The following is a 41,087-nucleotide window of genomic DNA, read 5'->3' on the forward strand; positions in this document are numbered from 1 at the left end:
ATCCATTCGCAGAATCGATCCCATACGTTGGCGCTTTCGCGACGTTGTAAGGTTGCTGTCATGGTTTTATAAGTGCGTTTGGTTGTTTATGAATCAGGCGGTAAAGTCTTTGCCTGTGAAACTACTTTACACTGCTTTACAATTTTTAATCAAGTTTTATTACTACAGAAAACCTGATGTAAGTCATTAGGTTTGCTTATTGAAGCGTTGTATCTTAGTGTTTGCGGTTGTTCCAATTACCCTGAACACAGAATTTCGATATATTTACTCTGGTGTTAGCGCTGAAAAGATAAAATAGAAAGGAACATTGTTGTTATCGACTCTGAATAAAGAGTTGATATCGATTACTACCAAAATTAGGAGGGGAGGTGTGACATGACAATTACTCTAAATCACACCATAGTGCCCGTACATGAGAAAGAGGTATCGGCACGGTTCTTTGCAAAAATTTTTGGTTTAGAGGTCGAGCTTCCCCTTGGTCACTTCGCTGCTGTGCATATAAATGATGCATTAACGCTCGACTTCGCCGATGCTGAAGCGTTCGAGCCACATCATTATGCGTTCCATGTCAGTGATGAAGAATTTGATGCAATTTTTGCACGTGTCAAAGAGGCAGGTATTGAATACAGTAGCGACCCCATGCATCAGAATAAAGGAAAAATTAACCACTGGAATGAAGGTCGTGGCTTCTATTTTTATGACTTCGATGGCCACAACTTAGAATTGTTAACCCGTGCATAGATTTTTCATATCAGGTCAATGCATTACTTCTTGACTAAAAAATATGCTGTGGCATAGTCTGGTAATTGGCTGATATTCTGCCCAAATTCTTTTTTATTCTTAAAAATACCTGCCAGAAAATCGAGCTGATAAAGATTGGGTAAAAATGCTCCGCCTGTATCGGCGATGACTCCCATTTGCAGATGTTTGCGACCACCTTGAGTATGCTCAATCACAATCACTTTACCTAAACCGATATTCAAAACATCTCCAGCAAAAGTAACTCCGGGTTTAATAGAAATTTTTGCATCTATTTTGTATCCATAGCCTTTAATAGCATCAACTTCTCTAAAATACCAATAACGCTTTTGTGCTGTTGCCTTTAATCCGCGGATATAAGCGATTCCGTTGTTTCTATCTACATTAAAGAATGCCTTATAACCATCTGTAAAATTAATCAGTATTGTTCCTTCCATAATTGCTTCTTCTAAGCCATTTCTGGTTAGATAGGCAAGAGTATTAACTTTTCCAAATTCTCTACCACCCGGTTCATAAATACCAGATAAAACATCTTGTTTTGTGTATCGAGTGTAGAACTTATCGTTATTAGAGTTGTCTTTTAAGCTATAAATTGGTATATTAAAAGTAGAGGTTTTCTTGCGGGAACCAGGGTGAGTAAATACAGCATATTTGGTGATTCGTAATTGTTTTTGCTGTTTACTTTTGGGATTGTATGCAGACCATTTAATGACTCGAAAATTGGTATTGATGAATTTAGAGTCTTGTAAACGAGTAGCCCGATTATTAGCAGTATCCTCCTTTAAAACAGCAATCATGAAATCCAAAGTTTTGAGGACATCTGTTACAGTAACTCCTTGAGTAGCAAGCACTCCTGTACGCATAATATCTGGGTCTTCTGAAGCATAATCTTGAAAATATTTTCTAGTATTAACGAGAACAGTTAATAAATCTCCTTGATTCAACTTAACCTTACTATTTGGTAGTTTTCCTGGAGTAACAACTTGGCTGCCATTAATGTTAAATTTATATTTTTTGAATTCATCAATAACTGGATAGGGTGCAGATGCTGCTAACAAATTCTGTCGAGATGAAAAAGCATTTTGAAACTTTGAGGTAAGTTGATCGGCAGCTTGATTTGAGATAAGAGAAATCTGTGGAAGTAGGGCAGAATTTTCTTGTTGAGTAAATGACTGATTTTGTTGAGCTAGTTGTTTAGTTTTTGACTTTGTATATAGATGACTACTTGCTAAACTGATAAGTAATAAGGCAGCACAACCTACTGTGAAGTGAATTTTTTTGCTAAATAACATATTCATAACTTGGAAAATACATTTCTAATGCTAAATAATCAACTTTATCGAACAGAATTCAGGAGTCAGGAGTCAGAATTGAGTTGGGTATTCTGTATGACTGGCGGATAGAATAATCAGCGTTTTTGCACCCCACCAAATTTTCAATTTGGTGGTGCAACAATTCAGTCGCGGGTCTGAATCCTCGACTGATAGCGCAGCGTTAGCGAGTCCGCGATAGCGGAGCGGTAGCGAGTATTTTCGAGTCGCGTCTTGATTCTGACCGGAGCAACGGAAACGTCTCCGGCTCCGCTCCTGAATTCTGACTTCTGAATTCTTCTTCAAGTTTCTATCACCTCACGCACTAACTGCGCCAACTTTTCGGCACTATCAGGAACTGCGATCGCATAAGCTTTGTCCCCCATTTTTACTAACTCTTGAGGTGACTGCAACAAATTCAACACATTATTTTGCAATACTTCAGTCGTCAACTCAGATTGCTTCAACGTTAACGCTGCACCCGCTTTTGTAAATACGTCTGCATTGTAAGATTGATGGTCTTCTGCAGCAAAGGGGTAAGGAATCAAAACCGCTGGCGTTCGACACACTGCCAATTCTGTTAGGCTACCTGCGCCAGAACGACTAATCGCCAAAGAAGCACGTTGCAACAACGCTGCCATATTGTTGTAAAAAGGTAAGGCTATGTACTGTGGGTGTTTGAGACTATCTGCTTCGGGATCGCGATCGCCAGTTAAATGTACTACATAAATACCAGCATCAAACCAAGCTTTTGCAGATTCGCGCACTAACTTATTGATTGCAATTGCACCCTGGCTACCACCAAAAACAACAATTAAAGGCACACCATCAGGAATAGCTAAATCCAATGGTGCATCAATTGCCCCATCAAGAAATTGCGCTCTTACGGGAGTACCAACATAGACATTTTTGGCACGAGGTAAATACTTAGCAGCTACTTCAAATCCCAAGGCTACCGCACTACACCAAGGGCCAAAAAAGCGAGTTACTTTACCTGGTAAGGCGTTAGATTCGTGGAAAACCACAGGTAAACCGAGAGAACGCGCCGCAATGACAGCTGGCCCGGCAATGTAACCCCCTGTGGTAAACACCCCTTGAAAATTTCCCTGTTTGAGAATTCGTCTGACTTCTATAATCGAAAGGGCGAGTTTACCCAAAATGCGAATCGAGGAAAGTCCAAACCCTTGCTGAAACCCTTCAACTGCAATAGTATTCAAGGGATACTGTTTGGGGACAAGTTGAGTTTCTAGGCGATCAGGTACTCCCAGCCATTCTATTTGATAATCTGGAAGTTTTTGGGCCAGGGCGATGGCTGGAAACAAATGTCCACCAGTCCCACTGGCAGCTATTAATAATCGTATCGGTACGTTTGCCATCAAACCTCTACCGTTTAGCGTTTAGCTTAACTAAGATAAAACAATTTGCTTACTTTCTCTAATCAAATCAGTAAACTCTTACCAATGACTAACATTATTACCGCCTTAGTGAGACGCCAACTCAGATTTCCAGCAAATATCTGGCTAGTTTCGTTCCTGCTGACCATTGGTTTAACAAGTGGTTGGCAACGTACTCCAGCGACGACACCACAGCAATTATCTCAAGCCACGACAGCCCAAAATGCACCGGCCGATCTGAAAAACCTGTTGACGCAAGTTGATACCGCCGCCAGCCGGGGCGATGTCAAAGGGGTGTTGCAATTCTACAGTGCTAATTTCACTCATGGCGATGGATTAAACCTCCAAACCCTGGAAAAATCTTTGACTTCACTTTGGCAACGATATCCGAAATTGCAATACAGTACGAAACTGCTATCTTCAAAACCTGGAGCCAACGGGATTATTGCTGAAACAGAAACAAAGATAACTGGCTTACCCTCCGGTAACGGTGATAAGTTAGCTCTCAATGCCACGATTAAATCGCGTCAGCGCATTGAAGGTGGAAAAATAGTCCGCCAAGACATTTTGTCAGAACGCACTCTACTGACCTCTGGTAGCAAGCCACCCCAAATTGATATTAAATTACCACAGCAAGTGCAAGTCGGTCAGAAGTATAATTTTGATGCGATCGTCCAAGAGCCACTTGGTGATGATTTTCTACTAGGAACGGCGTTAGAAGAATCTATCCAACCAGATAAATTTCTTAACCATACACCCGTAGATTTGGAATTACTGACATCTGGCGGACTGTTTAAAGTTGGACAAGCACCATCTACCCCTGGTAGCCAATGGGTTTCTGCTGTCATCCTGCGAGGTAATGGGATGACGATGGTAACTCAGCGCCTGCAAGTGGTGAAGAAGTAGTTAGGAGTTAGTGCGCTACGCTACCGCTAGCGTACTAAAAATCTGGATGGTGCGTTACCTTGAAATTTGCTTGAGATAATCTGGACTTATATTAAAGCCTTTCACGAGTAGCGATATGTTTCTAAATGAACTGCTACCTGCTGTCAATCAACTATCACACCAAGACAAGTTAAGCCTCATCCATTTTTTGCTGCTAGCAGTAGCGAAGGAAGAGGGCTGTAATTTAGAGTCTACAGATTCTACAAATATTATAAATCCAGAAGATTTACTGCTCAAAGAACTGGCATCAACGGTCCCGGTTGTATGGTCTCCCTACGAGGCGTATGAAGCTGCCCAAACATTATCAAACCTTCTTGAGGAAGCGAGAAAAGAGGGCGATGCCTGAGGGTAAGAGATTTCCTTTCATCAAGCGAAGCAATAGCAAATATTAATAGCTGAGAAAATATGTCTGTACTTTGTCAGATTGCATTGGTTGATGATGAAAAAAATTTGTCAGTAACTTGCTAAATTGCTAAATTGTGTATTTAAATTAACACTGGACTCTTGACTTTTGACTAACTAATGACTTCCCTACAAAATCAAATCATTTTGATTACTGGTGCAAGTAGTGGTATTGGTACTGCCTGTGCAAAAATCTTTGCTGGTGCGGGTGCAAAACTGATTTTAGCGGCACGACGGTTAGAACGTTTGCAGCAGCTAGCAGATACTCTTAGTAAAGATTTTAGTACTGACATTCATTTACTAGAACTAGATGTGCGCGATCGCAATGCTGTTGAATCTGCCATCGCGACTCTACCTTCTGCCTGGTCTGACATTGACATTCTCATTAATAATGCTGGTTTGAGTCGTGGTTTAGACAAGTTGCACGAAGGCAGCTTTCAAGACTGGGAAGACATGATTGATACTAACGTTAAGGGTTTACTTTACGTCTCTCGCTATGTCGTTCCGGGAATGGTAAGTCGCGATCGCGGTCATGTGGTAAATTTAGGTTCCATCGCCGGACATCAAACCTATCCCGGTGGCAATGTCTACTGTGCTACCAAAGCTGCTGTGAGAGCAATTTCTGAAGGTTTAAAACAAGACCTATTAGGAACACAGGTACGTGTAACTTCCGTAGATCCTGGTATGGTAGAAACGGAATTTAGCGAGGTACGCTTTCACGGAAATACTGAACGCGCCAACAAAGTCTATCAGGGAGTTACACCCCTAACAGCAGATGATGTGGCTGATGTGATATTTTTCTGTGTGACGCGATCGCCCCATGTAAATATTAATGAAGTTGTGCTAATGCCTGTTGATCAAGCTAGCGCTACCCTAGTTAATCGACGAACATAATAACTAACCCATCTCATACCATTCTAAAAGAACTTACCCCTTTCAATTACTCTACTCAAGAGACATTTGGTAGAAAAAATGTAGAGACGTAGTAGTGCTACGTCTCTACAAGGGTTCTGGATAACGCATATTTAATTTAACCAAATATCTAAAGTTTTACAGTTTATGTTTCAGTTTACGTCTAGAGAGTTTGTTAAGGCTTTACCTACTCAGCTAGAGTGAAATTGATATATAAAAGAGCAATTTTCAAATGACCATTTACTTTTATAAGGTTTGGCAGCCTTATGGCTGTTTTTCTAACTTTTCTCTCCACGGAATCCACATCGAGGGTGCTTACTGGCCAACGGTTGAGCATTATTATCAAGCGCAAAAGTTTGTCGGCAGCATAGATGCGGCAATTATACCTCTCATCCATGCTGCCACCACCCCAGAAGAAGCTGCCACTTTGGGAAGATGTAGTACTCGCCAACTGCGACGAGACTGGGATTTGGTCAAAACTCAAATTATGCGAGAAGCTGTACTCAAAAAGTTTCTCACTCATACCGATATTAGAGAAGTTCTCCTGAAGACAGGTGATGAGATTTTGGTTGAAAACTCCCCAACCGATTCTTTTTGGGGCTGTGGTGCTAATAAAAGCGGTCAAAACCATCTCGGTAAAACTCTCATGAGTGTGCGTGAAGAAATTCGTAATTTACTATCTTTAACAGTAATTTACGAATGATTTAATCAAAATAGTTACATTCAACATCAAGTCAGCAATTAAACGGGGAATAATGAGAAGGAGTCAGAAGACAGAATTCAGAATTCAGAATTCCCCATGCCTGAAGTCAGGGGTAACGGTCACGGAAAGAATTTTTTCTTCACGCGCTTTTAAAATCGGGGGCTTTAAACCTCGATTCTCCATCCAGTCGCACAGAATCCATTCTGGATTCTGGCTCCTGAATTCTGAATTCTTGTTCGGTAAAATTCCCCAGTCAAAAATATTTTAAAAAAATACTAATAATTTAGTTATTGCTTTGAAGAAGTTTTAATTAATTGAATTAATGGGCAAAAATGTTAAAAAAATATTTTTAATTTAAAGAAATTATTCCAGATATAAATTAAGTAAAATTACTGGAATAGTTTAATGATTGAGAATATAAAATTAGTAAATGTCAATGATTAAAAATTTCTTAACTTTAGACTTGAGATGAGACTTGAGAAGTATTTAATGATACAGCGGTTTTATATCTCCCTAAATCCACTTTATAAGGGCTACAGGGAACAAGCAAAATATCTGTTACTTTTCAAACATCCTCTAATCCATTTCCAAAAATATTTGTAACACATGTATGCCCTTAGCAACGCATTAGTAGCAAGAATTTCTTGAAATAGGATGAAAATCAAAGCATTGTAAGTTGAAAATTCTTATCAAGGACAAATATATAAAAAATTATACTTACATCATGGTGTATAGAAGCAATGACACGTAGGGATAAACCAAACGAGTTGCAGGAAACCTTTGATCAAGAAAGTTTACTGCACCGGATGACAAAACAGATCAGGCGATCGCTCGACCTTCAAGAGATATTAACAACAACTGTTAGCGAAGTGCGTTTATTTTTGGGTGCAGATCGGGTGAAAATGTATCGCTTTGATGCTGATGGTAGTGGTGAAGTCATTGCAGAATCTATTCATGAGCAACGTCTGCCATCCTTATTGGGTCAACGCTTTCCAGCTGATGATATTCCAGAAACCGCCAGAGAGATGTTTTTGTTAGCGGGGCAACGTTCGATTGTCGATGTAGCAAATGAGAAGATCGGGCTATCGCCTCTACAGTCAAAAGAAACTGGCAAACGTCTAGAAACTAATATCTACTATCGGCAGGTAAACCAGTGTCATATTCAATACCTAAAAGCAATGGGCGTGCAGTCTTCGTTGGTAGTACCAATTTTAGATTGCGACCCACAAGAACCATTGGCAAAGCCTAAATTGTGGGGATTGTTGGTAGCTCACCACAGTGAACCGCAAAAGATTTTGAAGCGGCAACTAAAAGTATTGCAGCAAGTTGCTGACCAGGTAGCGATCGCGATCGCTCAAAGTAATCTACTCACTGAAGCCCACGCCAAGCAAAAGCGAGAAGCTACTTAATCGAGTCACCACACTATTGCATAAACTGCCGACAATCCAATTACAAGCAGCACTAGAAGAAGTTATTACTGCCTTCTGTGGAGTCGGTGGCAGGCTTTACATTGCAGAGACTCAAGAACTATACACCTGGGGCGACCAACCGACACTCTCCTACGAGTTAGATAACAGTATTATCGAACAGCATCCCATCTGGCAAAACTGGATGGCTGAGTTTCAACAAGGTAATATTTGGGCAACTACTGACCTCTATAAAGAACCATGTTTGCGAGTTTTGGCTTTAGCATTCCGTTCTACTCAAATTCGCGGACTCATGGTGATTCCGCTACATTACCGCGAAAAATTTATCGGTGTATTAAGTATTTTCCGCTCGGAATTTGAAACGGAAATCTTATGGGCGGGACGATGCGAACAAAATCGGCGACAACTGTTACCCCAGCTTTCTTTTGAAGTTTGGCGAGAGCAGAAAAGAGGGCAAGCACCTGAGTGGAAGTTGGAAGACATCTTTTTGGCACAAGCCTTATATGATCATTTCTCAATGGCAATTCAGCAGCAGCAAATGTATAAACAGGTACAATCCCTGAATGCCAATCTAGAACTGCGGGTGCAAGAGCAAACCGCTGAACTCGAAAAATCATTAATGTTTACCAAAGTCATCAAGCAAGTCACAGAGCATATTCGCCGCACATTGGACTTGCAAGCAACCCTGCAATCCATCGTTCAAGAAGTCCGTCCCTTGCTAAATTCAGACCGAGTGCTGATTTTCTACCTGAAGACTCAATCGGTGATTGTAGAAGAGATTAATGGCAATTGGCAGTCTGTTTTGGGAGTGAATGCACCACCAGAATGCTTTCCTGATGAGTATACCCGTCTATACTGTCAGGGTAGGGTACGGGCAATTAACAACCTTTCAACGGCTTCTTTAAGTGATTGTCATCGAGAGTTTTTGCAAAGTCTGCAAGTGCAAGCAAACTTAATAGTTCCGATTAATATGGGTATGGAACTATGGGGCTTACTAATTGTCCATGAGTGTGAGGCTCCCAGAAATTGGCAGGATATAGAAATTGATTTATTGCAGCAGGTGGCAGATCAGGCTGCGATCGCTATTCAACAAGCACAACTCTACGAACAAACCTCTGAAGCCGAAACTGAAGCCAGAAATCAAGCTGCTCAGTTAGAGCATACCCTACATGAACTCCAAGAAACACAGATAAGATTGATTCAGACCGAAAAAATGTCTGGCTTAGGACAGTTGGTGGCGGGTGTCGCCCACGAAATTAACAACCCCGTTAACTTTATTTACGGTAATCTGTGCCACGCCAGTGACTACACCGAACAACTGCTAGAAATTTTACGTCTCTACCAGCTACACTATCCCCATCCCCATACTGAAATTAAAGCCGCGATCGAAGCGATCGATTTTGAATTTTTGGTAGAAGACCTCCCAAAAATCATGACCTCAATGCAAGTAGGAACCGATCGCATCCGCTCAATAGTGCTATCGTTACGCAATTTTTCTCGCTTGGATGAGTCTGAAAACAAGCGTGTTGACCTGCATGAAGGTATTGACAACACCTTATTAATTTTGCAATATCGGCTGAAAGGAAATGCTGAATTACCACGCATTGAGATAATTAAAGATTATGGCGACATCCCACGGGTGGAATGCTATGCCGGCCAAATGAATCAGGTATTTATGAATATTTTCAGCAATGCCATAGATGCTCTGGAAGTAGGGAGTGGGGAGTGGCAAAATCAGGGTGACAAGGAGAATAACTCATGCCCAATTCCAACTATCCAGATTTCCACTAAAGTCTCAGCAGACAAATCTCGTCTGTTAATTCGTATTACAGACAACGGGCCCGGAATGACTGAAGACGTAAAAAAGCGAATTTTTGACCCGTTTTACACTACCAAGCCTGTGGGCAAGGGTACAGGATTGGGACTAGCAATCAGCTATCAGATTATTGTCGAAAAACATGAGGGAATAATGGAGTGTATTTCAGAACCTGGCAAAGGTACAGAGTTCTGGATTGAGATTCCCATCAAGCCTCCAGCCAAAATAGTTAATTAGCAATAGAGAGTGGGGGATCAGGACGCAGGTGAAGAATCACTATTGATTATTGACCAATGCTCAATTGTTAGTTTCAAAACTTAAAAATTGACTCAGTAATTTTTAAATTCATCCAAAAGGTCGATGATAATTTTCTTAACAATAGACTAAACAAAATATCTCTCAGTTATCCAGAGTGTGTAATATATTGAGTTTGATTAAAAATCATTTAAAAGTAAAGTTTAGTTGCAAAACAAATTCCTCCTATCCACAAATGATAATCTGATAGTTGAAGCTAAAAAACAAGCTTACTTGGCAGATATAACAGCTGCATTTGGAATGTTAGTAAGAGGTATAAGACGCTGTTTAACTTACATCTGTCTCGTCAAAATACAGCAACACCCAACGCGAAAACTGCTATTTCCTCAAAGATGGAAGATTAGGGGGCACTGTCGCTGATTTTCATTACTTGTTTACAAAAGTAATGAAAGTTATGTACATCCCTGGCTAGGATAAACAAGGAGAGGAGATAGTTCAGCGAGTAGAGGTTTGGGTGTTGTTGTGTTTAAAGAAAAGTCTAAAATAGGGTCTCCTCTGGGTGTAAGATTATACGAAGTTGAATAGCGAGAAACAGTTGAAATAGCGCCTTATGTCAATAATTGCGCTCAGAGCGTGGTATCTACAGGATTATGAACCGATTCCAGAACTGGAAAAACGTCCGCCAGACATTCGTTTAAGCAAAAAAAGCCTGCTGAAATCAGCATTGCGAGCAGACTTTTTGGAAGACAGTGACGAAGTTAAGACATCAACTTGGTTTGGGCGCTATTTGGAAGGGGAAAATATTGAATTTTATATTGAAGGTAGTGGTGGCTATTGCGTCTCTAACATTGATTTAATTAGTCATGAAATTTATTTCACCAAGCAGGCGGTGTTGGCTCAGTTAGAACCAACGATTTTTTTATCCTATCAAACTGAGTATGTTGCAGCGACGAATATTCTCAAAGAAGAACTGCGAAAAAGTTTGGACAATTTAAACTTGCGATCGCGTCTTCCCCTAACATTAGTAGAATCCTCTCGTCCTAGCGGTGCTACTTTCCGAATTAACCGCACAATCATGCGGAAAATCCGTAAAAGTTTGTTATTTATAGCTGATACCACACCTATTGCTAGTATTGATGGTAAAGAAACGCCCCAGTTAATTGCCAGTCCGAATGTCTGTATTGAGATTGGCTATGCTATCCAAAGTAAGCGGTCTGAACAGATTCTACTAGCGCAAATGCAACGCCCAGATTTTGAAGGTGAATTTCCCTTCGACTTACCGACACAGCAAATTTTGCAATTCCAAGACACTACAGAACTGAATAAAATCCTGACAGAGACGATTAAAAACCAGCTAGCACGATTCAAATTATTTTTTTGAGCAAGATAATACAAGATAATACTTACTTACCAAAAATCAAACTATAGCACTCCTAAAACATTCGTGAGTTTTTTGGAATTATTTCTTTTTATCCTTATCTAGTTTTTCTTGGATAGCTTGGCGACAAAATTCTGGTGGATCTTCTTGTGCCTTCACCTCTTCCTTCATCTTTTCAGTAGCACGAAAACTAATAGTAGGTGTCATGGGTTCCTCACCTTTTGGTTGTGCTGGTTCAAAATTCTGTGGGTTCCCTTTAGGATTAGGCATTGTTGAGAGATGTAAATAAGACTTGATACTAATGTTTGCGAGTGAATAGAGTTTTAAATCGGTGAGCATATTGTCTGGAAAACTTGTAGCTCACCGATACCACTTTTACAAGAGGTAACTCTATTTTATGTTTACGCGTTCCGAGTTAGAAATCAAAACCATCAAAGAACTCAGTGAACTATGCTTACGCTACGGCATCAAACCAACTGGGAATAAAGGGTACAAGACCTCATGGATTACATCCTTGATGGTATTCCCTCAAATGGCGTTATCCCAGTTTGAGGCAGGTAAAGGATTAAAACCTCCTACTTTTGCTTTCATGCAAGCACTGAGTAACGCTATAGATGAGATGAATGCTCCTACAGATGAGCAAGCTGCACTGATCAAAATTACGATGGAAGGGAGAATCATGAATTACCCAGATAGGTACACTCAAGAAAAACTGCTAGCTTTGCATAAAGCAAAAATGTATCTAGAGTTAGCACTTGGATTATTGAGTAAATAAGTTAATTCTTTAATCAGTACTGCAAGACCCTTTAAAGGGTCTTTTTTGTGAATGGATTAATAAGTATAATTTAATACTTATTAACTGTATTTAAATACTGGAATTAGTGTATTTGAGCATTAGATGAGCATTTTAGAGAAAGTAAAGGCTGAAAGTATTGTTATTGCTTTAATTAAAATAAACGAACAGGTTTATTTTGCAGCTTGGAACTAATTGAGCTTAACCGATCGACCACAGAAATCATGTATTTGTAATCTGGTACTTGTCCATTGGGTACGTATCCCACTTCTTGAGCTAAACCAGAAGGTGAATCACTCATCACTTTGCGGATAAACTCTTGACGGTTACGTTCTACATTCGGCCCAATCAAGACCACGCCTAATGGTACATAGTGAGGGTCTTTAAATAATATGCGAAATTCAGTTGGGGCCAACTGTGAACTGTAGAGACTTAATTCCGCCTCCGAAACGGCACAGGCGATCGCTTTTCCTTGAGCCACTAATTCTAGCGCGGCTTTGGGTGTGGGTGCAAATAGTATGTCAGCTAGTGTTGTACCATAAAGATTGTAAAGAGGAAAATAATATCCTGTTGCTGAACCTAGCTGTCCTAAAGCCACTGTTTTACCTTGTAGCTGTTTCAGATCGGTTATCGGATTATCTTTGCGAACAACAAAGATGGAACGCAAATTACTAATACCTATTAAAGGAAATAGAGGAACATATTGGTAGCGTGCGATCGCAATAGCCGCTAAACCAGGTGGAGCAAATACCAATGACCAAGCACGAGCATTAAGACGCTCAACCGCTCTATTTTCATTAAAAACAGGCTCTAGCTGAATATATGAGTTCGTTTTTTCGCCTAAGTAACTATTAAATTTAGCATATTGATTAATAATCTGTTCGCCTCCACCATAGTTGATCGCACCAATAGTTAACGTGCCCTCAAACTCCTTTCGTGGTTGGCAGGCAGCAAATGTCAAACCTAGCAGATTAAACAGAAAGAAACGACGGGGAAATCGCAAAAACATTACTAATTATGGTTAAGAAAGTAACTTGGCTTTCAGGACTAATTTAGATAAGTTTGACTGCTGCCTAAGTAGGTTATATTACAGCAAAAAATTAATATTTATTTAAATATTGTTGAGATGCTTTCTAACAGGTATAAATAAATATTAGACAAACTCAGATACCGCCTTCCTTAGTTAGGTTATGTTGAACAACATTACGTTAAAAAACTTAAAACTAGGTGCTAAATTTAACTTACTTTTAATATTAGTTTTCATAGTCGGTATTTTAGGAAGTGGCGTTGCCTTATCCAGTGTACTTCAAGGGAGAGCGCAAAATGAAGTAGCTTCTCAAGCACAGATTCTCATCCAAATGGTGAACGCAGTTAGAGACTATACACAAAATCGTATAGATCCCCTATTAGAACCTAGACTAGATACTAACCCAACGTTCATGCCTGAAGTAGTACCAACTTTTTCCTCCAAAGAGGTTTTTGAGAATTTTCGTAAAAAGCCTGAATATAAAAACTTTTTTCATAAGGATGCAACACTTAATCCAACCAATTTAGCGGATAAAGCTGATAATTTTGAAGCTCCACTTGTAGAGCGTTTTCGCAACGACTCCAAAATTCAAGAAATTACAGGGTTTCGTAACTTGTCAGAAGGCGAAGTATTTTACATCGCGCAACCACTAAAGATTACACAAGCGAAATGCTTGCGATGTCATTCTACACCAGATCAAGCTCCTAAAAGTCAGTTGGCAACTTATGGCTCGGAAAATGGTTTTGGCTGGCAACTCAATCAGATTGTTTCTGCCCAAATAATCTCTGTTCCTTCTCAAGATATTTTTGCCAATGCTAAACGGACTTGGACATTGATAATGGGACTTTTAATTACGATCTTTGCAATCGTAGTTTTCTTAATTAACTTCTTAATTAAAAAATATGTGATTCAGCGGATTAGAAAAATAGAAAAAATAGCTCAAAAAGTTAGTGTTGGTGATATGAGCGCTGATTTTGAAGAAAGCTCTAATGATGAAATTGGCGGGTTAGCAGAAGCATTTAATCGGATGAAAGCCAGCTTAAAAATAGCTTTGGAGATGCTGAATAATCAAAGCTGACACTATTTTATATTTGGGATTAAGTTAATTAGACCTAATCCTGTAAGTCGGAAATTCAAGAAAGTAAGCGTTGCTGAAATTGTAAAGCTTTTTGAGGTTCAGGAATTTGTGATGCTAAAATTTTCACAAATTCTGCACGAGAAATTTGTCCAGAAGATTTAAGAGTTTTTTGAACTATAAACTTAGCTATTGGGCCAATTAAATTAGCCAACTCACGTTCGCATTCTATCAAAAACTTGTCGCTGATAATTTGAGATTCTTGGTTCAGTAAATTATTTGAGTTAATATCAGAGCGATCGGATTTAACAATAAGTTCTTGTAGTAAAGTAGGTTTCTCTAGTAAAAACATTGTTTTCTTCTTAAAATCAATTTGTTGATTGTCTCGAAGATGAAATGCTAATTGACTAATTAATTCTTCAAAATTGGACGCTGATGCCGCAACTTGTCGTAGTAATCTTGAGGCAACGGGGCCGACAAATTCTAAAAGAATCGTTTCTAAGCGGTTGTAATTTTCCCCAGACAGGATAGAAGTAGACGGATACCCAATTGAGTTTTGTTGAGAAAGGAAAGCTTGAGGCGGTTGTGTAAAAGATGGTGGTTGAATTGATTGCGTTTCTACTCTAGTATTGAAATACTTAAGTACCCCTAAAACTTCAGCCGCAGACTGATAGCGCTGTTTAAAGTGATGTAGTACCATCTTAGATAGCACAGATGCCAACTCAGAACTGACGTTAGCTTGATGCTGCCAAGAAATTTCTCCTGTATCTGGGTCTTCCTCAAAGTTTATAGGATGTAACCCTGTCAGTGATTGTATACCAATAATGCCCAAGGAATAAATATCGCTGTTGGGGCGGGGCTTACCTTGCGCCTGTTCTGTAGACATATATCCGGGAGTACCAATAATAATAGTAGCTCCCGTGTGCCCTGAAATTGTAAGCAGTTGAGTTTGGACTTGTTTAACTGCACCAAAGTCAATCAGTACTAACTTACCGTCTTGTTGCCGCCTGATTATATTATCTGGCTTGATATCTCGATGGATAACATTGTGGCTGTGAATAAATTGTAGAATACCCAAAATCTGTTGGAGCAGTTGAATTACTCGATCTTCTGTCCAACGTTGATTGGGGAATAGTTCCGCCTTCAGAGTCTGCCCTTCTATAAACTCTTGCACCAAGAAGAACTCTTGATTGTCTTCAAAATAGGCTAAAAGCCGAGGAATCTGGTCATGGTTGCCCAGTTGTTCTAGTGTTTCTGCCTCACTGGTAAATAGCCGTCTGGCAGTTTCGAGAAATTCAGGGGTACGAGTTACGGGCTTAAGGTGTTTGACAACGCATTTCGGGAAACCTGGCCGATGAGTATCTTGGGCTATGTAGGTTTGACCGAATCCACCACCACCTAATATCTGGAGGACTTGGTAACGTCCATCTAATAATTGTCCTAACATTGTGTCACAAGCCTTAAGTCCTGAAATTAATCTTGACACAACTACCAGCTTTGGCAAGGTTTGTTGAGACAGAAAGTAGGTAGGTAGTGCTGAAATTTTAAGGCTTTTTGAGAATTCTACTACCAGTTTATAACTCTTTAGACTTCAGATCGGCTTGCAGCCATATTATTGTTGAAGCTTTAATTCCTCAGAAATCGGCAGTATCTCAACTTTTGAATTAGTTGTTGATTGAGAGACTACGCTAACTTCTCCTAGTGGAGTTTTATTTACAAAGTAGGTGATTCCTCGAAAGCTCAATTTATCAGCTATTGGTAGAGGAACTTTAGCCGATTTGGAATTTGGATCGACACGATAGTTAACACCACGGTACATCAGATTATAAGCTGGTCCAATTTGAGTAACTGGTCGAAATGGCTGTTCTGTTTTTTTGCTGCCAACTTTGTTTGGGTCGCATTCGCAGCTCAGACCACGATAGTAAAGTTTCATAATTTTTGCCTCCTGAATAACTGTTTTTCAACAATGCCAATGATTTATCAGAAGTTGATTAGAGAGTTATGCAAGAGCTAATGTAAACTTACACTTTTTAAGGAACTGCTTAAAGGATTAGGCGTCTAGAGTGAAGAGTCATTGGCCAAACAGAGCATGGAGAAGAGATGAGGGAGACAAGGAAGAGGGGGGAGATAAGGGAGAGATTTATTCAATAATTCCCCCTTATCCCCCTGCTCCTCTGCTACCCTGCTACCCTGCTCCTCTGCTGGCAACCTCCCGTATGCTTACCCTTTTCATTCGGGGGTTACGTGGTTAACAATAGGTTGAATGTTTTTTTAAATGATTCAACTTTATGGCTAGAACTGCAAATGAATATGCCGTATATCTCCTACTGGAAAGCGGCCACCGAGAAGAAGTACGTTTTCCTACTATTCAAGAGTTTCAGAAATGGTATAGCGGCGAACTTGTGCCAAAATCTGCTTCTAATGACTTCATTAGCGTTCCGATCAAAAATATTCAAGGGGAATATATGGTAGTACGCCCTTCTCGGATCGTCGCAATCCGGGTAGAACCTATTTTTAGTTCCAGTGTTGAAAGATTCAACTAAATGATGAGAAAAACCCTTGCTTTGCTTTCCTTGAGTTTAGGAATTGCCCTTGTAAATCCTCTCTGGTCGGCTGTTGCTCAGGTTCCTAACTTACTGCCGTTGCCAATACCGACTGCTCCCGATCTTCCACCTCTGCCAGTACCAATTACTCCTGAGGTAACGCCACCGCTAAAACCAATCGCTATCGGAACTGATTGTACGCTCCGGCCGACTTGCTTGGGTTGGGATGAGCAAATTTGGGGTCAAAGAGGTCAAATAGGCGATCGCAAAGCGTTGTTAGCTTCTATTGACAACAGTCTGCTTTACCTCACAAAGGGTGATGCGATCGCAGCATATCAAAATTATCCAGTTCGGGAAATTACCCTTGATCGCGTCCGTCGGAGTTTGCTACGTTTCCGCCAACTGGTTGTCAGTTCTAACTCAGCAGCGCAACTACAAGCTGCTGTCAGTCGTGAGTTTGTCTTCTACCAATCTGTGGGCAACGATGGCAAGGGTACTGTTAAGTTCACTGCTTACTACGAACCTGTTTACACCGCTAGCCGTATCAGAACTGCAATTTATAAGTATCCTCTTTATCGGCTACCACCTGATTTCAGCCAATGGCCTAAACCCCACCCAAAACGAATTGATTTGGAAGGGAAGGATGGTTTAAAAGGGAATAAGAGCAAGCTACGGGGTTTAGAATTGCTTTGGTTTCGCGATCGCCTAGAGGCATACATGGTACATATCCAAGGTTCTGCCCAAATTAAATTAACCAATGGCAAAACAACATCAATTGGCTATGCCGGTGGAACTGATTACCCTTGGACTAGTATCGGTAAAGAACTGGCAAAAGATGGCAAACTTCCACTAAATGGATTGACAATGCCACGGATGACTGCTTTCTTCCGGCAAAAACCCCAGGAGTTGAGCAATTATCTACCGCGCTGGAAACGATTTATTTTCTTCCAAGAAACTGGTGGTACCGGAGCTACTGGTAGTATTCATGTACCAGTAACAGCAGAACGTTCCATTGCTACAGATAAGTCTCTCATGCCACCGGGAGCGTTAGCACTGATTTACAATTCATTTCCCTATCCTGCCAGTGGTGGCAAACTAGAGAGGCGTACTGTCAGCCGCTTTGTACTTGACCAAGATACAGGAAGCGCCATTAAAGGCCCGGGCCGGGTGGATTATTTCATGGGATCTGGTAAACTAGCAGGCGATCGCGCCGGTGTCACAGGCGGTAATGGCTCACTATATTATTTACTGCTCAAAGAATAGATATTGGGCATTGGGCATTGGGCATTGGGCATTGGGCATGGAGAAGAGATGAGGGAGACAAGAAGGAGGGGGGAGATAAGGGAGAGATTTATTCAATAATTCCCCCTTGTCCCCCTTATCCCCCTCATCTCCCCCTACTCCCCTGCCCCCCTAGCTCCCTCATCCCCATTGCCCACTCCCCACTCCTCAACTAATACGGCGGATAAGCAAAATCATCCTCATCAGCATAAACGTAAGAGTTGGAAACTCCTGCCATTGCCAATTTAGGGATTTCTGATTTTACAGGTTCCTTGCCAAAATCTTTGTATTCTTCAAAAGTCTTACAAATCATTGCAGACTCAAGAGCATCGGAAGCAATTAAATATTGTGTTAAAGTCCCTACAGTAGGATGTTTATAGTCCACAGTTGAAGCTACCAAAACTGTATTTGGTTCAATGCCTCTTTCTTCACACTCAATGATGGGACAAAAAATCCCGTGAGCATGGAACAATGGCCCTTTTGGTGTCAAAGGTTGCTTGCGATAAACAGCATAAGCTTTTTCTAGTTCAGCAACGAATCCACTAACTACTTTACCTTGTTGATATTCGCAGTAGGTTTTGCTGAAACTCGCTCCGGCAGCACCATTAAGTGTTAGTTGTAGTGGTAATTCATGTAAAAACTTTTTATTCTCTCCCACTATAAAAATTAGATAGCGAGTAAAGGTTTTAAATTTAAGTTTGTCGGCTAAAAAAGCATCATAATTCTCTTTGAGCGTACCCAGTTTTAGACCACTTTCCCGATCTTTGACAGACAATGGTCCCCGACGCACTATAACCACGCGTGGAGTAGTGGTAATAAAGACCGTTTCGACTCCAGAGGTAAATTCATGCTCTATTTGTTGCCAATTATCATCTGGCACAAAGCCGACAGCGTTGGCATTATCCAGCTTAATTGCCAAACCGTGGGATTGCATACCATCTGTGCCATATCGAGGATTAATCATCTGACACCAGGGAAGGACTTGAGAAGGCGGTGCATTAAATTTATCGTCTTCAAAGTCGAAATTAGCAGATGCTTTCATCGTTTTAGGCTATCAAAGTGTTTTATTGAACAAGTTTATCGCCAAGGCGCTGAGGAAAGGAGAGCCAGTTATGTACCCAAGCGTATTGATATTATATATTCTTCACCTATTTCCGCAAGGAGGCTCGAACTGTTTGTGTTGTACTTTGCTTGCCAGACAGTTCAGGGCTACTAAAAGCCTACACTGTACGCAAAGCGTACAGTGTAGGTAGTTTACGACTAGTCAACACTAAGCAGCTTTGGTGAGTTACTTCTCCTACTCGTCTTAAAAGCTCACCATATTCCTCATATCCTTCTCGATCAAGTCCAGCGCGGCTACCACTGCAAAGAATTGATTCTGCATTATCCAGGATCGCTAAACAGCGATAATTTTGTAAATAATAAAGTAGTCGCGATACCCGATCGCTAAAGCTTGCTGGTAAGTTACTTTCTGTTTCCTGTTTGTCAGATAGAAATTGGATTAAGTTACCTAAAATAATTTTAACAGGCGGTTCTTCTCGTAGCGATCGCCAGATCACATACTCAAAGTTGTCCTGAATTTTTTGAGCAAACTTTACAGACAGTGCTGTTTTTCCAATGCCTCCTATTCCCAATAGTGCAACCAATTGGCAGTGCTCATTGAGAATCCATTGCTCTAGTGTAATAAGTTCTTCTATACGCCCATAAAAAACTGAGTTAAAGATAGCCTCTCCGCAATCTAGACGATTATTTGAGCTTGAATAGTCACTTTTATCTTTTTTTCAGTTAAAAACTGAAAAAAGCTTTACTGATTTACTAATATCTGATTCGTAAAGAAAATCTTAAGGATACCCAATTATTGCTGGGTATGACTTTCAAAGAATCAACGCTCTTATGGCTCAAATTCCTGAAACCCTGACGAGACAAAGACTTTACTCTAGTTTCCAAATTAGCTCTAACTTGTCTATAAATGATACAGCATTTCCGGCTATTATGAGGTACAGTAACAGCAATTAGCAAACCAGTTTCTTAAATGTTGAGGATTTATTAAGTCAAGTGCAACTGAAATTATTTGATCTACCATTTCTGTTGTGGTCGGTGAAAACATCCGTAAGAAGGACTTAAGTTGTGACCACCATAACTCAATTGGGTTAAAATCTGGTGAGTATGGTGATAAACATATAACTGAAGCACCGACAGCTTCAATCATTGGCACAATTGAATCGAGTTTATGCGCGGATAAATTATCCATCACTACCACTGCTCCTGACCATAACTCTGGCACTAAAAACTTCTCAATAAATACTTCAAAAGCTTTGCTATCCATTGAATTATTCATTGTCATTAATGCCACTACTTTTTTAATACTAATTGCTCCAATTACTGTAACTTTTGATCCACGATAGAAGGGGTTAAGAGAGTAAGCTCTTGTTCCCATTTCTGAACGGGCATGAGTCCTTGTTAAACCAAGTAGAACGCCAGTTTCGTCCAAAAAGACTAAATTTTCTGGTTCTATATGTTTGACCTTTTCCCAAAAATCTAATCTTAAATTCAGGACTCTCTCCGTCCCTGCTTGGGTACTCCGTTTTGTTTTTTTTTCCGATTTAATCCTAATTTCTGTAAGGCACGACACATTGGACTTCGACCTACGAAATTGCCAGTTTTGTCTGCAAATAATTCACATAACTCTATCAATGTTGCATCTGGATGTGCTTCAACTAATTCCCTTAACTCTATGTCAGCATTTTTCAGATGACTAAATTGTGGTTTTCCTCGCGGCTTAGACTGTAAATTCCCTTCAACTTTTTGTTGTTTTACAAGCTTTTGGACTAAACTCTTTGAAACGGAAAATATGTTAGCTACTTTCCTGATTGAGATGTTTTTCTGAAGATGTGCTGCAACTATTTTTTCTCGAATATCGACAGAGTATGACTTCATTTAAAAGTATTTATATTTTAATTTAGTGTACCTTATAACAGACGGAAGTGCTGTAAAGGAAGAATCAAGATTTGGTACTCTATAGTTTAACTTTTAATTCTTTTTAGCTTAGGCACAAGTCTCATACCCTCCCGTTCGCTGCACGTAGCAAGCATAGAAGAAGGTGACGCACAAAGTTGCCAGTGTCTACAACGAGAACAAGCGAATGGTACAGCAGAATAAGCAAATTTAAATGCACTTGGCAAAAAAGATAAATTATAGAATTATCCTTGTCTTTTCAATGTTTATTCATCATTGAAGATGCAAGTTTAGAGCTACATTATTACTCTATTAACAAAAAATATCTCTGGCATCTAATTAATTATATATTTTCCCAGTTTTACAGCTTTTCAATTAAACTATAAAACTGCTTTCCTCACTTCGATAACTCAATGAATGTTGGCAGAATACCTATTTATATAATTTTGATTATATTCATAATTGAAGCTTAATTGCAATGAATTTAAAATTAACAATCTTGAAGAAAGCCTTAACCTAAATTTGTACTAACTTTAACTCAATCTTTGCTTAGGCTGTATGCCTTAGTAAGAAAATTGTGTAGTAACTATAGTAAAGTACTGTATTTCCATCGGGTTTTAGACGTATTACTACCATTAACTCAGAGCTAAAAGTCAAATTGGAGGTTTTTAGGAGTTGCTGTTTACTGCATTAAGGATCAAAAATTCATAAAACTGCAACTGACCTAATTACATATACTCTGAGCTAAATTACCTGGAGCGTAGACACATGAGACGCACAAATGGCTGCTTGAATAGCGGAAAACTAGGTGTCTACGCCCACAGCATAACATTTGCATATTTTCTGTGGAGTTTTTTTAACTATTCTTGAGGAGTACAAATGCTTGAGGCTATCGCTGTTGCTTGGTTATTACTGTTTTTTGGCGATTTTCTATCTACATTTTTTTACCACATACCCGAGCACGTTTTTGGTAGCCTTCATTTAAAAACGCACCACTCCTGGAAAAAGGACTTCCGCCACTATGCTATTTTGACTTTTAATCCCCAGGTTCTTTTAGATGGTATCTTTGGAGCTTTACCTTATGTACTTATAGCAGTAGTCTTGTGGTTTTTCTCTCCCATTGGCGTTATCTCTGGATTAGTGCTTGGTCAGTTTCATGTATGGTGGAGACATATAAGTGTACTGGGTTGGCAAACTCCAAAGCCTGTAAATATCTTATGTCAAATTCTATTTATTACCACTCCTGAGAGACACTGGTTACATCATCACAAAACTAATTTAGGTTTCGGCGATATTTTCACCTTCTTTGAACAACCTGCACAAATTTGGTTGCGCTGGCTGCGATTACTCAGACTTCGTTTTCGTGACTCTCGGATCTAATTAAAACTAGCGCTTACGTAAATACTTTTTAAAATTACCAAAATCAGCTGCGATCGCAGCTGATTTTGGTACACTCAAGGCGATTATTCTACTCTTAGAAATGCGTTCACCTATATACTCAAAAGCTAATTCCCAATTTATGAGTAGTAGCAACAAGAGACATTAATTTACCATAGATTTGAATCTATACTTTTATCTAATTAATAAATTTTTGTTTATAGTTCTAGAACTTATCAAACAAGAAGCGAGTTATAAGAACGGAAGAATGCCTCTGGTAAAGAGTTTAAAGGTATTTGCTACCGCTCGACTTCGCTGTTATATCGCTAAGGTTTTTGGGAAAACTAGTCTTAATTAGTAAATTATTATATCCCTAGATTTTTATGACAATTCCTCTCTTTTTAAGAGATGCTAGGCCTAGCTTGCTTATGCAAAGGGGTGAAGGTGGCAGGAGGTTGCAATACAGTATAGGTTTCTCTTTGAGACACTACTCCAACGAACCAACACTGATTGTGATAAATTTGCAACCTGCTCTAGATGAGGTGTTTCATGCCCGCAGTTAGCCTCAGAAAGATGCTCAACAAAAAAGAGTTGCCATCTCTTATTCATAACTTAGTCTACCAGTTCAACATCGCGATTGATGTTGAACTGGTAGACGGCACGAAACTGATTAGCATTGGGGAGCAAACTGTAGAAAATCGTTATCCAATCGAGGTCTCAGGAGAAATCATCGGTTGGGTTGTAGGGGAAGAACAGGCAACTATACTTGCAAATTTGCTCTCATTTCTGGCAAAGCAGGAAGCTGAGAAGAAAGTACTCGCCAAAGAATTGCTGGAGCGATATCAGGAAATTGATTTGTTTGACGATATCTCGACTCAACTGACAACAAGTTTAGATACGCGACAGATTGCCCAACTTGTGCTTCAAGAATTGAGTCAATTAATTGAATCATCTGCGGGGATGATTCTGCTTTTGAGTCCAGATGCAACTGCATTTGAAATCATTGCCGAATTTGGAGTGTTTTTTGACCATAATCAGCCGGAACCCGGTAAGGGAATTATCGGCAACATTGTGCAATCCAACCGAGCAGAACTCGTCAATGATGTGCAAGCTGATCCGCGATTAGAGGGACAAAAAAACGTTAATGCCATGATTTGTGTGCCGTTACGAGCCAAAGAGCGGGTACTGGGAGCGATCGCTATTGGAACGGCCAAAACTGACTCATACAAGGCTGAACACCTGAAACTGGTGAGTATCTTTGCCTCTCAAACAGCGATCGCCATTGATAAAGCTGTGCTTTACGAACAAAGCACTCAAGCAGCCCTCCAAGCGAAAGCCCAAACACAGAAGCTTCAGCAAGCTCTCCATGAGTTGCAATTAGCCCAAACTCAATTAATCCAAAGCGAAAAAATGTCCAGTCTCGGACAACTTATTGCCGGAGTTGCCCATGAAATCAACAACCCGGTTAACTTTATTTGCGGCAATTTAAAGTATGTTGCCGAATACGCCCAAGACTTGTTACATCTGTTGGAAAAGTATCAGAAATTTCTACCTGTTGCTCCTCCAGAACTGGAATCAGAGTTGGACAATATAGACCTGGAATTTATCATGCAGGATTTCCCCAAACTGCTAGATTCGATGAAACTGGGCACAGGTCGCATCGTCGAAATTGTCCAATCCCTGAAAAACTTCTCCCGCCATGATGAAGCTGAAATGAAAGCCGTGAACATCCACGATGGCATCGACGGAACGCTAATGATTCTTCATCATCGCCTGAAAGCAGATGTTCATCGTCCGGCAATTGAAATCGTTAAAGACTATGCAAAACTTCCCCTGATTGAATGCTATCCCGGACAGTTGAATCAGGTGTTTATGAACATCCTGGCAAATGCTATTGATGCTTTGGAAGAAAGCATAGAAAATTGGGTAGTCAAAAATAATCCCCAATCCCCAACCCCCATTACCCCTTATCCCCAAAGGGGGCCCCACCATCCCCAAATCACTATTCGTACCAAAGTCCTAGACCAACAGTGGGTTGTAATTCGCATCGCTGACAACGGCCCAGGCATGAAGGAGGAGATAATTCGCCGCATTTACGATCCCTTCTTCACCACGAAAGATGTTGGGAAGGGAACCGGCTTAGGCATGGCAATCAGCTACCAAATTGTTGTAGACAAACATCGGGGAATGCTTAAGTGTCGTTCTCAACCCGGTGAAGGAACAGAATTCTGGATTCAGATTCCATTAAATTGTGGATTGGTGGATGCGACTGAAGAACAGAATAGTACCTCTGCCTCGCCAAGCACAACAGAATTATCCCATACTCCCGATACCGATGGCTTTATTCCATCAACAACTCCAATGCTCAAACCAACGGATTTGCTGATTCGCCATACTCAACTGATCCAGCGACTTTCACAGCACAATCCAGATGTGGAAGGTGCATCACCCGATCAAATTTACCAGATGTTCCAACGCCACCCAATTTCGTTAAGGCTTTACGCCACTTTGTTGTCTTGGTTCTGTTGTTCTAACCCTACCCAAATACGCCACTAAAGAAACCTTAACCATGTTTAAGCAACTTGATGAATACAACAGTCAGCTATTTGAACAATGTCCTGTTGGGCTAGTACTATGCCGAACAGATGGGACGCTAATTAACATCAACCCCGCCTATGCTGGCATTTTGGGGCGTACTGTTTCAGAAACCCTGAATCTCAGCTACTGGCAAATTACTCCAAAAAACTATGCCGCCGAGCAAGCCCTGCTAGAGAACCTAAAACAGACTGGTCGCTACGGGCCCGATGAGAAGGAGTTCATCCACAAAGACGGGCATCTAGTTCCGGTCAGGGTCTCTGGACTGATGATTGAGAAAGATGGAGAGCAACTGATCTGGTCAAGTGTGGAAGACATTAGCGACCTCAGGCGTGCCCAGCAGGAACGTCAACACTCCGAAAAAATTTTGAAAAAGAGCGAAGCACGATACCGCTCTCTGGTCAAAACTAACACGCAAATTATCTGGGTCAGCACACCAGAAGGAATTTGCTTTGAATTGACAGACTGGATCGCCTACACAGGTCAAAGTTTAGCTGAAGCGGAAAATGGGGGCTGGATTGATGCTGTACATCCCGATGATCGTGGCTATACCGGAGAAGCCTGGGGTGTTGCCGTAGCAAACCTGAGCATGTATCAAATTGAATACCGAATTCGTGGCAAGGATGGTAATTATCGCTACTTTTGGGTCTGGGGTGCCCCCGTCATCGAAGATGATGGTAGCGTTCGGGAATGGATTGGCACCTGCACCGATATTCACGATCGCAAGCTGGCAGAAGCCGAAAATCAGCGTCTTGAAGAACGATATCGCTCGTTAGTAACTGCTACTTCACAGATCGTCTGGGGAGCTACCCCGGAAGGACTGGGAATAAGTAGTGAAATGCTCACCTGGATAGCCTATACGGGGCAGAGCGAAGCTGAAGTTGAGGGTTGGGGCTGGATTGATCCAATTCATCCCGATGACCGCGCCAGATCGACAGAAGTTTGGAATGCTGCTGTGGCGAACCGAGGTATCTACCAAACCGAATATCGGCTGCGTGGCAAGGATGGTACATACCGCTACTTCTCTGTCTGTGGTGCCCCCGTCCTAGAAGAAGACGGCAGTATTCGGGAATGGATTGGCACCTGTACTGATATTCACGATCGCAAGCAGGCAGAAGCTGAAAATCAACGCTTATTAGATATGTTGAATCATTCCAGCGATGCCATCATCGTCCGCGACATGAGCGACAAAATCTCTCACTGGAATCAGGGTGCCGAAAGACTCTACGGTTGGACGCGTGAAGAAGTGAAAGGCCAATGCATTCAAGCTTTTATCAAAAAAACCTTTCCAAAACCAAAGGAAGAAATTGTAGCAGAGTTATTAGAGCAAGGAAATTGGGAAGGAGAAGTGGAACACCTCACCCATGATGGCAGACTGATTACCGTCCAGAGTCGATGGACTTTGCAACGAGACATCTCTGGTCAGCCCTGCGCGGTGCTGGAAATCAATACCGACATCACTGCTCGCAAACAAGCAGAAATCGCTCTGCGGCAACTGAATCAAGAACTGGAAGCCAGAGTTGCAGAGCGGACGGCTGCCCTGCAAAATACCCTAGCAGAAGCACAGGGATTAAATGCCATTTTAGATAACTTAGCAGATGGTTTGTTAGTGGCAGACACCGCAGGACAAATTACCCACTTCAATCCTGCCTTTTTAGCCATGTATGGATTGACAGCTACCGCCCTCAATGGTCACTATCGAGAATTGCCGATATCTGGTTTAGCAGACCTGGTTGCACGAACTCAGTCCCATCCCCAAGAGGTGTTCTCTGCCGAAGTTGCACTGACGAAGGAACGCATTGGTCAAGCAGTAGCAACCGCCATTTTCAAAAAGACAGCAGACCCAGAACCCGCTGCTTGCTTCGGTTCAGCACTGCTGATTCGAGATGTGACGGCAGAAAAGGAAATCGACCAGATGAAGACGGACTTCATCTCAACAGTTTCCCACGAGTTGCGGACGCCACTTACTTCTGTCCTCGGTTTTGCGTCGATCATTCAAGAAAAGCTGGAAACCGATGTGTTCCCAATGATTTCTACCGAAGACCGCAAGCTTCAGAAAACGATTAAGCGGGTGGCTGACAATCTCAATATTATTGTGTCGGAAGCAGAACGGCTTACGTCTTTGATTAACGATGTCCTGGACATCGCCAAGATGGAAGCAGGTAAGGTGGAATGGCAGATGCAGCCGATTGATGCCAGCGAATTACTGGATTGGGCAACCAATTCTACCGCCGGGTTATTTGAAACCAATGGCTTGCAGTTGGTCAGCGAGATTGAACCTGGACTGCCTCAGATAGTAGGCGATCGCAATCGTTTGCTGCAAGTTTTAATCAACCTGATTTCCAATGCCGTTAAATTTACCGAATCTGGTTGTGTCACCTGCCGCGTCAAACAAGAAAACGACGGTGTTTGCATCAGCGTCATTGATACAGGCATTGGGATTGCGCCTGAAGACCAGCCGAAAGTATTCGAGAAATTCCGCCAAGTTGGCGACACCCTCACCGACAAACCCAAAGGCACAGGGTTAGGACTGCCCATCTGTAAACAAATCGTCGATCATCACGGCGGTAAAATCTGGGTTGAGAGTGAACCAGGTAAAGGCAGCATATTCTCGTTTATTATTCCCACCTACGCCAGCGATCAAAAAAATACTGCTAATCTGAATTTGGATACGCTAGTCAAACAACTTAAAGAACACGTCATCACCAAAAATGCTGTGCCCAACCAAAACCGTAAAACTATTTTGGTTGTAGATGATGACGCTAACATTCGGGAACTGCTCCGTCAACAACTGGAAAACGAAAGCTACAATGTTTGCGAAGCAAAGGACGGCATGGATGCGATTCATCAAATCAAAATATCCCGCCCCGATCTGATCCTCTTGGACCTGATGATGCCCCAAATCAACGGTTTCGATGTGGCAGCCGTTCTCAAAAACGATCCTCAAACCGCAGATATTCCGATTATTATTCTGTCAATTATTGAAAACAAAGAACGGGGCTATCATATTGGCATTGATCGTTATCTCACCAAGCCCATTGACACAGAAAAACTCCTCAACGAAATTGGCTCACTGCTTTACCAAGGCACTTCTAGTAAAAAGGTATTGGTTGTAGATAAAAATGCATCAGCCTTAAAAACCCTATCAGATGTACTGCAAACTCAGGGATACAGCGTGATTGAAGCTTCCGATCCCCAAGAATGCATTTATAAAGCCCTGTCAGCCAAACCTGACATGATCATCATCGATTCTATCTTCTCTCAAGAAGCCGATTTGGTGAAAACCCTACGCTTTGAGAAGGAGTTGCAAAATGTATTTTTTATTATGCTGTCTGAACAATAATTGCTAGGGAGTGGGGATTGGGGACTAGGGACTGGGTACTGGCAACTAAGAACAAATTTTCCTAATCCCTAATTCCTAATCCCCTGTCCCTAATCCCTAATCCCCAATCCCCAATCCCCAATCCCTATGACCCAGAAAATTCTAATTGTTGACGATGAACCTAATATCTTAATTTTGATGGAACAAGCCTTAGAAGCATTAGAAGATGAGGGTGTTGAACTTCTAACTGCTAGAAATGGAGAAGAAGCTCTCGAAACCATCAAAACTGAAAAACCAAACCTAGTTTTTCTTGATGTGATGATGCCGAAAATGAATGGTCTGCAAGTCTGCCATATTGTAAAAAACGACTTGCAAATGACTGATATCTACATTGTAATATTGACAGCTAAGGGACAGGAATTTGATAAACAAAAAGGAATTGAGGTTGGTGCAGACTTATATCTAACTAAACCATTTCGCCCCAAAGAAGTACTTGAAAAATCAATGCAGGTGTTGGGCTTTTGAGGGAAGTTATGAAGGCTTTTCATCTGCGCTCGCAGCTTTTTAGTTGGCTCAAATTCAGAATTATAGGACAAGAGGAGGGGAGAGACAAGCTAAATCATTCCCCTATCCCTTGATTATCTCCCTTGACACTAGGTCTTCCCTGCAATTAATACAACTCTAAAATTTCTAATTTTGGTGAGAGTGGAAAGCCAAATTTTTCATGATAATGAGGAAACTTAAGTAAGAATAGGCATAAAGGTTTATTTCGATAAAAAGCTTTTAGCTTAAACATACGAACTTCAAAACCTTCCTTTTCTGCTTCTTGTGATTCAGAAAAGCTGCCAGGAAAAATTTCATCGAAATGAATTTCAAATTTCCTGGCGGTTTCCAAAAAAGGCTTACCAATCAATCTAGCAGCATTGTCATAGGCAGGGTTAGGTATTACCTTCCTATACTGGCTTTCGTCGAATCCAGCCCTGAAAATAAATTCAAAAAATCCGCTAAATATCTTGACGTTTTCACTTGTATTAAAATTTTGCCAACCTTCAGCTAAACTATCTTGGAGTTCTTGACAAGAATTAATTATAAATTGAATTTTTACATAATTAATTTCAACAGCATTTATTTCCATTTTTACCTTTTTTTTTAAAGGGTGATTTACTTACAAAAAATTTGCTTAAATTCAATATTTTGAAAGTCAATAAATCAAAACGCTTTTGCAATCTCAAACCAAAAGATTCAAGAGCGTTGAGCCAAACAAAAATATAGGATTTTTTAAATCCCTCTTTTCCAGCGCGTTATAGTAATGAAGTACCATAAACGGATTTCAGCTTTGCGTATAATACAATCCTCAAAGCTCGCTAAATTTTCTTTATAACCTGTAAATTTTATGATTTTTTGAGCCGGAATACTTATGTGCTTATACTGCCATAAGAGAATAATATAAGTCAACAAGATTCGTCATAAATTAAAAAATTACTCAATATTACTATTGACAAGTTTATATTTACTTAAAATTTATATCTATAAACGCAATTTTGCGCTAAAAATACAGACAACACAGATAGCTGCGTCAGAGAAGTCAATTAAAACGAACTCAAACTCACTTAATTGAGTCTGTTTGAACTGATATTCTTACACCAGTCCCAATAACCGCCTCAAAATGAATTCTGAGGCAATAGCTAAAGTCTTCTAAAGAAGACTGAACAAGGGTTTGATTCCACGTTTAGTGGACTTGAGCTATAAGAAAGAGAAATTTATTTCTGGGCGGGTGATGGTGCTAATTGACAATGCTGCAAGATATCTATCAGTTTTAACAGACTTAGGCTATGAGCCTGAAACTTAAGTCTCAGGCTCGAATGGCACTAAGTTATGCCCCTGCTTGTTCAATCAGAAGGTAATTCTGGGAAACCTTAATTTGTGAGAGCGAGAGGCTTTTGCCAGAAGGAACTAGAATTAGGAAACACCTAGCTGGGTTCTTCTGACTTTTGAAATTAGGAGTGCATGTGTGCCAAAATCCCCTAAATATTTGCTGATTGGATCGACCGAGAATTACAGCGGTAAATCTGCAACTGTTCTGGGTTTGTCTCATCAGCTGCAGCAAAAAGGTCTGGATATTAGCTACGGTAAACCACTCGGTACGTCTTTCAATTCGTCTAGTGGAACCGTAATTGAGGAAGATGTCCAGTTCATCGCTCTTAGCCTCAATTTGCCGGAAAACCGCGTTGCACCTACAATGCTGGCTTTGGATGAACCAAATGTGCAAAAGCGCTTGCGGGGGGAAGACAAAACCGATTATCAGCAGTCCCTAATACAGCAATATTTACATAAGTCTCAAGGAGATTTGGTGTTACTGGAGGGGCCTGGTAATTTGTGCGAAGGCAATTTGTTTGACTTGTCTTTACTGCAAATGGCTGAAGTATTAGATGCTGCTGTGCTGTTAGTAGCCCGCTATAAATCGTTGCTTTCGGTTGAGGCCCTATTAGCTGCAAAACAGCGTGTGGGCGATCGCTTGATTGGAGTTGTAATCAATGATATTCCTATCACTCAACTAGAAGCAGTTGATACTTTTTTGCGCCCATTTTTGGAACAGCAGGGGATTCAAGTGCTAGCAATGCTGCCGAATAGCGATTTGCTCCGCAGCGTCAGTGTTGGTGAACTAGTCAAGCAGTTAAAGGCTGATGTTCTCTGCCGCAACGATCGCATGGATTTGTTAGTAGAAAGTCTGGCAATTGGAGCGATGAATGTCAACTCCGCTGTGAAATATTTCCGCAAACGTCGGAATATGGCAGTGGTGACAGGAGGTGATCGCGTGGAAATTCAGCAAGCGGCTTTGGAAACTTCTACCCAATGTTTAATTCTCACAGGACAACTACCACCCCCGCCGTTCATTCTCAGTCGCGCTGAAGAACTAGAAATCCCCATTTTATCTGTTGACTTAGACACCCTCACCACTGTAGAAATTGTTGACCGCACTTTTGGGCAAGTCCGCCTCCATGAGCCGATTAAGGTTCAGTTCATTCGCCAGCTGATGTCTGAGCATTTTGACATTGACCGTTTGTTATCCAAACTAGATTTAACTCCCGCAGCGGCATTATCTTAGATTCATCAACTCAAACTATTAAGAGCATCAATGCTCAGTTATCAGTTAGGAGGCTGTATTGCTGGTGAGGGTACAGCTGGTTCGCCGTCACCTCCCAGGCGACGGCGAGCTGTCTCCTTGTGCCCCATAGCTGGGACATGTTTAGTTGCAGCAGCTAATCCAAAGACAGGCATATTCCCGTAAACTGCCTCATATCTTCCTGGTTCTATTAAATAAGTTTCGTGCCAAATGCCGACACTGCCATCAGCACCAATGGCTTGATTAAACCTTTGCCAAGCTTTTAAATGTGCATCGGCTGGATTTCTAGCAAAACGCTCCAAATCCTCGAACGAGCGCCAATACTGAATCAATCCCACTCCTCGCCAGTAAACAAAAGTTTCTCCCCCTAAAAACCCTTTTTCAGGATTCTGGTAAAGGCTTCGTAGCATGGGCGACATTGCTGTTGCAGTCGGAATCCATTTGGAAAAAGCGAATAATTTATTAATTCGCATCCCAATCAGAAACACAACAAAGGGTTCATCAATCTCGGCTGTAAATCGTCCCGGTATTACTTGAGGCATCTATCACTCCTTGTTGTTTAAGTCTATATGCAACTAATTGCATATAATTATTTTATGCAATTAGTTGCATAAGTCAAGTAGTGAATTAAAAATTATGGCATTAGCGCACGCAATATTAGCGGCTCTGGTTGAGGCATCCTGTAGTGGGTATGATTTAGCAAAGCGATTCGATGGCTCTGTAGGCTTTTTCTGGTCAGCAAGTCACCAGCAGATTTATCGGGAGTTATCAAAGCTAGAAGATCAAGGATGGATTAGTTCGGAGTCGATTCTTCAAGCAGGACGGCCAGATAAAAGGCTCTACAGCGTTACAGACTTGGGAGAACAGCACCTCAAAGAGTGGATTGCTCAACCTTGTGAACCTACACCGATTAAAGATGATTTACTTGTAAAAATTTTTGCTGGTCATATTGTTCCTAAGCAAATTATCTTGGCAGAGCTAGAACATCATCAAAAAGCCCATCAAAAAAAATTGTCTACGTACCATAACTTAGAACAGCGTTACTTTCAAAATCCCCAAGAACTCTCAGAACCAGGCAAATTTCAGTATTTAACTCTCCTAAATGGCATTAGTTATGAAACACATTGGCTAGCCTGGTGTTACCAAGTAATGGAGTTACTGAACCAAAGAATCGAAAATTAGTCGCAATGTCTAACTTAAGTTTTCCTCGCATCTACACGCTGTTTGGTAAAATATCTGGGTCGTTTAGTCTGATTATCTCCATCTTTGAGCCAATCAACAGACCTTATTAACCTCGATACATTAGCCCAAGAACTGGCGACAATCCAGCAAACGGGTTCTAAAAGAATTGCCTTGTTGGGTTCTCGTCACGTCCCGATTACGCATCAGAATCTTATTGAAATGATGACTTATGCCCTAGTTTTATCGGGTAATCGAATCATCACTTCTGGTGCTACAGGTACAAATTCAGCTGCTATCAAGGGAGCAACCCGAGCTGATGCAAATTTGTTGACGGTGATTCTACCCCAAAGCCTGGAACGCCAGCCTTTAGAATCGCGCCAGCAACTAGAACAAGTAATGCATCTAGTCGAAAATCCCAGTAATGATAATCTGTCTCTGGCGGAAGCTAGTTATTTGTGCAACAAGGAGATTGTCTCCCGTTGTCAGCAACTAATCTGCTTTGCTTTTCACGACAGTGGCACCCTGCTGCAAACCTGTCAAGATGCAGAAGAACAAAGAAAAGTGGTGACGCTTTTTTACTTTGATTAGTCATTTGTCATTTGTCCTTTGTCATTTGTATTTGACTAATGACTGATGACTGATGACTGATGACTAAATAACCAATGACTAATAAGTAATGATAATTTTTTTGTACTCGATCGCTGCTGCTGCGGTTCTAATTTATGTGCCATTTTTGATAGTAGCTTATGCCCGTGCGCGTATTGGATATGAAATGTTTTCTACTCCTCGCGCTCTGTTTGATAAATTGCCGCCTTATGCCCAACGGGCTACTTGGGCACATCAGAACACCTTTGAAGCGTTTATGGTGTTTGCCGCAGCCGCATTGATGGCTTATGTAACTGGTGTAAATTCAACTAAGGCACAAGTAGCTGCGATCGCCTTTGTGGTGGCCCGTTTCCTATACTCGATTTTTTATATTTTGAATATACCCCTTTTGCGATCGCTGATGTTTGCCATTGGCATCCTTGGCTGTGCCACTCTCTTTTTCTTGAGCATCATCCAAGCTACTAGTTAATTGGGGACTGGGGAGTGGGTAGTGGGGAGATGAGGGAGACAAGGAAAATAACAATGCTCAATGCCCAATGCCCCATGCCCAATCTAAAATCCAAAATCTAAAATCCAAAATGTTTTATGGCTTCTACTTTTTCCTTTGACATTGTGAGCGACTTTGACCGACAAGAGTTGGTTAACGCTGTCGATCAAGTTATACGAGACATCAAAGGTCGTTATGACCTCAAAGACACTGAAACTACTGTCGAGTTAGTTGAAGAAAGTATTAACATTAGTACTGACAGCGAGTTTACTTTAGATTCTGTACACACCATTCTGCGAGAAAAAGCCGCCAAGCGTAACCTCTCCCAAAAAATCTTTGATTTTGGCAAGGTTGAATCAGCCAGTGGTAATCGCGTGCGTCAAGAAATCAAACTCAAAAAAGGCATCAGTCAGGAAATCGCCAAACAAATTTCCAAATTGATTCGGGACGAATTTAAAAAGGTACAAGCTTCAATTCAAGGGGATGCTGTGCGGGTTTCTGCCAAATCTAAAGATGACTTGCAAGTTGTCATGCAGCGGCTAAAACAAGAAGACTACCCAGTTGCTTTGCAATTTACAAATTATCGTTAAAAGATTCGTAATTCGTAGTTAAAAATTCAATTACGAATTACGAATTACGAATTATTTTAAGTCCGTCTGCCAATACTTCTTTGAAATGCCGGACGCTCAGATAACTGCTTCATATAGTTCAACACCGCTGGATAGGGGCTGAGGTCTAGCTTCAGTATCATGGGAATATAATTCAAAATAGACCCCACTGCCACATCAGCAATAGTGAACTCATTACCATGTAAAAAAGATTGCCTACTGAAAATTTCATTTAACGGAGTCAATAAGCGGGGCATTTCCCGTTCTCGATTTTCCTCTCCAAAAATCCCTGGGCCAAGGGTAGCATTAGCAAACAACACCCATTGAGAAAATACAGCACGTTCTTGGAGTGAAAGTGGAATTTTACTGTACTTATCGGCAAGATACAGCAAAATTGCTCCAGATTCCCAAAGCTGAAAATTCCCATCAACAATTCCTGGGACTTTACCAAATGGGTTAATTGCCAAATATTCAGGCTTGAGATGTTCACCCGCCTGCATATCAAGCTTGACGAATTCGTAGGGAATTTCTAATTCCTCCAAATACCAGTGGACAATTGACGCTCGGCTACGAGCGCCGCCGTAAAGTTTTAGCATAATTACCTAAAGAACTTTGTGAGTGTGAGAATGCTGTTTAACGTTGTCTTCTTTGGTTACAACTCTAGCGGCGTTTAACACTCGCTTGCGCTCAATGGAATATTTAAATTCAGTGTAGTTTGTACCCAAGGGAATTAAAGATTTTGCAGATTCACGACGCTTGTAGGTACGAGCTGCTGCAAATGCCCGTGGCACAAATTCCTCTCCAAACTGAGCTGACTCTGGGAAGCCATCTGGCAGCAGTTGTGAATCACCATCCAACACAGATCCTAAAGTTGTGGCATGAGCCAACTTATAAGAGGTAGGAATGCCCTTTAAAAGCGCTTCCAAAGCCGCAGAGGGAATCGGCTCGATAACTTCGATTTGATAAACTTCTCCATCTTCTTTGACGAAGCAGGTTGCCAAGCCAATAACAATGTAATCATCGGTTGCTAAATCAGGGGCATTGGGATAGGAAATTGCAGTTGTCATCGGGAAATTTCTCAAAACTTAAAAATTGAATCTAGGGAATGGGGAATGAGCATTGGGCACTTGTACTGAGCGACTTGCCCTGGGCGTAGTCGTACCCCTTCGGGGAAGCAAGCTACGTGTAGCGTCCCGTAGGGAAGGGAGCCGAAGTATTGGGCATTGGGCATCAATTATTCTCCCCTTGATTCCCCTGCTTCCTCATCCCCTCTCTAATAACGGCTTGTTGGCATTCTACCAATTTGTCGCTCTCACTACTTGACTAGTCTTTGAGATTGACATCTGCTATTTCTGGAATTCACCTTCGGGATCGAGTATCCATGATTAGGTTTGAGGAGCAATTGTTTATTTAAGGCATAGATTTCTACTGGTGTGAGTAGTTTAAATTCAGTCTTGAGATGGCTTTCCAGTAACCAGAAATACTTTAAAAGTAGACCCAATGGTAAAACCACCAGAGGGAAAAAACTAGAATTTTATTTCACAAAGCATGGATTTAATGTAGGAAAAGATGAATATTCACTCATTTTTAGCTGACGATGACCAGCAAAGTAAACAATACAAGTATGTTCTAGATACTACAAATAAAGTTCTAGATCGAAGGAAAAGGGATCGCAGCAAATCTAATTTTGGGGATAACGACTTACGCTCTTTTGCTTTAAAGTTGGCTCAACAAGGAGATTATACTGAAGCGATCGCACTTTTAAGCCAACTAATCTGCCGCAATCCTCACAATGCTGTTAATTACAACAACCGGGGGCTAATTTATTTTCAAAGTGGCGAAAGGCAAAAAGCGCTTTATGACTATAACACCGCCCTCAAACTTAATCCCTATTTGGCTAGTGCTTATAACAATCGAGCAAATTACTACGCAGCTTGTGGAGAATTAGCAGCAGCACTTGCCGACTACGATCAAGCGATTGATTTGAATCCTCGCCACGTCAGAGCGTGGATTAACAGAGGCATTACCTGGCGTGATTTGGGGCAATATGAGGAGGCAATTGAGAATTTTGAGGTAGCACTGCTTTTCGGTCAACTAGAAGGTCAGATCTGGGCTGAACGCGGCAGAACTTACCATCTTTGGGGTGACTGGAATTGTGCGATCGCTGATTATCGTCGCGCCCTTACTAAACTACCCTCTGTTGACAACAATAAGGATATTACTAGTTGTCGCTTGCGTTTACAACTCGTAAACTGGCTAAACGAGCTGCTATCTGAATCAGCGTCCTAGTTGGTAGATTAGTCCTTTTTGCAAATTCAAGATTCAAAAAGTAAATTCTTCATTTTGAATTTTTAATTGGAGCGTTCGCGCAGCGTCTCGTAGAGAAGCGACGCTGTATCGCTAATGACTAATAGATGAGAACTACATAGCTATTTAACAATTAGCTATTAACCATTACTTATTAGCAATAATATAAATTAACATCCGGTTTCTAGGTAGCCTAAATCAGAATAAACCTAAATAATCCCAAATTCGCCATTTATTTTAGGGTGATGAGTCTGTTTGTTCATCTTGTCGGCGATCTTGATTCATCAACACAATCTGACGCTGGCTGGGATCGAATCGGTATCCTTGTCGTTGCCTAATAATTTTAGCTTCTTGCGGATCGAAGTTACGGCTAAATTCTGCCCGCAAACCATTGACATGTCCTTCCATCAGCTTGACTTCAGTACTCATTTCTCGTAACTTTTCCTGCTGTAACCAATGATAAGGCAAGAGTTGTGTTAAGGCAGATGCTGCAACGGCTGTAATCACAAGATTAACTGCTATTTTGGCTGTGCTTTCCAGTGCCATCACCTGGTAAGAACGTTGACGAAGATGCCGCTTTGGTCGAGGAGTGACTCGGCGTTTTTGTATAGGTTGTGACGGTGGTCTCGACGGTTGAATCGCGTTCATGATGCTAAAAGATAACCTCGCTTAGTGAAGGGAAGCACTATCAAAAGTGCTGAGTTATGAGTTTTGTTAGTGGTAGCGGGGGGTTAGCCCGTGCTGAGTTGGAAATTTCACTCAGCACTCAGCACTCGATACTCGGAACTGAATTAGCACTCAGCACTCCTGAATGCTTGATTTAGCTGTCATATTACTTCATTTTTTTGAAATAGCTACAAGTGTTGCACCAGTTAAAAAATAACCTGGCTTACGTAAGTGCAAGGTTTCTAGGTACTTATGGCATGAAACCACAAGCTTCTAAAAATTGCACCCCGTATTGCCAGGATTATTTGCTTTTTAACTGTGTCACATCGGAGCGTTATTTGTAAAGTTCTGTGGCTAATCGCCAAGCTAGAACTCCTGGGATCAAGGCTACAACTAGAGCGATGTAGACTTGAGTATCTGAGATGGAAGACACCTGAGCAATGTACAGAGTATCTAAGATAGGCATGGCTAAAAACCTCCTAACCTGAATAGATTTTGAACAGTTCGTTTACTACTTTTCCTTGTTTTGCCAAGATTGTGGAATATCTTGTTACAAGATGCAACAAAAGCAGTTATTAGTCAGTAGTCCTTATCAAGAAAGGCAGAGGGCAGGAGGCAGGAGGCAGAAGGGAAAACTGAAAACCTGCCCTCTGCTACGACGCCTTGGGAGTAAGGGTTTAAGACCCCGTAACAAAATTGAAAATTTGGTGGCTTGTTTTCAGGAGGGGTTTGAATCCTATAAGTGAAAAGAACCTTCTGCCCTCTGCCCTCTGCCTTCTGCCTTCTTCAATTATTCTCCATTAAAAAAATTTATAAAAATTATGAATTTATATCTGGGTATCGACTTCGGCACATCTGGCGGACGCGGTGTGGTGATTGACGAGGAAGCCTCTTGTATTCAGGCAGAGGTGCGATATCCCTTCCACGGCTCATCAGATGCCGTAACGCCAAAAATTTGGCAGGAGGTTTTGTTTGCGTTGGTAGAACAAATACCCGACCAATTGCGGCGAGAAATTAAAGCGATCGCAATTAATGGTACTTCTTCCACCGTCTTGCTGGTCGATGCTGCTGGCAATCCAACAGATGCACCATTGCTATATAACGATGCGCGGGGATCGTTAGTGCTAGAGCATTTGAGGAGTATCGCACCCCCCAATCATACCGTGTTAAGTGCCACCTCCAGCTTGGCCAAACTTTTGTGGATGAGGCAATTACCATCTTTTAGCAAAGCTAGATATTTCCTGCATCAAGCAGATTGGCTGGCGTTTCTCCTACATGGACAGTTGGGTATTAGCGATTACCATAATGCTTTAAAGCTGGGTTATGACGTAGAAGAGTTGAAATACCCAGAATGGCTAGAAAATTTGCAAATACCGATTCAGCTACCCAAAGTTTTAACTCCTGGGACTCCCATTGCCGAATTGCGTCCTGAAATTGCGGACAAGTTCGGTTTTTGCCGTGATTGTCTGGTGTGTGCTGGTACAACTGATAGTATTGCCGCTTTTATTGCCAGTGGGGCAAAATTACCTGGTGAAGCCGTGACTTCCCTTGGTTCAACGTTGGTACTAAAGTTGTTAAGTCGTACCCGTGTAGAAGATGCCAGATATGGGATTTACAGCCATCGCCTGGGGGATTTGTGGCTGACTGGTGGTGCTTCTAATACTGGAGGTGCAGTACTAAAGCAATTTTTCACAAACGCTGAGTTAGAAAGCCTTAGCCAGGAGATTGATGCATCAAAAGCCAGTGAGTTAGATTATTACCCGTTGTTGAAGGTAGGCGATCGCTTTCCGATTAACGATCCCAATCTACCGCCACGTTTGGAACCACGCCCAGATAATCCAGTGGAATTTTTGCATGGGTTATTAGAAAGCATTGCCCGCATAGAAGCGCGAGGGTATGAATTATTACAGCAGATGGGCGCAGACAAATTGAGCAGGGTTTATACTGCTGGCGGTGGTGCGGCTAATGATACTTGGACTGCAATTAGGGCGCGTTATTTGCAGGTTCCTGTTGTAGCATCAGTGTATACAGAAGCTGCTTACGGGACAGCGCTGTTAGCGATGGGTGAACAAAAGTAATTTTGTAACTATCTTTTCGTAGGTATTTCGTAAATCAGTATCTATCCCAGTGACAATCGACATATCTCGGCCGATACTGGGATGATAAGATACCGGACTATAGATTCCAGGTTGATCATCTGGGCAGCTATTCGGGGATGGGTGCTTCGCCACAGCGCGAATGTCATCTGTCCCCTTTATTAATTATCGGTGTGAGTTTTCACTAGTGTAGAAAAACTTATTGTAAAAAAGTGGGAAAAGTGGGATAAGTAGGATAAGTAGGATATTGTCAGAAAGCAGTTAACAAGCGTCAAACAGCTGTAGAATCGAATTTGTGGCACATTTATCTAAAGTTTTACCCAGTTCTAGAAAAGCCGGATGCCATTGAGTCAATCCATCAACAGTCAATTGGTCATAAGTGCCATAGTTACTGAAATCGTAGAAAAAACTGCGTCGCATTTGAGCAGCTTTCGGATTGCCAAATAATATCCCAGTGACAATCGACATATATCGGCCGATACTGGGATGATTAGATACCGGACTATAGATTCCAGGTTGATCATCTGGGCAGCTATTCGGGGATGGGTGCTTCGCCACAGCGCGAATGTCATCTATCCCCTTTATTATTATCGGTGTGAGAAAAAGATAGCCTTAGTCGCTCGCGGTAACGGGTGGATGGTACTGAGTAGCGCTCCGCTTGGGGCTTTAGCTAAAGATGTGTATGTGTGTGTATGTAAAAAAAGTGGAAGTAAGAAAGAAAAAAGAAAAAGCAGTTAACAAATAAAACGTTTTTGTGTAAATTAAAAGTGGGGAAAGACGCTTGTGATGTTATTTTATTTAACAATACCTTCGCCAAAATTATCGGGTATAAGCTATTATTTTATTTAACAATACCTTCGCCATGACGGGGTATAGCTTAAATATCCCGAAACCCGCATGCAGGCGTTACTATGGCCATACAATACAGAAAACAAACTACTGGATTGTGTATATGCAACAGCAAAAATCTAATGAAGGATCTGATGAGGAGCTACAGCTATCAGGATCTGATGAGGAGCTAAAAGAAAAAACGGAAGAAGAAAAAGTCTCAAAGCAGCAAAGCAAGGGACTAAAGGGTACAACCGTGGAAAGTATAGGGAACGTTAACGTTAGTGGACTAGACGTTTATGTAGGAGCTGAGGCCGGGGGAACGTTAGTGGACTAGACTTTTATGTAGGAGGTCAGGCCGGTCAAGGCGGTGAATGACGTATCATACCTCATTCATGCAACTTACGTCAAACGATCTATTAGCTAGAACAAACTTCTTTAAAACTTCTGCCACTTGCGGGCATTCCGATACCTGGCACTGCGCGAAAAGTGTCAGTTGACCAGGTGAGCATTTGTGCTTACCCTTATTCCGGCTAATTTTATGGCCAGCCAGCAACTTACTTCCCCAGCAAGAAAGTTTGGCTGGTTTTGCTTTTGGTTTATACCTTTGACAAAACCCCCGATATTTTTTGGCACATAGAGCATAGGAGAAGGGTGCGTTACGCTGGCGTGACAAAGCTAAATTGTTGCAATCATGGCGATGCCTGCGGTTCTTGCTAGCCAACGCATTTGTTATTTTGGCGAACTCATTTGTTATTTTGGCGAACTCATTTGTTATTTTGGCGAACTCATTTGTTATTTCGGCGAACTCATTTGGTATTTCGGCGAACTCATTTGGTATTTCGGCGAACTCATTTGTTATTTCGGCGAACTCATTTGTTATTTCGGCGAACTCATTTGTTATTTCGGCGAAC

The 41,087-nt window shown here is 41.3% G+C and carries 40 protein-coding genes and 3 pseudogenes; 24 read left to right on the forward strand and 19 right to left on the reverse strand.

Annotated features, from left to right (window positions below; genetic code table 11):
* Together HWQ58_RS08525 and HWQ58_RS08530 are read left to right on the forward strand one after the other, a co-directional pair.
* Window positions 1–190: hypothetical protein (locus HWQ58_RS08525; protein ID WP_292860377.1), on the forward strand; the 190-nt coding region annotated here is incomplete at its 5' end.
* A gap of 185 nt (window positions 191–375) precedes the next feature.
* Window positions 376–741 (forward strand): VOC family protein, encoded by a 366-nt coding sequence (locus tag HWQ58_RS08530; RefSeq protein ID WP_292860380.1) that lies wholly within the window; start codon window positions 376–378, stop codon window positions 739–741.
* A gap of 23 nt (window positions 742–764) precedes the next feature.
* On the opposite strand, the gene HWQ58_RS08535 is transcribed toward HWQ58_RS08530, so the two are convergent.
* Both HWQ58_RS08535 and murG read right to left on the reverse strand, forming a co-directional pair.
* Window positions 765–2,057 (reverse strand): hypothetical protein, encoded by a 1,293-nt coding sequence (locus HWQ58_RS08535; RefSeq protein ID WP_292860383.1) that lies wholly within the window; start codon window positions 2,055–2,057, stop codon window positions 765–767.
* A gap of 314 nt (window positions 2,058–2,371) precedes the next feature.
* Window positions 2,372–3,445 (reverse strand): undecaprenyldiphospho-muramoylpentapeptide beta-N-acetylglucosaminyltransferase, encoded by a 1,074-nt coding sequence (murG, locus tag HWQ58_RS08540; protein WP_292860386.1) that lies wholly within the window; start codon window positions 3,443–3,445, stop codon window positions 2,372–2,374.
* A gap of 84 nt (window positions 3,446–3,529) precedes the next feature.
* Between murG and HWQ58_RS08545 the strand changes: the two genes are divergently transcribed.
* From HWQ58_RS08545 to HWQ58_RS08570, 6 genes and pseudogenes are all read left to right on the forward strand, one after another.
* A complete protein-coding gene (locus HWQ58_RS08545) occupies window positions 3,530–4,369 on the forward strand; it encodes a nuclear transport factor 2 family protein (protein WP_292860389.1) in 840 nt (279 codons plus the stop codon).
* A gap of 115 nt (window positions 4,370–4,484) precedes the next feature.
* Window positions 4,485–4,754 carry a hypothetical protein gene (locus HWQ58_RS08550; protein WP_292860391.1) on the forward strand — a complete coding sequence of 90 codons (270 nt, stop codon included), beginning with the start codon at window positions 4,485–4,487 and terminating at the stop codon, window positions 4,752–4,754.
* Between the two features lie 176 nt (window positions 4,755–4,930).
* Entirely contained in the window at window positions 4,931–5,704 is a 774-nt protein-coding gene (locus HWQ58_RS08555; RefSeq protein ID WP_292860394.1) for an SDR family oxidoreductase, read from the forward strand.
* Window positions 5,705–5,954: 250 nt separating this feature from the next.
* Window positions 5,955–6,425, forward strand: coding sequence for an NADAR domain-containing protein (locus HWQ58_RS08560; RefSeq protein ID WP_292860397.1), 471 nt, complete (start codon window positions 5,955–5,957; stop codon window positions 6,423–6,425).
* Between the two features lie 740 nt (window positions 6,426–7,165).
* A pseudogene (locus HWQ58_RS08565) lies at window positions 7,166–9,905 on the forward strand (GAF domain-containing protein).
* A 628-nt stretch (window positions 9,906–10,533) separates the two neighbouring features.
* The gene (locus tag HWQ58_RS08570; protein WP_292860400.1) at window positions 10,534–11,304 is read left to right on the forward strand and encodes a hypothetical protein; all 771 of its coding nucleotides are present in this window, start codon (window positions 10,534–10,536) and stop codon (window positions 11,302–11,304) included.
* A 78-nt stretch (window positions 11,305–11,382) separates the two neighbouring features.
* On the opposite strand, the gene HWQ58_RS08575 is transcribed toward HWQ58_RS08570, so the two are convergent.
* A complete protein-coding gene (locus HWQ58_RS08575) occupies window positions 11,383–11,571 on the reverse strand; it encodes a hypothetical protein (RefSeq protein WP_292860402.1) in 189 nt (62 codons plus the stop codon).
* Between the two features lie 127 nt (window positions 11,572–11,698).
* Between HWQ58_RS08575 and HWQ58_RS08580 the strand changes: the two genes are divergently transcribed.
* Window positions 11,699–12,076 (forward strand): hypothetical protein, encoded by a 378-nt coding sequence (locus tag HWQ58_RS08580; protein ID WP_292837448.1) that lies wholly within the window; start codon window positions 11,699–11,701, stop codon window positions 12,074–12,076.
* Between the two features lie 172 nt (window positions 12,077–12,248).
* Here HWQ58_RS08580 and HWQ58_RS08585 read toward each other — a convergent pair whose 3' ends face one another.
* Window positions 12,249–13,103: a PhnD/SsuA/transferrin family substrate-binding protein gene (locus HWQ58_RS08585; RefSeq protein ID WP_292860405.1), complete on the reverse strand. Its 855-nt coding sequence runs from the start codon at window positions 13,101–13,103 to the stop codon at window positions 12,249–12,251.
* Between the two features lie 181 nt (window positions 13,104–13,284).
* Here HWQ58_RS08585 and HWQ58_RS08590 point away from each other — a divergent pair, with 181 nt between their 5' ends.
* A complete protein-coding gene (locus tag HWQ58_RS08590; protein WP_292860408.1) occupies window positions 13,285–14,199 on the forward strand; it encodes a DUF3365 domain-containing protein in 915 nt (304 codons plus the stop codon).
* A gap of 55 nt (window positions 14,200–14,254) precedes the next feature.
* Here the strand turns inward: HWQ58_RS08590 and HWQ58_RS08595 are convergent, their stop codons facing one another.
* Both HWQ58_RS08595 and HWQ58_RS08600 read right to left on the reverse strand, forming a co-directional pair.
* Complete coding sequence (locus HWQ58_RS08595) at window positions 14,255–15,643, reverse strand: serine/threonine-protein kinase (protein WP_292860411.1); 1,389 nt, start codon at window positions 15,641–15,643, stop codon at window positions 14,255–14,257.
* A gap of 165 nt (window positions 15,644–15,808) precedes the next feature.
* Window positions 15,809–16,129: a DUF4278 domain-containing protein gene (locus HWQ58_RS08600; protein ID WP_292860414.1), complete on the reverse strand. Its 321-nt coding sequence runs from the start codon at window positions 16,127–16,129 to the stop codon at window positions 15,809–15,811.
* 355 nt (window positions 16,130–16,484) lie between these two features.
* Between HWQ58_RS08600 and HWQ58_RS08605 the strand changes: the two genes are divergently transcribed.
* Together HWQ58_RS08605 and HWQ58_RS08610 are read left to right on the forward strand one after the other, a co-directional pair.
* Window positions 16,485–16,739 (forward strand): hypothetical protein, encoded by a 255-nt coding sequence (locus HWQ58_RS08605; RefSeq protein WP_190728057.1) that lies wholly within the window; start codon window positions 16,485–16,487, stop codon window positions 16,737–16,739.
* Window positions 16,740–16,742: 3 nt separating this feature from the next.
* Window positions 16,743–18,002: a murein transglycosylase A gene (locus tag HWQ58_RS08610; protein WP_292860481.1), complete on the forward strand. Its 1,260-nt coding sequence runs from the start codon at window positions 16,743–16,745 to the stop codon at window positions 18,000–18,002.
* 190 nt (window positions 18,003–18,192) lie between these two features.
* On the opposite strand, the gene HWQ58_RS08615 is transcribed toward HWQ58_RS08610, so the two are convergent.
* The 4 genes and pseudogenes from HWQ58_RS08615 to HWQ58_RS08630 all read right to left on the reverse strand — a co-directional run bounded on the left by HWQ58_RS08615 (window position 18,193) and on the right by HWQ58_RS08630 (window position 20,957).
* The gene (locus HWQ58_RS08615) at window positions 18,193–19,062 is read right to left on the reverse strand and encodes a DUF5895 domain-containing protein (protein WP_292860417.1); all 870 of its coding nucleotides are present in this window, start codon (window positions 19,060–19,062) and stop codon (window positions 18,193–18,195) included.
* Window positions 19,063–19,267: 205 nt separating this feature from the next.
* Window positions 19,268–19,825, reverse strand: a pseudogene (locus tag HWQ58_RS08620) (NB-ARC domain-containing protein); the annotation flags it as partial.
* A 185-nt stretch (window positions 19,826–20,010) separates the two neighbouring features.
* Window positions 20,011–20,511 carry a transposase gene (locus HWQ58_RS08625; RefSeq protein WP_292860420.1) on the reverse strand — a complete coding sequence of 167 codons (501 nt, stop codon included), beginning with the start codon at window positions 20,509–20,511 and terminating at the stop codon, window positions 20,011–20,013.
* A gap of 59 nt (window positions 20,512–20,570) precedes the next feature.
* On the reverse strand, window positions 20,571–20,957 hold the full coding sequence (locus HWQ58_RS08630) for an IS630 transposase-related protein (protein WP_292860423.1): 387 nt from the start codon (window positions 20,955–20,957) through the stop codon (window positions 20,571–20,573).
* An 897-nt stretch (window positions 20,958–21,854) separates the two neighbouring features.
* Here HWQ58_RS08630 and HWQ58_RS08635 point away from each other — a divergent pair.
* The 4 genes from HWQ58_RS08635 to HWQ58_RS08650 all read left to right on the forward strand — a co-directional run bounded on the left by HWQ58_RS08635 (window position 21,855) and on the right by HWQ58_RS08650 (window position 28,794).
* Window positions 21,855–22,355: a fatty acid hydroxylase gene (locus tag HWQ58_RS08635; RefSeq protein WP_292860426.1), complete on the forward strand. Its 501-nt coding sequence runs from the start codon at window positions 21,855–21,857 to the stop codon at window positions 22,353–22,355.
* A gap of 546 nt (window positions 22,356–22,901) precedes the next feature.
* The gene (locus tag HWQ58_RS08640) at window positions 22,902–24,908 is read left to right on the forward strand and encodes an ATP-binding protein (RefSeq protein ID WP_292860429.1); all 2,007 of its coding nucleotides are present in this window, start codon (window positions 22,902–22,904) and stop codon (window positions 24,906–24,908) included.
* Between the two features lie 13 nt (window positions 24,909–24,921).
* Window positions 24,922–28,290, forward strand: coding sequence for a PAS domain S-box protein (locus HWQ58_RS08645; protein ID WP_292860432.1), 3,369 nt, complete (start codon window positions 24,922–24,924; stop codon window positions 28,288–28,290).
* 126 nt (window positions 28,291–28,416) lie between these two features.
* Window positions 28,417–28,794 carry a response regulator gene (locus HWQ58_RS08650; RefSeq protein ID WP_292860435.1) on the forward strand — a complete coding sequence of 126 codons (378 nt, stop codon included), beginning with the start codon at window positions 28,417–28,419 and terminating at the stop codon, window positions 28,792–28,794.
* A 145-nt stretch (window positions 28,795–28,939) separates the two neighbouring features.
* Here HWQ58_RS08650 and HWQ58_RS08655 read toward each other — a convergent pair whose 3' ends face one another.
* Entirely contained in the window at window positions 28,940–29,404 is a 465-nt protein-coding gene (locus HWQ58_RS08655) for a hypothetical protein (protein WP_292860438.1), read from the reverse strand.
* 876 nt (window positions 29,405–30,280) lie between these two features.
* On the opposite strand from HWQ58_RS08655, the gene HWQ58_RS08660 reads away from it, so the two are divergent.
* Window positions 30,281–31,375: a phosphotransacetylase family protein gene (locus HWQ58_RS08660; RefSeq protein WP_292860441.1), complete on the forward strand. Its 1,095-nt coding sequence runs from the start codon at window positions 30,281–30,283 to the stop codon at window positions 31,373–31,375.
* Between the two features lie 41 nt (window positions 31,376–31,416).
* Here HWQ58_RS08660 and HWQ58_RS08665 read toward each other — a convergent pair whose 3' ends face one another.
* Window positions 31,417–31,935: a DUF4188 domain-containing protein gene (locus HWQ58_RS08665; RefSeq protein ID WP_292860444.1), complete on the reverse strand. Its 519-nt coding sequence runs from the start codon at window positions 31,933–31,935 to the stop codon at window positions 31,417–31,419.
* Window positions 31,936–32,029: 94 nt separating this feature from the next.
* On the opposite strand from HWQ58_RS08665, the gene HWQ58_RS08670 reads away from it, so the two are divergent.
* From HWQ58_RS08670 to HWQ58_RS08685, 4 genes are all read left to right on the forward strand, one after another.
* Window positions 32,030–32,575 (forward strand): PadR family transcriptional regulator, encoded by a 546-nt coding sequence (locus tag HWQ58_RS08670; protein WP_292860447.1) that lies wholly within the window; start codon window positions 32,030–32,032, stop codon window positions 32,573–32,575.
* Window positions 32,576–32,659: 84 nt separating this feature from the next.
* A complete protein-coding gene (locus HWQ58_RS08675) occupies window positions 32,660–33,163 on the forward strand; it encodes a DNA recombination-mediator protein A (RefSeq protein WP_292860451.1) in 504 nt (167 codons plus the stop codon).
* Between the two features lie 88 nt (window positions 33,164–33,251).
* Window positions 33,252–33,650, forward strand: a complete 399-nt coding sequence (locus HWQ58_RS08680; RefSeq protein ID WP_292860454.1) for an MAPEG family protein — start codon at window positions 33,252–33,254, stop codon at window positions 33,648–33,650.
* Between the two features lie 116 nt (window positions 33,651–33,766).
* Window positions 33,767–34,258, forward strand: a complete 492-nt coding sequence (locus HWQ58_RS08685) for a YajQ family cyclic di-GMP-binding protein (protein WP_292860457.1) — start codon at window positions 33,767–33,769, stop codon at window positions 34,256–34,258.
* A 56-nt stretch (window positions 34,259–34,314) separates the two neighbouring features.
* Here the strand turns inward: HWQ58_RS08685 and HWQ58_RS08690 are convergent, their stop codons facing one another.
* Entirely contained in the window at window positions 34,315–34,872 is a 558-nt protein-coding gene (locus HWQ58_RS08690) for a glutathione S-transferase family protein (RefSeq protein ID WP_292860460.1), read from the reverse strand.
* Between the two features lie 6 nt (window positions 34,873–34,878).
* Window positions 34,879–35,343, reverse strand: coding sequence for a hypothetical protein (locus tag HWQ58_RS08695; protein WP_292738383.1), 465 nt, complete (start codon window positions 35,341–35,343; stop codon window positions 34,879–34,881).
* 502 nt (window positions 35,344–35,845) lie between these two features.
* Between HWQ58_RS08695 and HWQ58_RS08700 the strand changes: the two genes are divergently transcribed.
* Window positions 35,846–36,565 carry a tetratricopeptide repeat protein gene (locus HWQ58_RS08700; protein WP_292860463.1) on the forward strand — a complete coding sequence of 240 codons (720 nt, stop codon included), beginning with the start codon at window positions 35,846–35,848 and terminating at the stop codon, window positions 36,563–36,565.
* 255 nt (window positions 36,566–36,820) lie between these two features.
* Here HWQ58_RS08700 and HWQ58_RS08705 read toward each other — a convergent pair whose 3' ends face one another.
* Together HWQ58_RS08705 and psaM are read right to left on the reverse strand one after the other, a co-directional pair.
* Window positions 36,821–37,231, reverse strand: coding sequence for a hypothetical protein (locus tag HWQ58_RS08705; protein WP_292860466.1), 411 nt, complete (start codon window positions 37,229–37,231; stop codon window positions 36,821–36,823).
* A 352-nt stretch (window positions 37,232–37,583) separates the two neighbouring features.
* A complete protein-coding gene (psaM, locus tag HWQ58_RS08710) occupies window positions 37,584–37,715 on the reverse strand; it encodes a photosystem I reaction center subunit XII (RefSeq protein ID WP_190912801.1) in 132 nt (43 codons plus the stop codon).
* A gap of 355 nt (window positions 37,716–38,070) precedes the next feature.
* Between psaM and HWQ58_RS08715 the strand changes: the two genes are divergently transcribed.
* Window positions 38,071–39,327 (forward strand): FGGY-family carbohydrate kinase, encoded by a 1,257-nt coding sequence (locus tag HWQ58_RS08715; protein ID WP_292860469.1) that lies wholly within the window; start codon window positions 38,071–38,073, stop codon window positions 39,325–39,327.
* Here HWQ58_RS08715 and HWQ58_RS08720 read toward each other — a convergent pair.
* Together HWQ58_RS08720 and HWQ58_RS08725 are read right to left on the reverse strand one after the other, a co-directional pair.
* Window positions 39,304–39,480, reverse strand: a complete 177-nt coding sequence (locus tag HWQ58_RS08720; RefSeq protein ID WP_292860472.1) for a hypothetical protein — start codon at window positions 39,478–39,480, stop codon at window positions 39,304–39,306. The two genes, HWQ58_RS08715 and HWQ58_RS08720, sit on opposite strands and share 24 nt — an antisense overlap.
* Before the next feature lie 126 nt (window positions 39,481–39,606).
* Complete coding sequence (locus HWQ58_RS08725) at window positions 39,607–39,903, reverse strand: hypothetical protein (protein ID WP_292860475.1); 297 nt, start codon at window positions 39,901–39,903, stop codon at window positions 39,607–39,609.
* A 394-nt stretch (window positions 39,904–40,297) separates the two neighbouring features.
* Between HWQ58_RS08725 and HWQ58_RS08730 the strand changes: the two genes are divergently transcribed.
* A complete protein-coding gene (locus tag HWQ58_RS08730) occupies window positions 40,298–40,510 on the forward strand; it encodes a hypothetical protein (RefSeq protein ID WP_292860478.1) in 213 nt (70 codons plus the stop codon).
* A 45-nt stretch (window positions 40,511–40,555) separates the two neighbouring features.
* Here the strand turns inward: HWQ58_RS08730 and HWQ58_RS08735 are convergent.
* Window positions 40,556–41,087: pseudogene (locus tag HWQ58_RS08735) on the reverse strand (hypothetical protein); the annotation flags it as partial.

Source organism: Nostoc sp. LPT (genome assembly GCF_017115165.1).
Classification (GTDB): Bacteria; Cyanobacteriota; Cyanobacteriia; order Cyanobacteriales; family Nostocaceae; genus Nostoc.

Excerpts from the sequence above, each read along its gene's own strand:
- HWQ58_RS08530 (WP_292860380.1), top strand. The coding sequence starts at position 376 with ATGACAATTACTCTAAATCACACCATAGTGCCCGTACATGAGAAAGAG.
- HWQ58_RS08535 (WP_292860383.1), bottom strand. The coding sequence starts at position 2,057 with ATGAATATGTTATTTAGCAAAAAAATTCACTTCACAGTAGGTTGTGCT.
- murG (WP_292860386.1), bottom strand. The coding sequence starts at position 3,445 with ATGGCAAACGTACCGATACGATTATTAATAGCTGCCAGTGGGACTGGT.
- HWQ58_RS08545 (WP_292860389.1), top strand. The coding sequence starts at position 3,530 with ATGACTAACATTATTACCGCCTTAGTGAGACGCCAACTCAGATTTCCA.
- HWQ58_RS08550 (WP_292860391.1), top strand. The coding sequence starts at position 4,485 with ATGTTTCTAAATGAACTGCTACCTGCTGTCAATCAACTATCACACCAA.
- HWQ58_RS08555 (WP_292860394.1), top strand. The coding sequence starts at position 4,931 with ATGACTTCCCTACAAAATCAAATCATTTTGATTACTGGTGCAAGTAGT.
- HWQ58_RS08560 (WP_292860397.1), top strand. The coding sequence starts at position 5,955 with ATGACCATTTACTTTTATAAGGTTTGGCAGCCTTATGGCTGTTTTTCT.
- HWQ58_RS08570 (WP_292860400.1), top strand. The coding sequence starts at position 10,534 with ATGTCAATAATTGCGCTCAGAGCGTGGTATCTACAGGATTATGAACCG.
- HWQ58_RS08575 (WP_292860402.1), bottom strand. The coding sequence starts at position 11,571 with ATGCCTAATCCTAAAGGGAACCCACAGAATTTTGAACCAGCACAACCA.
- HWQ58_RS08580 (WP_292837448.1), top strand. The coding sequence starts at position 11,699 with ATGTTTACGCGTTCCGAGTTAGAAATCAAAACCATCAAAGAACTCAGT.
- HWQ58_RS08585 (WP_292860405.1), bottom strand. The coding sequence starts at position 13,103 with ATGTTTTTGCGATTTCCCCGTCGTTTCTTTCTGTTTAATCTGCTAGGT.
- HWQ58_RS08590 (WP_292860408.1), top strand. The coding sequence starts at position 13,285 with ATGTTGAACAACATTACGTTAAAAAACTTAAAACTAGGTGCTAAATTT.
- HWQ58_RS08595 (WP_292860411.1), bottom strand. The coding sequence starts at position 15,643 with ATGTTAGGACAATTATTAGATGGACGTTACCAAGTCCTCCAGATATTA.
- HWQ58_RS08600 (WP_292860414.1), bottom strand. The coding sequence starts at position 16,129 with ATGAAACTTTACTATCGTGGTCTGAGCTGCGAATGCGACCCAAACAAA.
- HWQ58_RS08605 (WP_190728057.1), top strand. The coding sequence starts at position 16,485 with ATGGCTAGAACTGCAAATGAATATGCCGTATATCTCCTACTGGAAAGC.
- HWQ58_RS08610 (WP_292860481.1), top strand. The coding sequence starts at position 16,743 with ATGAGAAAAACCCTTGCTTTGCTTTCCTTGAGTTTAGGAATTGCCCTT.
- HWQ58_RS08615 (WP_292860417.1), bottom strand. The coding sequence starts at position 19,062 with ATGAAAGCATCTGCTAATTTCGACTTTGAAGACGATAAATTTAATGCA.
- HWQ58_RS08630 (WP_292860423.1), bottom strand. The coding sequence starts at position 20,957 with ATGAAGTCATACTCTGTCGATATTCGAGAAAAAATAGTTGCAGCACAT.
- HWQ58_RS08635 (WP_292860426.1), top strand. The coding sequence starts at position 21,855 with ATGCTTGAGGCTATCGCTGTTGCTTGGTTATTACTGTTTTTTGGCGAT.
- HWQ58_RS08640 (WP_292860429.1), top strand. The coding sequence starts at position 22,902 with ATGCCCGCAGTTAGCCTCAGAAAGATGCTCAACAAAAAAGAGTTGCCA.
- HWQ58_RS08645 (WP_292860432.1), top strand. The coding sequence starts at position 24,922 with ATGTTTAAGCAACTTGATGAATACAACAGTCAGCTATTTGAACAATGT.
- HWQ58_RS08650 (WP_292860435.1), top strand. The coding sequence starts at position 28,417 with ATGACCCAGAAAATTCTAATTGTTGACGATGAACCTAATATCTTAATT.
- HWQ58_RS08655 (WP_292860438.1), bottom strand. The coding sequence starts at position 29,404 with ATGGAAATAAATGCTGTTGAAATTAATTATGTAAAAATTCAATTTATA.
- HWQ58_RS08665 (WP_292860444.1), bottom strand. The coding sequence starts at position 31,935 with ATGCCTCAAGTAATACCGGGACGATTTACAGCCGAGATTGATGAACCC.
- HWQ58_RS08670 (WP_292860447.1), top strand. The coding sequence starts at position 32,030 with ATGGCATTAGCGCACGCAATATTAGCGGCTCTGGTTGAGGCATCCTGT.
- HWQ58_RS08680 (WP_292860454.1), top strand. The coding sequence starts at position 33,252 with ATGATAATTTTTTTGTACTCGATCGCTGCTGCTGCGGTTCTAATTTAT.
- HWQ58_RS08685 (WP_292860457.1), top strand. The coding sequence starts at position 33,767 with ATGGCTTCTACTTTTTCCTTTGACATTGTGAGCGACTTTGACCGACAA.
- HWQ58_RS08690 (WP_292860460.1), bottom strand. The coding sequence starts at position 34,872 with ATGCTAAAACTTTACGGCGGCGCTCGTAGCCGAGCGTCAATTGTCCAC.
- HWQ58_RS08695 (WP_292738383.1), bottom strand. The coding sequence starts at position 35,343 with ATGACAACTGCAATTTCCTATCCCAATGCCCCTGATTTAGCAACCGAT.
- HWQ58_RS08700 (WP_292860463.1), top strand. The coding sequence starts at position 35,846 with ATGAATATTCACTCATTTTTAGCTGACGATGACCAGCAAAGTAAACAA.
- HWQ58_RS08705 (WP_292860466.1), bottom strand. The coding sequence starts at position 37,231 with ATGAACGCGATTCAACCGTCGAGACCACCGTCACAACCTATACAAAAA.
- psaM (WP_190912801.1), bottom strand. The coding sequence starts at position 37,715 with ATGCCTATCTTAGATACTCTGTACATTGCTCAGGTGTCTTCCATCTCA.
- HWQ58_RS08715 (WP_292860469.1), top strand. The coding sequence starts at position 38,071 with ATGAATTTATATCTGGGTATCGACTTCGGCACATCTGGCGGACGCGGT.
- HWQ58_RS08730 (WP_292860478.1), top strand. The coding sequence starts at position 40,298 with ATGCAACAGCAAAAATCTAATGAAGGATCTGATGAGGAGCTACAGCTA.